This window comes from Rhodovulum steppense, assembly GCF_004339675.1.
Taxonomy (GTDB): Bacteria; Pseudomonadota; Alphaproteobacteria; order Rhodobacterales; family Rhodobacteraceae; genus Rhodovulum; species Rhodovulum steppense.
In genome coordinates, this window is the sequence record NZ_SLVM01000025.1 from 1 (window position 1) to 50,091 (window position 50,091).

Consider the following 50,091-nt stretch of genomic DNA (forward strand, 5'->3'; position numbering starts at 1 on the left):
TCGGGCTGTTCGATCTGGCCGACCCCGGCGCCGAGCCCGACCCCCGGATCCTGGGCGAGATCGACCGGATCGGCAACGGGCCGCAGATGCGGGCGACAGACGGGGACGGCATGCCCCTGTCGGCCATGAAGCAGCCGCAGGCAGACGCCGCCGCCCTCACCCGCGCCCTCGACCGGATCGCCCAAACCCACCCAAAGGCAAGGATCGCCGCAGTCGGGTACAGTGTGTTCCGCCACCGAGGCGAGACGAATATCAGCGCCGACCGTTACCGCATGTGCGTCCGTTTCATCCCCGCCGCTGGGGAAATCGTGATCCAGGGGCGGTGCGGCCGAGCGTGCGGATACCGTGTCTGCCCGGCCGTCGCCTTGACACCGATCAACGCGCATGGCGCTGCCGTCCGCCTAGGTTGACGCAGAGGGACGTCACGCCGAGGGGAGGACGGAAGATGGCCCAGCATGTGGCTTGGTTCGAAGGCCTGCGTCGTGGCGATGTCGTCCGCGTGGGCGGCAAGAATGCTTCACTCGGCGAGATGGTGGCGGCGCTGGCAGGTCAGGGCATCCGGGTGCCGGACGGTTTCGCGACCACGGCGGACGCCTATCGCGCCTTTCTGCGCCACAACGGGCTTGAAGCGCGCATCGCGGAAACGTTGGCGGCGCTTGCGGGCCACCGGATCGAACTGGCCGAGGCGGGCGACAGGATCCGCCGGATGATCCGCGACGGCGAATGGCCCGAGGAGATCGAAGGTGACATCCGCGCGGCCTATGCCGAGCTTTGCCGCCGCGAGGGGCAGGAGACGCTTGCCGTCGCGGTGCGTTCCTCGGCCACGGCCGAGGATCTGCCCGATGCCAGTTTCGCGGGCCAGCAGGAGACGTTCCTGAACATCCGCGGCGCAGATGCGCTTCTGGCGGCCTGTCGGCGCTGCTTTGCCTCGCTGTTCACCGACCGGGCCATTACCTACCGCCAGTTGAAGGGGTTCGATCATGGGCAGGTGGCGCTGTCGGTCGGCGTGCAGCGGATGGTGCGTGCCGATACGGGCGGCGCGGGCGTGATGTTCTCGCTCGACACCGAAACGGGCTATCCCGATCTGGTGCTCATCAACGCCGCCTGGGGGCTGGGCGAGAACGTGGTCCAAGGCGCGGTTACGCCCGACGAATACCAGGTCTTCAAGCCCTTTCTCGACCGCCCCGGCCTGGTGCCGATCCTGGAAAAGGCGCTGGGGTCCAAGCAGAAGAAGATGATTTACGGGACGGACGGCACCGCCACCCGCAACGTTCCGACCTCGCGGGCCGAGCGGGCGCGCTTCGTGCTGTCGGACGAGGAAATCCTTGCGCTGGCCCGCATGGCCGTCACCATCGAGCGGCATTACGGCATGCCGATGGACATGGAATGGGCGCGCGATGGCGAGACGGGCGAGTTGTTCATCGTGCAGGCCCGGCCCGAGACCGTTCAGTCCCGCGCCGAAGCGGGGGCGTTTCGCAACTTCCGCATCGGGCAGAAAGGCAGGACGCTGGTTTCCGGGCTTTCGGTGGGCGGTGCCGTCGCCTCGGGCCCCGTTTGCGTGATCGAAAGCGCCCGGGACATCGCGCGCTTCGTGGATGGCGCGATCCTGGTTACCTCGATCACCGATCCCGACTGGGTGCCGATCATGAAGCGCGCGGCCGCCATCGTGACCGATCATGGCGGACGCACCAGCCATGCCGCCATCGTCAGCCGCGAACTGGGCCTGCCCGCCATCGTCGGCACGGGCAATGCAACCCATCTGCTGCATGACGAACAGGTGGTGACGGTCTCCTGCGCCGAGGGCGAGACGGGGCATGTCTATGACGGCATCGCAGAAGTCAGCATCGAGGATATCGCGCTCACCGATCTACCCGAGACGCGGACGCGGGTGATGCTGAACATGGCCAATCCCGGCGCGGCGATCCGCTGGTGGCGGCTGCCTGCGGGGGGCGTGGGGCTCGCGCGGATGGAATTCGTGGTCAGCAACGCGATCAAGGCGCATCCGATGGCGCTGATCCATCCCGAGCGGCTGGACGAGCCCACGCGCGCCGCATTGGCGGCGCTGGGTGCGGGCTATGCGGACGGGCCGGATTTCTTTGTCCGCAAGCTGGCGATGGGGCTGGGCCGCATCGCCGCCCCGGCCTGGCCCGAACCGGTGATCGTGCGGATGAGCGATTTCAAGACCAACGAATATGCAGAGCTTCTGGGCGGCGCGGGGTTCGAGCCGCACGAGGAAAACCCGATGATCGGCTTTCGTGGGGCATCGCGTTACTACTCGGCGGCTTACGCGCCGGGCTTCGCGCTGGAATGCCGGGCGATCCGGCACCTGCGCGAGGTGATGGGCTTTGACAACGTGATCGTGATGATCCCGTTCTGCCGCACCCCCGACGAGGCCGACCGCGTGCTTGAGGTCATGGCGGCGAACGGCCTGAAACGCGGCGAAGACGGGCTTCAGGTCTATGTCATGTGCGAGGTGCCCTCGAACGTGATCCTGGCCGAGGAATTCGCCCGCCGCTTTGACGGGTTTTCCATCGGCTCGAACGACCTGACGCAACTGACGCTGGGGGTGGACCGGGATTCGGGCGATCTGGCGGCGCTGTTCGACGAACGCAACGCCGCCGTGCAATGGATGATCCGCAGCGTGATCGAGCGGGCGCATGCCTGCGGGGCCAAGGTCGGCTTTTGCGGGCAGGCGCCCAGCAATGATCCGGATTTCGCCCGGCTGCTGGTGGGCTATGGCATCGACTCGATCTCGGTCACGCCGGACAGCTTTCTGGCGGTCAAGCGCAACGTGGCCGAGGCCGAACGCATGACCTGACCCGCGCCCGCCATGGAAGGAGGAGACATGGCGTTCGAGACCATCACGAAACCCGACGATGTCCGCGCAAGTGCAGTGCTGACCGAGGAAATCCGCGCGCGCTTCGTCTGGGACGATGCGCGGGCGATGCTGGACGGCCTGCCGACTGGCAAGCTGAACATCGCGCATGAGGCGCTGGACCGGCATGTGACTGCGGGCCATGGCGACGACGCCGCGATGACCTGGATTGGCAAGGAAGGCGCGCGGCGCGCGTTCACCTATGCCAACCTCGCGGACCAGACCGCGCGCTTTGCCAATGTGCTGCGCGCCCACGGGCTCGGGCGGGGCGATCGGGTGTTCGGGTTGATGGGCCGCGAGGTGGAGTTGTATGTCGCGGCGCTGGGCACGCTGAAGGCGGGGATGGTCTTCTCGCCGCTGTTCTCGGCCTTCGGACCCGAGCCGATCCGCACGCGCATGGAGATCGGCGCGGCCAATGCACTGGTCACCACCGCGGCGATCTACCGACGAAAGATCGCGGCGTGGTGGCGGGACCTGCCGTCCCTGAAGCTGATCCTGATCGTCGGCGACGAGGCGCCCGAGGACTGCGTCGCGCTGGGCCCCGCGATGGCGGCTGCCTGCGGGGAGTTCGCCCCCGTGCCGATGGACGCCGAGGACATGGCGCTGATCCATTTCACATCGGGTACGACGGGGCGGCCCAAGGGGGCGGTGCATGTGCATGGGGCGGTGGCGACCCATGCCGCCACGGGGCGCTACGCGCTCGAGATGGAGCCGGGGCTGCGCTATTGGTGCACCGCCGATCCGGGCTGGGTGACGGGCACCTCCTACGGGATCATCGCGCCGCTGGTGAACCGGGTGCATATGCTGGTGGACGAGGCAGAATTCGACCTGGATCGCTGGTATCGGCTGCTTCAGGAAGAGCGGATCGCGGTCTGGTATACCGCCCCCACCGCGATCCGGATGATGATGCGGGCGGGCGAGGAGGCGGCGAAACCTTACGATTTCTCTGCGCTCCGCTTCCTCGCCTCGGTCGGCGAGCCGCTGAACCCCGAGGCGGTCGTCTGGGCCAACCGCGTCTTCGGGCGGCCGTTCCACGACAACTGGTGGCAGACCGAGACGGGGGGCATCGTCATCGCCAACACGCAAGGGATGGACATCCAGCCTGGGTCGATGGGCAAGCCGCTGCCGGGGCAGGTGGCAGGGATCGTTGCGCGCGAGGGCGAAGCTCTGCGCGAAATGGGCGCGGGCGAGATCGGGGAACTGGCGCTGCGGCCCGGCTGGCCGTCGATGATGCGCGGCTATCTACACGAACAGGCGCGCTACGAGAAATGCTTTGCGGGTGGCTGGTATCTGACCGGCGATCTGGCGATGCGCGACGGCGACGGCTATTACTGGTTCGTGGGCCGTGCCGATGATCTGATCAAGACATCCGGTCACCTGATCGGCCCCTTCGAGGTGGAAAGCGCACTGATCGAGCACGAGGCTGTGGCAGAGGCCGCCGTGATCGGCCTGCCGGACGAGACCGCGGGCGAGGTGGTGCGCGCCTATGTCTGCCTCAATCCCGGCTTCGAACCGTCCGATGAACTGGAAAAATCCATCCGCGGCCATGCCCGTAAGCTGCTTGGGCCGACGGTCGCCCCGCGCGAGGTGGTGTTCCGCCACTCGCTGCCCCGGACCCGTTCGGGCAAGATCATGCGAAGGCTTTTGAAGGCGCGCGAACTGGGCCTGCCCGAGGGTGACATTTCCACGCTGGAGGCCGACGAGACATGAGCCCCGACAAGCCCCACCTCACCCGTGCGCATGTTCTGGAGCTGCTGCGCCAGATGGTCCGCATCCGCCAGTTCGAGGCACGCTGTGCCGAGCTTTACACCCGCGAGAAGATTCGCGGCTTCCTGCATCTTTATGACGGGCAGGAGGCGGTTGCCGTGGGCGTCATCCCGGTGCTGGGGCCGGACGACCGGATCGTGGCGACCTATCGCGAGCATGGCCATGCGCTGGCGCGCGGGCTGCCGATGGGCGAGGTCATGGCAGAGATGTTCGGCAAGGCCAATGGCAGTTCCGGCGGGCGCGGCGGCTCGATGCATATCTTCGATGCCGTGCACAATTTCTATGGCGGGAATGCCATCGTGGGGGGCGGCTTGCCTCTGGCCGCGGGACTGGCACTGGCCGACCGGCTGCGGGGCGAGGCCAATGTCACGGCCTGCTTTTTCGGCGAGGGCGCCATGGCCGAGGGCGAGTTCCATGAGGCGATGAACCTTGCCGCGCTCTGGCGGCTGCCGGTGCTCTTCGTCTGCGAGAACAACGGGTACGCGATGGGCTCGGCGCTGGAGCGCACCGAGGCCGAGACCGATCTGACGCGTAAGGCGGAAAGCTACGGGATGCGGGCGCGCAGGATCGACGGGATGGATGTGGTTGCTGTCGAGGCTGCGGCGCGCGGCGCGGTCGCGGCGATCCGCGAAATCGGCGCGCCGGTTTTCCTCGAGGCGCGGACCTACCGGTTCCGGGCGCATTCGATGTTCGACGCCCAGCTTTACCGCGACAAGCGGGAGGTCGAGGAATGGCGCGCGAAGGGGCCGATCCTGCGGTTCCGCGGTTGGCTGCTGGAAACCGGGCTGATCCACGAGGACGACGTCACCCGGCTGGAGGCCGAGGTGGAGGCCGAGATCGACGCAGCCGTCGCCTTTGCCGAAGCAGGCGCGTGGGAGCCGGTCGAGACGCTTGCCCGCCATGTGATGGCCCAGGACCGCCCGGATCCGCCCGCGCTCGCCGCGCCCTCGGGGCGCAGCGTGACGATGACCTATCGCGAGGCGGTGAAACAGGCGATCCGCGACGCGCTGATCCGCGATGAACGGGTGTTCCTGATGGGCGAGGATGTGGGCTCCTATGGCGGCTGCTATGCGGTGACCAAGGGGCTGATGGCCGAATTCGGCGAGGAGCGCATCCGCGACACGCCTCTGTCCGAGGCGGGTTTTACCGGGGCGGGGATCGGTGCGGCGGTGGCGGGGATGCGGCCGATTGTCGAGGTGATGACAGTGAACTTCTCGCTTCTGGCGCTGGACCAGATCCTGAACACGGCGGCCACCCTGCGGCACATGTCCGGCGGGCAGTTCGGTTGCCCGGTGGTGATCCGTATGGCTACCGGCGCGGGGCGGCAGCTGGCGGCGCAGCATTCCCATTCGCTGGAAGGCTGGTTCGCCCATATCCCCGGTTTGCGCGTGCTGGCGCCGGCCACGCTGGAGGATGCGCGGGGGATGCTGTGGACGGCGCTGGAAGACCCGGACCCGGTGCTGATCTTCGAGAATGTCATGCTTTACAACCGTGAGGGCCAGATCGACGAGGCCGCCGGGCCGGTGGACATCGACCGCGCGGCGATCCGGCGGGCAGGGCGGGATGTGAGCCTGATCACCTATGGTGGCTCGCTCTGGAAGGTGCTGGAGGCCGCCGAGGCGCTGGCGGGGGACGGTATCGAGGCCGAGGTGATCGACCTTCGGTCCCTGCGCCCGCTGGACGAGGCGACGATCGCGGAAAGCGTCGGACGCACCCGCCGCGCGGTGGTGGTGGACGAGGGCTGGCGCAGCGGATCGCTGGCCGCCGAGATCATGGCGCGGATCGCCGAGCGGTGTTTCTGGTCGCTGGATGCGCCGCTTGCCCGGGTCTGCGCCGAGGAAGTGCCGATCCCCTATCCCAAACACCTGGAAGAGGCCGCGATCCCGCAGGTGGCGGGCATTGTCGCCGCGGTCCGGGGCGTGATGGGGAGATAGCGATGGGGCTGTTCACCATGCCGTCCCTTGGCGCCGATATGGAGGCGGGCACCCTGACCGAATGGCTGGTCGGCCCGGGCGACCGGGTGCGGCGAGGCGATATCGTGGCGGTGGTCGAGACCCAGAAGGGGGCGATCGAGATCGAGATCTTCGAGGAGGGCACTGTCGAACGGCTGGAGGCGGAGATCGGCCAGACGCTGCCCGTCGGCGCGCCGCTGGCGCGGATCCGGGGGGCGGGGGAGGCGACCGAACCGGAGGCGGCGCCGGGAACTGAGGTCGTCGCGCCGGAACCGGCTGCGCCCGAAACGCCTGAGCCGCAGCCGCAACGTCCGGCTGCCCGGGGCCTTGCCGCGTCGCCTGCAGCGCGGGTGCTGGCGGCAGAACGCGGGATCGCGCTGGCGACGGTGACCGGCACGGGCCCCGGCGGGGCGATCCTGCTGGCCGATGTCGAGCGGGCGCAGGCGGTCGCGCAAGAAGCCCCCGACCCGCGCGCCGGGATGCGCAAGGCGATTGCGTCTGCCATGGCAAAGTCGAAACGCGAGATCCCGCATTACTATCTGGCCCACCGGATCGACCTTCAGGCATCGACGGACTGGCTCTCCGCGCAGAACGCCGCGCGCCCGCCCGAGGACCGGCTGTTGATGGGGGCGCTGATCGCCCGCGCGGTGGCGCGGGCGGCGGCATTGGTGCCTGCGGTCAATGGTCATTACGGCGAAGAGGGGTTCCGGCCCGCGGCAGCTGTGCATCTGGGATTGGCAGTGGCGCTGCGCGGGGGCGGGCTGATCGCGCCCGCGATCCGTGATGCGCATCTGCTGAAGCTTGACGCGATGATGGCGGCGATGCGCGATCTGGTCGCGCGCGCCCGGTCCGGGCGGCTGCGCAGTTCGGAACTGACGGAGGGCACGATCACGCTGTCGAGCCTGGGTGAGACCGGGGTCGAGGTGATGGCGGGTATCATCTACCCGCCCCAGGTGGCGCTTGTGGGCTTTGGCGCGCCCCGGCCCAAGCCCATGGTGCATGAAGGCGTGGTGACGATCCGCCAGAGCGTCACCGCGACACTGGCCGCCGATCACCGCGTCAGCGACGGACGGATCGGTGCACGTTTCCTGCTGGAGATCGACCGGCACTTGCAACATCCGGAGGAGCCATGACCGAAGACGAGATCCGTGCGGCCTACCTGACCGCGCTCACCTCGGTTGCGCCCGATATCGAAGCGGAAGCGATCGGACCCGACGACCATCTGCAGGAAGATCTGGAGCTTGACTCGATGGATGTGCTGAACCTTGTGGCGGTGCTGCACAAGGCGCTCGGGGTGGATATCCCCGAGCGGGACTATCCGCAGATCGCGACTCTGTCGCTGGCGGTGGGCTATCTCGGGCGGCGGCTTGCGGGGTGAGGGGCGGCTCCCGCCCCCGGCCGGCGCGGGGCGTTCGCCCCGCTTGTCCGGGGTTGGGCGTGGCGCCCGGCGATGCCGGGCGCGCGCTCCGCGCGGGGGTATTTTTGCCAAGAAGAAGGGTGCTGTGGAGTCGGGGCCGGTCGATCACGGGGTTTTTCAAGCTTGGGGCTTCGCGGGAAGGTGGCGGCTTGGCATAAGGGCGGTGAAACCGGAAGGAGACTGCCGATGCGCCGATTTGCCGTTCTTGTCGCCCTGACCGCACTGGGGCCGGGGGCCGCACTGTCCGATCCCGACCCCTCCGACTGGCAAGCGGTTCTGGAGGAGGCGCGGGGACAGGTGGTTTACTGGCACGCCTGGGGCGGGGCGGCGGCGACCAACGATTTCATCCGCTGGGCCGGTGACGAGGTTGCGGCGCGCCATGGCGTGCGGGTCGAGCATGTGAAGCTGGCCGATACCGCGGATGCCGTCAGCCGGGTGTTGGCCGAGAAGACCGCCGGAAAGGACACCGGCGGCGCGGTTGACCTGATCTGGATCAACGGTCCGAATTTCAGGGCGATGAAGGAGGCGGGGCTGCTGTTCGGCCCCTGGGCCGAGGATTTGCCGAACTGGCGCTATGTCGATTTGGACGGCAAGCCCGCGGTCACGGCCGATTTCACGGTGCCGACCGAGGGGCTGGAAAGCCCATGGGCGATGGCGCAGGTGGTGTTCTATCACGATACCGCGCGGCTGCCCGATCCGCCCCGCAGCATGGCGGCGCTGCTGGATTGGGCGGCGGCCAATCCGGGCCGCTTCACCTATCCGCAGCTGCCCGATTTCCTGGGCACGACCTTTCTGAAACAGGCGCTTTACGGGATGATCGAGGACCCTTCCGTGTTGCAGCGCCCGGCCGATCAGGCCGATTACGCGGCCGTCACCGCGCCGCTCTGGGCGTTTCTGGACGATCTGACGCCGCATCTGTGGCGGCAGGGCCGGGCCTATCCGTCAAGCGGGCCGCGGCAATTGCAGCTTATGGCGGATGGCGAGATCGACCTTGCGATCTCGTTCAGCCCGGGCGAGGCGTCGGCGGCGATTGCCAACGGGCAATTGCCGGACACGGTGCGGACCCTGGTGCTGGAGGGCGGCACCATCGGCAATGCAAGCTTCGTGGCGATCCCCTACAACGCCAATGCCAAGGCGGGCGCGATGGTGCTGGCCGATTTCCTGCTGTCGCCCGAGGCACAGGCGCGGGCGCAGGATCCGGATGTGCTGGGCTATGGCACGGTTCTGGCCATGGACAAGCTGTCGCCCGAGGATCGCGCGCGGTTCGAGGCGCTGGAGCTGGGCATCGCCACGCTCTCGCCCGAGGAACTGGGCCCCGCGCTGCCCGAGCCGCACCCCTCCTGGATGCGCCTGATCGAGGCCGATTGGGGCAAACGCTTCGGCCTGGCCGAGTAGCCGCCCATGCGCCCGCTGCGCGGCGCGCCGCTGCTGACGCTTCTGGTCCTGCTGGGGCCGGTGACGGCGGGGCTGGTCGGCACGCTGGCCCCGGCGCTGGGGGTCTTCCCGGCATTGGGCGGGCGGGCGCTCAGCCTGGCGCCGATGGCGGCGTTGGCGGCTTGGCCGGGCCTGCCGGGGGCGGTGATGCTGTCGGTCGGGGTGGGGCTGGCGGCGACGGTGGTTTCGCTGGCCATCGTGGTGCTGTTCGTCGCGGGCTGGCAGGGGACGCGGGCGATGGCGGGGCTGGAACAGGCGCTGGCGCCGCTTCTGTCGGTCCCGCATGCGGCGGCGGCCTTTGGCCTTGCCTTCCTGATTGCGCCCTCGGGCTGGATCGCCCGCGCGCTGTCGCCCTGGGCGACGGGGTGGGAGCGGCCGCCCGATCTGTTGATCGTGCAGGACCCCCTGGGGCTGGCGATGGTCGCGGGGCTGGTGGTCAAGGAGGTGCCGTTCCTGTTGCTGATGACGCTGGCAGCACTTCCGCAGGTTCGGCCCGCGCAGCGGATGGGGGTTGCGCGCGCGCTGGGCTATGGGCCCGTGACGGGCTGGCTGAAGGCGGTGTTTCCGTGCGTCTATGCCCAGATCCGGCTGCCGGTTTATGCGGTGCTGGCCTATTCGATGTCGGTGGTCGATGTGGCGATCATCCTGGGGCCCGGCACGCCGCCGCCGCTGTCGGTGCAGGTGGTGCGCTGGATGGCGGACCCGGATCTGACGCTGCGGTTTCAGGCGGCGGCGGGGGCGGTGCTGCAACTGGCGCTGGTGATCGGCGCGCTGGGCCTGTGGCGGCTGGGCGAGGTCGTGCTCGGGCGGTTGGGCCGGGTCTGGGCGGAGGCGGGCGCGCGGCGGCAGGGCGATGGCGTGTTGCGGCTGGCCGGGCTGGGGCTGGCCATGCTGGCGACGGGCGCGGTGATCGCGGGGCTCGCGGGGCTGGGGCTGTGGTCGGTGGCGGGGCTCTGGCCCTTTCCCGAGGCATGGCCCGAGACGGTCAGTGCGCGAAGCTGGCTTCGGCATGGCCCGGGGCTTCTGGCGCCGGGTCTTGAAACGCTCTGGATCGCGGGGGCGGCGACCGCTCTGGCGCTGGCGCTGGTGCTGGCCTGTCTGGAGGCCGAGCATCGGTTCGGGCTGGTGCCCGGGGCGCGCAGCCTGTGGCTGTTGTACCTGCCGCTTCTGGTGCCGCAGGTCGCGTTCCTGCCGGGCTTGCAAGGGTTCGCGCTGATGCTGGGCGTCGATATGGGGCGGGGCGCGGTGATCCTGGGGCATCTGGTCTTTGTGCTGCCCTATGTGTTCCTGTCGCTGGCCGCGCCTTGGCGGGCCTGGGACATGCGCTATGCCAGCGTCGCGGCGGCGCTGGGGGCGGGGCGGGGGCGCGTTTTCCGGCAGGTGCGGCTGCCGATGCTTCTGGCCCCTGTGCTGACGGCGGCAGCGGTGGGCTTTGCCGTGTCGGTCGGGCAATACCTGCCGACGCTGCTGATCGGGGGCGGGCGGGTGCAGACACTGACGACCGAGGCGGTGGCTCTGGCCGCGGGCGGCGACCGGCGGGCGATCGCGGTCACAGCGCTGGCGCAGACTCTGGTGGGGATGGCGGGCTTTGCGCTGGCGCTGGCGGCCCCGCGGATTCTGTGGGCGAACCGGCGCGGGCTGAGGGCAGGCTGATGGCGGGGTTGCGGCTGGAGGGGCTGAGGATAACGCGCGCCGGGGTGCCGCTTGTGGCGCTGGAGGCAGAGATCGCGCCGGGCGAGGTTCTGAGCGTGATGGGGCCGTCGGGATCGGGCAAGTCCACGCTTCTTTCGGCGATCATGGGCACGCTGGCACCGAGCTTCGCGATGACGGGGCTGGTGTGGCTTGACGGGTGCGAGATCACGCGCCAGCCGCCCGAGGCGCGGCGAGTGGGCATCCTCTATCAGGAGGAGCTGCTGTTCCCGCATCTGAGCGTCGGCGGCAACCTGGCCTTCGGCCTGCCGCGCGCGGTGCGGGGGCGGGCGGCGCGGGCGGCGCGCGTGGCGGCGGCGCTTGCCGAGGTCGGGCTGGCGGGCTTTGCGGATCGCGATCCGGCAACGCTGTCGGGCGGGCAAAAGGCGCGGGTCGCCCTGATGCGGATGCTGCTGGCCGAGCCGCTCGCGCTGCTGCTGGACGAGCCGTTCTCGCGGCTGGATGCCGGTCTGAGGGCGCAGGTGCGCGAGATGGTCTTTGCGCGCGCCCGGGCGCGGGGGCTGCCGGTGCTTCTGGTGACCCATGACGCGGCCGATGCCGCGGCCGCGGGGGGATGCGTGGTCGAACTGGGCTGAGGGTGCGCTCCCGCCCCCGGCTGGCGCGGGGCGCAGGCGCCCCGCGCCAGCCGGGGTTGGGCGTGGCGCGGGCCTTTGGCCCGCGCGCCTCCGGCGGGGGGATTTCGGCCAAGAAGAAGGCCGTGGGCGACATGGCCCGGCAGGTTGGGAAAGTTGCCCCGGATTGGGGTCCGGTGCAGGGGATGGCGCCGGGCGCGCGCTCCGCGGTCTTGTCGGGAAAGGGGCATGTGCGCGCCCCGCGCCGGACTCAGGCGGCCAGGCGCGGGGCGGTCTTGCGGTTCTCGACCAGAACGGCGTGAAGCGCGCGGATCGCGTCCTCCATCCGGTCACGGGGCAGAACGAACTGGGCGTCCACGTCGCGGGTGGTCTGTTGCACGGCGACGGGATCGATGCCGACGGCTTCGAGCGCAGCGAGGCCGCGCGAGAGCACCCGAAGCCCCGATAGGTCGCGCCCGATGGCGGCCACCACGGCGAGGTTGCGCGCCTTGAGAGAGGCGGTCGGGTAGCGCGCCGCGAGGTCGCGTTCGACCCGGCGCACGGATTTCAGCCCCGCATCGAGGTAGTGCGTGATGGTGTTGGCGTTCGATGTCTTGGACACGATCCGCACCTTGTGGCGGGTCAGCACCTCCAGGATGGCGGAATCGTAGCCCTTCACCCCCACCATGTCCTGTTCGAACAGTTCCAGCGCGTAGACGCCAAGGCCGGTGACCATCTCGACCCGCGGAGCGCCCGCCTCGGCCTCGTCGATCAGGGTTCCGGGGTCGCGCGGCTCGAACGCATTGGTCACGCGCAGCGGGATGCCCGCCTGGCGCAGCATCTTGGCGGCCTTGGGGTGCACCGCCTCCATCCCCATGTTCGAGAGCTGGTCGGCCACGTCGTAATTGGTGTGGCCCAGCTTCACGACATTTTCCGCGCCGACGATCTTCGGGTCGGCCGAGGACAGGTGGAACTCCTTGTGGATGATCGCCTCGGCAGCGCCGGTCAGCACGGCGAGTTTCGAGAAGGTCACCTCGGAATAGCCGCGGTCGAATTCGGCCATCAGCCCCTCTGTGCACTGGGCATAGCCCGTGACGATGGGCATTTCGCGCGACAGGTCCACGTCGCGCAGCCCCTCGACGATGCGCTCTTCCAGGCTGCACTCGCGTTCGTCGCGCCAGCCCGAGAGGTCGACGAAGCGGGCATCGACGCCCTTTCGCCGCAACAGCGTGGCGGTGACGAAGGCGGACTGCGCCTCGCCGAGTCCCGAGAGCAACTCGCGGATCACCGCCATGTGTTGGCTGAGGCGGAAATGGCCGTAGGAACAGAGCCGTTGCAGGTCGATCAGGCAGGAGCGCGCGCCCTCGATGCGGTCACGCACGAAATCGTCGGCGGCGGCGAGGTCGCCGGGGTGATCCAGAACCTGCGCATGGGCGGCACGCATGGCGTCGGCGACGCGGTTCAGCGCGTCCGACCAGCCGTGGTCGTTGTCGGCGTTGGAGAACAGCGCGTAGACGCCCGGTTCGCCCGATTTCTTGTGTTCGAGCAACAGGTTGGTGATCCCGGCGAAGGCCGAGACCACGAAGACGCGGTTATAGAGCGCCTCGCCCGCGCGGTCGCCGACGAAGAGCGTGTCGCACAATTCGTGGACGCGGCTCATCGAGGTGCCGCCGATCTTCTCGACGGTATGGGGATGCTTGGTCACTGTCCTGTCGCCGCCCGGGTTGACCCCGGGGGCGCCCTTGTCTGGAAATGTCAGTCGGCGAGGGCCGCGGCCGGCGCGTAGGAGCCGTCTGCGCGGTGCACCTCGGCGCCCGTGACGGGCGGGTTGAAGCAGCAGGCCATCACCAGATCCTCGTCGGCGCGGATCGTGTGGCGGTCGTGCTGATCGAGGGCATACATCACGCCGGGGCGGATCTCGAAGGTCTCGCCCGAGGCGAGGTCGGTGATCGCGCCGCGCCCCGAGATGCAGTAGACGCTCTCGAAATGGTGCTTGTAGTGGAAGGTATGTTCCGACCCCGCGGCCAGCGTGGTGATGTGGAAGGAAAACCCCATCCCGTCATCGGCCAGCAGCATGCGCACCGAGGTCCATTGCGCGTCCGAGACCGCGCGGTTCGTGTTCTTGAGCTTGTGAAAGTCGCGCACGATCATGGGCCTACTCCGCCGCCACCGGGAAAGGGACGAGCGTCTCCACCGCGGCCTCCAGGATGTCGAGACCTTGGCGGAACTGCTCCATAGGGATGGTGAGGGGGGCGAGCACCTTGACCACCTCGTCATGGGCGCCCGAGGTCTCGATCACGAGGCCATGGCGGAAGGCTTCGGCGCAGATCCGGCCGGCAAGTTCGCCCGAGCCGACATCGACGCCGCGCATCATGCCGCGTCCCTTGAGACGGGCCCCCTCGATCCGGGCGGCGATCGTGTTCAGCCGTTCTTCCAGAACCTGGGATTTCAGCGCAATCTGGTTGCGCAACGTGTCGTCGGCCCAGAACTTCTCCAGCGCGACGCGGGCGGTCACGAAGGCGTGGGTGTTGCCGCGGAAGGTGCCGTTATGCTCGGCCGGCTTCCAGATGTCGTGTTCGGGCCGGACCAGCACGCAGGCAAAGGGCAGGCCGAAACCCGACAGCGACTTCGCCAGCGTCACCATGTCGGGTTCGATGCCCATGTGGTCGAAGCTGAAGAAACTGCCGGTGCGGCCCATCCCGGCCTGGATGTCGTCGACGATCAGCAGCGCGCCGTGTTCGCGGGCGATCCGCGCGATGCCCTGCACCCATTCGCAGGAGGCGGCGTTCAGCCCGCCTTCGCCCTGCACCAGTTCCACGACGAAGGCCGCGGGGGGCTCGATCCCGGAGGAGGGGTTCGTGAGCAGCGTCTCGATCAGCTCCAGCGTGTCCACGTCCTCGCCCAGGCTGTTCTCGTAGGGCAGGTGGGTGACGTCGGGCAGGGCGGTGCCCGCGCCCGCGCGCTTGCCCGCGTTGCCGGTCAGCGCGAGCGATCCCAGCGTCATGCCGTGGAAACCGTTGGCAAAGGCGATCACATTGCGCCGTCCCGTCACCTTGCGCGCCAGCTTCAGCGCGGCCTCGACCGCGTTGGTGCCGGTGGGGCCGGTCATCATCACGCGATGCTCCATCCCGCGCGGATGCAGGATATGGTGCTCAAAGGCGGCCAGGAAGGCGGCCTTTTCCTCGGTATGCATGTCGAGTGCGTGTGCGATCCCGTCGCGCTGGATATGCTCGACCAGCGCGGCCTTCATGTCCGGGTCGTTATGGCCATAGTTCAGCGAGGAACAGCCTGCGAGAAAGTCGATATAGGAATTGCCGTCGGCATCGATCAGGGTTGCGCCCTCGGCGCGGGCGAAGCTGACCGGAAAGCTGCGGCAGTAGGAGCGCACGGCGGATTCGCGGCGCGCGTAGATGTCGGTTTCGGCTGTCGGAACAGTCGACATGGGGCATCCCCTTGTTTTCGAATTGGAAACGGGTGAGAGTCGGATCAGGCGGCCAGCGGCAGCGCTTCGGCCAGCCGGATCGTGACCATGTGCTCGGTCGCGTTGCGGCCGCCGAAATGGTCCTCGCGCGTGAAATGCGGCTTGTCCGTCAGGCGCGCGCCCAAGCGGCGGGCCATGCCACGGAACAGTCCCCAGGAGGCGTGATTGTCCGGTGTGATCGTGGTCTGAAGCCGCATCACGCCTGCGCAGGCGTCGCGTTCTAGAAGTTCGAACAGCATCTTGCGGCCGAGTCCGCGTCCGCGCGCGCGGCCGGACACGGCCACCTGCCAGACGAACAGCGTCTCGGGGTCGGAGGGCAGCAGATAGGCCGAGATCCAGCCCACGACCTGCCCCTCGATCTCGGCAAGGATGCATGTGTCGCCGAAGTGATCGCATTGGATCAGGTTGCAGTAGAGCGAGTTTTCGTCGAGCGGCTTGCATGCCCGGATCAGCGCCCAAACCGCCTCGCCATCCGCCCCGGTGGGGCGGCGGAAGGTGATGGGCGCGGTGCAAGAGAGCGGTTTCGCTTCGATGGTCTCGACCATGATGTTCTGTCCTCCGTCCTGTTGCAGACCCATATATAGTTAGTCATAAGAAATTTCAACAGGCTAAGTTTATTGGCGGATTGCCGGAGTTTTAACGCTAGAACTAACATTATAGTGGCTGATTTATGGGTTCGTCGACAGAAGTTCATGGGGTCGCAAGCGTCATAAATGCTTCGTAAAGCGAAAAAATGACGCTTGCGAGTCGCCCGGATCGGTGGGAACGGTCGCTTCGTCAGCCAAGGGAGGTGTCTTGAAACGGTCCGATGTCAGCCTGATCGCCCTGCGCCGCATCCTGCGCGCGACAGAGCTTTACGGGCGCGACCTGGCGCGCGCCGCTGGGCTGACCCCGGTGCAGATCCGCGTGTTGCAGATCGTTGCCGAAACGGGTCAGAGTACACCCAAGGCAATCTCGGCGCGGATGGGGGTGTCGCAGCCCACGATGACCACATTGATCGACCGGCTGGTGGCCAAGGGCCTGGTCGAGCGCCGCCGCTCGGAGGCCGACCGCCGACAGATGAACATCTTCGTGACCGAGGCCGGGCGCGAGGCCATCGCGCGCGCGCCCGACCCGCTGCACGACCGCTATGTCGCCGCATTCGAGGCGTTGCCCGACTGGGAGCAGGCAATGTTGGTCGCTGCGCTGGAAAGGGTGGCGGGGCTGCTGGATGCGGGGCATCTGGACGTGGCGCCGGTGCTGGATCTCGGAGATATCCGCAAGGCGCCGCCCGCGAATTGAGCGAATGGGGTCGCGGCTGCTTGCGCTTCGGGCGATCCGGGGTACATCGACCGACAACGCTCCAATTTTGCGCTATCCCTTGCAGGCCCCCGGAGCCGGAACTAAGACTTCGGGGAGACAGGGGCAATTCGGCCCGTACAGCATCCCTCAGGCAGGCGCACATGACCGACATGATCGACCATTACATGAACACCCTCGTGCCCATGGTGGTCGAGCAGACCTCGCGCGGCGAACGGGCCTATGACATCTTCTCGCGCCTTCTGAAGGAGCGGATCATCTTCATCACGGGGCCGATCCATGACGGAATGTCCTCGTTGATCGTGGCGCAACTGCTGCATCTCGAGGCCGAGAATCCGACCAAGGACATCTCGATGTACATCAACAGCCCCGGTGGCGTGGTGACTTCGGGTCTGTCGATCTACGACACGATGCAGTACATCAAGCCCAAGGTCTCGACGCTGGTGGTGGGGCAGGCGGCGTCCATGGGCTCGCTTCTGCTGGCCGCCGGTGCGCCGGGCATGCGCTTCTCGCTGCCCAATTCGCGGATCATGGTTCACCAGCCCTCGGGCGGCTATCAGGGCCAGGCGACGGATATCATGATCCATGCCCAGGAGACGCAGAAGCTGAAGGACCGGCTGAACCAGATCTATGTGAAACACACCGGCCAGGAGTTCCAGGCGGTAGTGGACGCGCTAGAACGGGACAACTTCATGGACCCGGAGGCGGCCAAGTCCTGGGGGCTGATCGACCAGATCGTTGAAAGCCGCGAAGCCGTGGAGGGGACCAAGGCCTGACGCAGAACCCGGAACCATCCATCGGGATTTTGGCGTTGTGCCTCGGCAATGACTGCCCTACGCTGCTTGGTGGCGTGGGGCGCAATGGCTGCCTTCCGGGCTAAAGGGTCCGGACGGGCCGCACAGAACGACCGCAGAGGACCGATATGGCGACGACTTCAGGCAGCGACTCCAAGAACACGCTCTACTGCTCGTTCTGCGGCAAGAGCCAGCACGAGGTGCGCAAGCTTATCGCCGGACCGACCGTGTTCATCTGCGACGAATGCGTCGAATTGTGCATGGACATCATCCGCGAGGAGACCAAGGCCACCGGCCTGAAATCCGCCGACGGGGTGCCGACGCCCAAGGATATCTGTTCGGTGCTGGACGATTATGTGATCGGCCAGATGCATGCCAAGCGCGTGTTGTCGGTGGCGGTGCACAACCATTACAAGCGGTTGAACCACGGCGCCAAGGCCGGTGATATCGAGCTGTCCAAATCGAACATCCTGCTGATCGGTCCCACCGGCTGTGGTAAGACGCTGCTGGCGCAGACGCTGGCGCGCATCCTTGATGTGCCCTTCACCATGGCCGATGCGACCACGCTGACCGAGGCGGGCTATGTCGGCGAGGATGTCGAGAACATCATCCTGAAACTGCTTCAGGCGTCCGAATACAACGTCGAACGCGCCCAGCGCGGCATCGTCTATATCGACGAGGTCGACAAGATCACCCGCAAGTCCGACAACCCCTCGATCACGCGGGACGTGAGCGGCGAAGGCGTGCAGCAGGCGCTTCTGAAGATCATGGAAGGCACGGTCGCGTCGGTGCCGCCCCAGGGCGGGCGCAAGCATCCGCAGCAGGAGTTCCTGCAGGTCGACACCACGAACATCCTGTTCATCTGCGGCGGCGCCTTTGCAGGGCTGGAAAAGATCATCGCCCAGCGCGGCAAGGGTTCGGCCATCGGTTTCGGCGCCGATGTGAAGGAGAACGACACCCGCGGCGTGGGCGAGATGTTCAAGGAACTCGAACCCGAGGATCTGCTGAAATTCGGCCTGATTCCCGAATTCGTCGGTCGCCTTCCGGTGATCGCGACGCTTCAGGACCTGGACGAGCCCGCGCTGGTGCAAATTCTGACCGAGCCCAAGAATGCGCTGGTCAAGCAGTATCAGCGACTGTTCGAGCTTGAGGGCGTCAAGCTGACCTTTACCACCGATGCGCTGTCGGCCATCGCCAAGCGGGCGATTGCCCGCAAGACAGGCGCGCGCGGCCTGCGCTCGATCATGGAGGATATCCTGCTGGATACCATGTTCGATCTGCCCGGCATGGACAGCGTCGAGGAGGTGGTGGTCAACGAGGAGGCGGTGACCTCGGAGGCGGCGCCGCTGATGATCCATACCGATCACAAGAAGGAAGGCGCCACCGCCGGCTGAGCGGGGCGCCCGCGCCCGGGGCCGCTACTCGGCGCCCGAGCGATAAAGCGGCACGGTCGAGATCGACATCTTGGCCGAGCCTTGTGTCAGTTCGCGGGCATGGACCAGATAGATCAGCGTCTGATTCGCCTCGTCGAACACGCGCCGCACGCGCAGCGATTTCAGCACCAGTGACCGGCTTTCGCGAAACACTTCCTCGCCGCCTCGGCTGCGGTCGATAGTGCCGATCTCGATCGGGCCGGTCTGGCGGCAGGCGATCGAGGCGTTCGATGGATCCTCGAACCAGTTGCCCTGGCTCAGCCGGTCGATCAGCGAACGGCTGAAATAGGCGATGTGGCAGGTCACCCCCTTCACCTTGGGATCGGCCACCGCTTCTAGGATGATGTCGTTTCCGGTCCAGTCCACGCCGACGCGCCCGATCTCCTGTGCGGGCAGGGCGAGCGGCAGGCTGGTGAGAAATGCGGCGAACAGGGTGGGGCGGATCATGGCGACTCCTTTCGGATCCGGGACGGGTCCAGGCTGGGCTGTCCGGCCCTGTCCCGCCACCCCGCAGAACGGCGCAGCGGCGGTGGGTGGACTCTGTCCCGGGGTCTCACGGGTTGGCGTTTTACGAAACTGTGTTAACATTTCGTCACCAGGGTTGGTGCCGCGATCTGCGGCGAAGGTAGTAACAGGGGAAGTAAGATGATGTTCAGAAGCCTTTCACTGGCTTCGGCTCTTGCCGTTGCCGGAACAATGGCGTTTGGCGCCACCACGACATACACCGCCGAGGCCATCCTGCCCGGGGGGCTTGGCACGCTGCAGGCCGAGCGGGCGGACTGGGCTGCGGATTTCGGCGGCACGCTGTCCACCGAAGGGTTCGAGGGGCTGGTCGCGGATCCGGGTCTGGTCACCGATTTCGGGGGATTCACGCTCACCTATGCCGGAGTCGGCGGTCTGACGCTTTACGGCTCGAATCCGCTGACGCGGACCGAGGGGGCGCAGGGGCTGGGCTTCAGCGGAAGCGGGTCGATCACGCTGAGTTTCACCAGCGCGATCAACGCGTTCGGCATCGACTGGTCGTCCTTCGACAATGCCGCCACAAATGTCAGCTATGGCGACAGCGCCGGGAATGTGATCGCTGATCTGTTCCAGCCCGTCACCCGGTCGGGCGCGGGCTTTTTCGGCATCATCGACACCGGCGGCTTCTCCTGGATCACCTTCGACGTGACCTCGCAGGAGATCATGGAATTCGACTTCATCCAGTATGGGGTCGCGTCCGATCCGTCGCTGATCCCGTTGCCCGCGGGGCTGCCGCTTCTTGTCGCGGGGCTGGGTACGCTGGCGGTGCTTCGGCGGCGCCAGGGCTGACGACGCAAGCGTATGTAACGTAAAAGTTTTGTTTGCCAGAGATCGGGATTGGGCGCTCCTGTCGGAGCGCCCAGTTTCTTTTTGACCGCCGCGGTCCGGAAGCGTATTATATGAACAAGCGTTCAATAAGTGCCGGGAGGAGGCGCGCCGGATGTTCACCGCCACGATGGAATTCGACCTCGACGAGGACACCGCCGCGCTGCGCGACATGGTGCATCGCTGGGCGCAAGAGCGCGTCAAGCCGATGGCGGCCGAAATCGACCGCACCAACATCTTCCCGCACGCGCTCTGGCGCGAGATGGGCGAGCTGGGGCTGCTGGGCATCACCGTGCCCGAGGAATATGGCGGCGCGGGCATGTCCTATCTGGCCCATGTGATCGCGGTCGAGGAAATCGCGCGCGCCTCGGCCTCGGTGTCGCTGTCCTACGGGGCACATTCGAACCTGTGCGTGAACCAGATCAAGCTGAACGGCACCGACGCGCAGAAACGCAAATACCTGCCCGGCCTGCTCTCGGGCGAGCATGTCGGCGCGCTGGCCATGTCCGAGGCCGGGGCGGGCTCCGACGTGGTGTCGATGAAGCTGCGCGCCGAAAGGAAGAACGGCTATTATACGCTGAACGGCACGAAATACTGGATCACCAACGGCCCCGATGCCGATACGCTGGTGGTCTATGCCAAGACCGATCCGGAGGCCGGGCCCAGGGGCATCACGGCCTTCATCATCGAGAAAACGATGAAGGGGTTTTCCACGTCTCCGCATTTCGACAAGCTCGGGATGCGTGGCTCGAACACGGCCGAACTGATCTTCGACGATGTGGAAGTCCCCTTCGAGAACGTCCTTGGCGAGGAGGGCAAGGGCGTTCGGGTGCTGATGTCGGGCCTGGACTACGAACGCGTGGTCCTGGCCGGCATCGGCACCGGAATCATGGCCGCCTGTCTGGACGAGATCATGCCCTACATGCGCGACCGCAAGCAGTTCGGGCAGTCGATCGGGAATTTCCAGCTGATGCAGGGCAAGATCGCCGACATGTATACGGCGATGAACAGCGCGCGGGCCTATGTCTATGCCGTTGCACGCTCTTGTGATCGCGGCCGGGTGACGCGCCAGGATGCCGCCGCCTGCGTGCTTTACGCCTCCGAAGAGGCGATGAAACAGGCCCATCAGGCGGTGCAAGCCATGGGCGGGGCTGGATTTCTTGCCGACAGCGCCGTGGCGCGGCTGTTCCGCGATGCCAAGCTCATGGAGATCGGCGCCGGCACATCCGAGATCCGGCGCATGCTGGTGGGGCGTGAACTGATGAAGGCGATGGAGTAAAGCTGAGTCACAAACTCAACTTTGAGAGGTGATCCCATGCGACTCCCCCTTCTTCTGGCCGCGACGCTGGCGCTTGCCGGTCCTGCCGCGGCGCAGGTGATCGAGTTCAAGCCCGACGCGACGCTGGCCTGCATGGAAAAGGAAAAGCGCCCCGGCGCCGCGTTCCTCTGCGTGGGCGAGGCGGCCCGCGCCTGCATCCAGAAGGTCAAGGGCGCCTCGGTCAGCGACAGCGCGGTGTGCCTGCAATCCGAGGCCGAATACTGGAAGGGCCGGATGGATGTCGCCTTCAAGGCGATGCTGGCCGAAGCCGAAAAGGCCGATGCCGCCTTCGCCAAGACGCCCGAGGCCCAGCAGCAGAAGGCGAAGATGACCGACGACATGGCCAAGGAACAGGCAGAGTGGGACCGCTGGAGCGAGACCCGCTGCTGGATCGAGGCCGGATTGCGCCGCGGCACGCCCTATCGCGTGACCGCCGCGGCCAGTTGCACGATGAAACAGATGGCCGAACGCGCGTTGTTCTACGAAAACGCGCTACGCTACATGCAGACAAAGTAGACCCAGGGCCCGCGCCGTCCGGGGGAGGGACAGCGCGGGTCGGTCCAAGGGAGGAACGATGCCCATGATCCGCAAGACGGCCCGCCTTGGGGAGGTTCGGTCATGCGCCTGACCTCTGCCGCGATCCCCGGTTCGGACGCCTTCCGCGCCAACCGCGCCGCCCATCTGGACGCGTTGCGCCTGGTCGAGGAGGCCGCCGCGCTGGCCGCGCTGGGCGGCGGCGCCAAGGCGCGCGAGCGCCATCTTGCGCGCGGCAAGATGCTCCCGCGCGAACGGGTGGCGAACCTTCTCGATCCCGGCGCGCCGTTCCTGGAAATCGGCGCGACGGCCGCACATGGCATCCATGGCGGCGAGGCGCCCGCGGCGGGCGTGATTGCGGGCATCGGGCGGGTGCATGGCCAGGAGGTCATGGTGGTCTGCAACGATGCCACCGTGAAGGGCGGCACCTATTTCCCGTTGACGGTCAAGAAACACCTCCGCGCCCAGGAAATCGCCGAGGAATGCCATCTGCCCTGCGTCTATCTGGTCGATTCGGGCGGCGCCAACCTGCCCAACCAGGACGAGGTCTTCCCCGATCGCGATCATTTCGGCCGCATCTTCTACAACCAGGCGCGGATGTCGGCCAAGGGCATCCCCCAGATCGCCGCGGTGATGGGCTCCTGCACCGCGGGCGGCGCCTATGTGCCCGCCATGTCGGATGTCACCATCATCGTGCGCGAGCAGGGCACGATCTTCCTGGCCGGGCCCCCGCTGGTGCGCGCCGCCACCGGCGAGGTGGTCACGGCCGAGGATCTGGGCGGCGGCGACGTGCATACGCGGCTGTCGGGTGTGGCGGATTACCTGGCCGAGGACGATGCCCATGCGCTGGCGCTCGCCCGCCGGGCAATCGCGCATCTCAACCGCGAGAAACCCGCAACCGTGCGGCTGGAAACGCCCGAAGACCCGGCCTATGACCCCGAGGAATTGCTGGGTGTCGTGCCCGCCGACCTGCGCACGCCCTATGACATCCGCGAGGTGATCGCGCGCATCGTCGACGGCTCGCGCTTCGACGAGTTCAAGCCGCGCTTCGGCGAGACGCTGGTCACGGGCTTTGCCCATGTCATGGGCATTCCCGTGGGCATCATCGCCAATAACGGCGTGATCTTCTCGGAATCTGCCCAGAAGGGCGCGCATTTCGTGGAACTCTGCTCCCAGCGCGGCACGCCGCTGATCTTCCTTCAGAACGTCACCGGCTTCATGGTCGGCCGCAAATACGAAAACGAGGGCATCGCGCGCCACGGCGCCAAGATGGTCACGGCCGTCGCCTCGACCAATGTGCCCAAGATCACCATGATCGTGGGCGGGTCCTTCGGCGCGGGCAATTACGGCATGGCCGGCCGCGCCTATCAGCCCCGCTTCCTCTGGACCTGGCCCAATTCCCGCATCTCGGTGATGGGCGGCGAACAGGCGGCGGGCGTGCTGGCGACGGTCAGGCGCGACGCCATCGAACGATCGGGCGCCACCTGGTCGCCCGAGGAGGAGGCCGAGTTCAAGCGCCCCACCATCGAGATGTTCGAGCGCCAGAGCCACCCGCTCTATGCCTCGGCCCGGCTCTGGGATGACGGCATCGTGGACCCGCGCAAGTCGCGCGCGGTGCTCGCCCTCTCGCTCTCGGCCGCGCTGAATGCGCCCATCCCCGAAACCCGCTTCGGCGTGTTCCGGATGTAGCCCCGCCCCCTCCTTCTTCTTGGGCCAAATACCCCGGGGGGTGCGGGGGGCTGGCCCCCCCCAGGCGACCGCAACAAGAGGCACGGATGTTCAGGAAAATCCTCATCGCCAACCGCGGCGAAATCGCGGTCCGCATCATCGCCACCGCCCGCCGGATGGGGGTGGCAACCGTCGCCGTCCATTCCGACGTTGACGAATACGCCGCCCATGTCGCCGCCGCCGACGAGGCGGTGCCCATCGGAGGCGCAGCGCCGACCGAAAGCTACCTGCGCGCCGAGCGCATCATCGCGGCCGCCCGCGCCACCGGGGCGCAGGCGATCCATCCGGGCTATGGCTTCCTGTCCGAGAACCCCGGTTTCGTCGATGCGGTCGAGGCGGCGGGGCTCACCTTCATCGGCCCTTCGGCCTCCGCGATCCGGGCGATGGGGCTGAAGGATGCGGCCAAGGCACTGATGGAACAGGCGGGCGTTCCGGTGGTGCCGGGCTATCACGGCGACAACCAGGATGACGAACACCTGGCCGGTGCGGCCGAGGCCATCGGTTATCCCGTGCTCATCAAGGCCGTGGCGGGCGGCGGCGGCAAGGGCATGCGCAAGGTGCTGGCCGCAGCCGATTTCCCCGCCGCCCTGTCCGCCGCCCGCTCCGAGGCCCGCAATGCCTTTGGCAATGATGCAGTGCTGATCGAGAAATATGTCGAGAAACCCCGCCATATCGAGGTTCAGGTCTTCGGCGACGGGGTGGACGCCGTGCATCTGTACGAACGCGACTGCTCGCTGCAACGCCGCCACCAGAAGGTGATCGAGGAAGCCCCCGCGCCCGGCATGACCGCCGAGATGCGCGCTGCGATGGGCGAGGCGGCGGTCAGGGCGGCGAAGGCCATCGGCTACAAGGGCGCGGGCACGGTCGAGTTCATCGTCGATGGCTCGGACGGGCTGAGGCCCGACCGGTTCTGGTTCATGGAGATGAACACAAGGCTTCAGGTCGAACATCCCGTGACCGAGGCGATCACCGGCCTCGATCTGGTGGAATGGCAGCTTCGCGTCGCCGCCGGAGAGGGGCTGCCGCTGCGGCAGGACGACATCCCGCTGACCGGCCATGCCTTCGAGGCGCGGCTTTACGCCGAGGATGTGCCCGCAGGCTTTCTGCCCGCCACGGGAACGCTGGCCCATCTGGCCTTTCCGCCCGGGCTGCGCGCCGATACGGGCGTGCGCACGGGCGACCGGATCAGCCCGTTCTATGACCCGATGATCGCCAAGATCGTCGTGCATGGCCCCACCCGCGCGGTCGCGCTGAACCGTCTGGCGCGCGCGCTGGACGAGACGCAGGTGGCGGGCACGGTGACGAACCTGGCCTTTCTCGGCCGTCTTGCCCGGCATGAAGGTTTCGCGCGGGGTGAGGTGGACACGGGCCTGATCGAGCGCGACCTTGCCGCGCTGACCGAGGCGCCAGGCCCCTCGCTGGCCGTGCAGGCCGCCGCTCTGCTGGAGGCCGCCGCGCTGCCCGAGGGGCCGCTTGCGGGCTTTGCGCTCTGGTCGCCGCTCCGTCGGATGCTGACGCTGGCCCATGCGGGCGAGGAGATCACGGGCGTGGTGATGGCCACCGGCCCCGGCCGCGCAGAGGTCGAGATCGCGGGCGAGTTGCTCGAGGCGCATCGCGACGCGGGTGGCTGGCGCATCGCGGGCCGCGCGCCGGGGCCGGTGCTGCGGGCGGGCGGCGCGATCCATGTCTTTGCGGGGGAGGCGGGCACCTTCGGTTTCGTGCCGCTTGATCCGCTGGACAGGGCCGCGGCGGTGCATGCCCATTCCGGCGTGATCGAGGCGCCGATGCCGGGCCTTGTCAAGGCGGTCTTTGCCACGGCAGGGCAGGCGGTGACGGTCGGCGAACCGCTGGCCATTCTCGAGGCGATGAAGATGGAACACACCCTGACCGCCCCGCGCGATGGCGTGGTGGCCGAGGTGATGGTCACGCCGGGCACCCAGGTCGAACCGCATGCGCCCCTGGTCCGGCTGGAGGACGAGGATGGCTGAGCGCGTCGAGATCTTCGAGGTCGGCCCGCGCGACGGGTTGCAGAACGAGAAGCGCCCGATTCCCACGGCTGAAAAGATCGCGCTGATCGACATGCTGTCGCGTGCCGGGTTCCGGCGGATCGAGGTGGCAAGTTTCGTCAGCCCGAAATGGGTGCCGCAGATGGCCGATGGCGCCGAGGTGCTGGCGGGCATCGCCCGCGCTCCGGGCGTGCGCTATGCCGCGCTGACGCCGAACATGCAGGGCTATGAACGGGCCAAGGCCGCGGGCGCGGACGAGATTGCGATTTTCGGCGCGGCCTCGGAAGGGTTCAGCCGGGCCAATATCAACGCGACCATCGCCGAAAGCCTGGACCGTTTCGCCCCGGTGGCCGAGGCGGCGCGGGCCGACGGGATGCGCATGCGCGGCTACATTTCCTGCGTGACCGACTGCCCCTATGACGGCCCGACGCCGCCCGCGCGCGTTGCCGAGGTGGCCGAACGGCTGATGTGCCTTGGCTGCTACGAGATCTCCCTTGGCGACACGATCGGGCAGGGCACGCCGGACAGCGTATCCGCGATGCTGCGTACGGTGCTCGACGTCGCGCCGCCCGACCGGCTGGCGGGGCATTTCCACGACACCGCGGGGCGGGCGCTGGCGAATATCGAGGCGTCGCTGTCTCTGGGCTTGCGGGTCTTCGACGCGGCGGTGGGCGGGCTTGGCGGTTGCCCCTATGCAAAGGGCGCCACCGGCAATGTGGCGACCGAGGCGGTGGCGGCGCGGCTGGCGGAACTGGGCTACGAGACCGGGCTTGATCTGGCGGTGATCCAGGCGGCGGCGGCGATGGCGCGCGCGATGCGCACAGGCGAGGGAGACGGGCGCGATGCGTGAGGAACTGGGGATCGAGATCGACGGGCGCGGCGTTGCGCGTCTGGTGCTGAACCGGATCGACAAGCACAACGCGCTGTCCGAAGATCTGATCGCGGCGCTGCATGCGGCGGCCGAGCGGCTTGGTGCCGATCCCGCGGTGCGCGTGGTCGTGCTGACCGGCAATGGCGCCAGTTTCTGCGCGGGCGGCGATCTGGCCTGGATGCAGGCCCAGATCGCGGCCGATGGCCCGACCCGGGCCGCCGCCGCGCGGCGGCTGGCGGGGATGCTGGGCGCACTGAACACCATGCCCAGGCCGCTGATTGGCCGGGTGCAGGGGCAGGCCTTCGGCGGCGGGGTGGGGCTTATGTCGGTCTGCGACGTAGCGGTGGGCGTGAATACCGCGCGCTTCGCGCTGACCGAGACCCGGCTCGGGCTGATCCCGGCCACCATCGGGCCCTATGTTGTCGCCCGTCTGGGCGAGGCGGCGGCGCGGCGGGTGTTCCTGTCGGGCCGACGTTTCGACGCGGGCGAGGCGGTGGCGATGGGCCTCTTGGCGCGGGCGGTGCCGGAATCGGAGCTGGACGCCGCGACCGAGGCCGAGATCGCACCCTTCCTGGCCTGTGCTCCGGGTGCTGTCGCCCGCGCCAAGGCGCAGCTGCGCGCACTGGGTCCGCGCATCGACGAGGCGGTGATCGAGGACAGCATCGCCCGCCTGGTGGAGGCCTGGGAAACCGACGAGGCGGCCGAGGGAATCGCGGCCTTCTTCGGTCGGCGCAAGCCGCGCTGGGCGGTCGGCGAGGGCGGCTGATACCCGTCCGAGGCCCCGCGGATTTCCGAGCTCCGGCGCGGAAAGGCCATGTTTTTCATCACTTTTCCCGGATGCGTCATTCCGGCGCGTTTTCAATGCGCACGACTGTATACATTTCTGCCCGGCCGCGCTAACAGAGGGGCCGAGGGCCTGGGACGGGCTTTGTTGACCCGCCCCCGGTGTCCCGGCTAACGTCGGGGTAGAAAAGACGCGCGAAAGAGTCAGCAATGCGCGCAGGACAGAAGGGAGAACCCGGTGGAAGAGCTTCTGAGCAACTACCTTCCCATCGCGATCTTCTTCGGCATGGTGGTGGCGCTTGGCCTTCTGCTGTTGCTGTCGGCCGTGGTGATCGCGGTCAGAAGCCCCGACCCCGAGAAGCTGTCGGCCTATGAATGCGGCTTCAACGCCTTCGACGATGCACGGATGAGCTTCGACGTGCGATTCTACCTCGTGGCGATCCTGTTCATCATCTTCGATCTCGAAATCGCCTTCCTGTTCCCCTGGGCCGTGTCCTTCGGCGAGATGGGGATGCTGGGCTTCTGGTCGATGATGGTCTTTCTGGGCGTCCTGACCGTGGGATTTGCGTATGAATGGAAGAAGGGGGCACTGGAATGGGCGTGACGACGAACCCCACGACCGCCGGCCCCGATGCCGAACAGGCCACGCGCGCGCTGAATGCCGAATTGCAGGATCGCGGTTTCCTTGTCACCTCTACCGCGGACATCATCAACTGGGCGCGCACCGGGTCCCTGCACTGGATGACCTTTGGTCTGGCCTGCTGCGCGGTCGAGATGATCCATGTCTCGATGCCGCGCTATGACCTCGAACGCTTCGGCACCGCGCCGCGCGCAAGCCCGCGCCAGTCGGACCTGATGATCGTGGCGGGCACGCTGACCAACAAGATGGCCCCCGCGTTGCGCAAGGTCTATGACCAGATGCCCGAGCCGCGCTATGTGATCTCGATGGGATCCTGCGCCAATGGCGGCGGCTATTACCACTACAGTTATGCGGTGGTGCGTGGTTGCGACCGGATCGTGCCGGTGGACATCTATGTGCCGGGCTGCCCGCCAACCGCCGAGGCGCTGCTGTACGGCATCCTGCAATTGCAGCGGAAGATCCGCCGCACCGGGACCATCGTTCGATGAGCGCAGAGATCGTAGCACATGTTGCCGACGCGGATGCGACGGTGTGTGACTTGGTCACATGCTTTCGTCCCCTCTCCGGCCCAGAAGGAGGGCGGAGGACGGCGTGCGTCCAGGCGGCGCGCGCAGGGAGGATGTCCGATGGATGAGGCTCTGAAGGAGCTTGGCCAGTATGTTGCCGCGCGCCGCAGCGACAGCGTGATCGGCTGGGAGGTGGCGTATCACGAACTGAACGTGACAGCCGCCCCGTCCGCGATCGTGGGGCTGGTCGAATTCCTGCGCGCGGACGCCACCTGCCGGTTCTCGACGCTGGTCGACATTACCGCGGTCGACTACCCCGAGCGCGAGGTGCGCTTCGACGTGGTCTATCATTTCCTGTCGATGTACCAGAACCAGCGTATCCGGCTGAGATGCGCTGTCCGCGAGGAAGAGATGATCCCCTCGATCGCGACCGTCCACCCCTCGGCCAACTGGTTCGAGCGCGAGGTGTTCGACATGTTCGGCATCATCTTTTCCGGCCATCCGGACCTGCGCCGCATCCTGACCGATTACGGCTTTCGCGGGCACCCGCTGCGCAAGGATTTCCCGACCACCGGCTATACCGAGGTGCGCTATTCCGAGACCGAAAAGCGCGTGGTCTACGAGCCGGTGAAACTGACGCAGGAATACCGGCTGTTCGATTTCATGAGTCCGTGGGAAGGCGCGGATTACATCCTGCCGGGCGATGACAAGGCCGCCGGGGCCAAGGGGCGGCCATGACCGGAGAGACGACGCTCATGTTCGGGGTCGGCGCGACCAAGGCGGGCACAAGCTGGCTGCACCGCTATCTGGCGGGCCATCCCGAATGCCATCTGCGCTCGATCAAGGAGCTGCATTTCTTCGATTCCCTGGAGGAGGGTCGGCTGGAGCGCGTGCGGGCGGAGCTTGACGAAGAGCGGGCCCGTCTTGCCGCGCGCCCGGTGTCGGCCAGCCGCGCCCGGGCCGAGACGCGCGCCCGGCGCATGGCCGATCTGGCGGACTGGTCGGCGGCCCTGTCGGCGGGAACCGAGGCGGGCTATCTGGATTACCTTGCCGCCGGTCGCGGGACGCGCCGCCTTATTGGCGACATAACCCCAGCCTATTCCCTGTTGCCGGTGGGGCGGTTGAAACGGATGGCGACGATGGCGTCGGATGTACGCTTCGTCTACCTTTTGCGGGACCCGGTCGACCGGCTCTGGAGCCATGTGCGCATGATCGCGCGCCGCCGCGCCAATCCGGGCGAGGCGATCGGGCCGAGGGCGGGGCGGATCCTGGCGCGGGTGCTGGCGGGCGATGAAACGCATATCGCAGAGCGGGGCGATTACCGGTCGGTGCTGACCCGACTGTGGGCGGCGGTCGATCCGACGCGGCTTTGTCTGTCCTACTATGAGGAACTGTTCTCGCAATCCTCGATCGACCGGATTTGCGGGTTCCTGGGGATCGCGACCAGGTCGGCCGAACTTGGTGTACGGGTGCATGCGGGCGTGCCGGTGCCGATGAGCCGCGAGCAGCGGCGCGCGGCGGCGGAATGGCTGGCGCCGCAATACGATTTCGTGGCAGAGCGGCTGGGGCGCGTGCCCCCTGTCTGGCAATCGCATCGGGTGGGGGTGTGAGATGAAGGACAACGCCATGGGTGCGCGGGCGGGTGAGCAGAGCATCCGCAACTTCAACATAAACTTCGGTCCGCAACACCCTGCGGCGCATGGTGTTCTGCGTCTTGTGCTGGAACTGGACGGCGAGATCGTGGAGCGCGCCGACCCGCATATCGGGCTGTTGCATCGCGGCACCGAGAAGCTGATGGAAAGCCGCACCTACCTGCAGAACCTGCCCTATCTCGACCGGCTGGATTACGTCGCGCCGATGAACCAGGAACATGCCTGGTGCCTGGCCATCGAAAAGCTGACCGGAACGCAGGTGCCGCGCCGGGCGCAACTGATCCGGGTTCTCTATTCGGAAATCGGGCGGGTGCTGAACCACCTTCTGAACGTCACCACGCAGGCGATGGATGTGGGCGCGCTGACGCCGCCGCTCTGGGGCTTCGAGGAACGTGAGAAGCTGATGATCTTCTATGAGCGGGCCTGCGGGGCGCGGCTGCATGCGGCCTATTTCCGGCCCGGTGGCGTGCACCAGGACCTGCCGCCCGATCTGATCGAGGATATCGACGCCTGGGCCGAAGCCTTCCCGAATGTCATGGACGATATCGACGGGTTGCTCACCGAGAACCGGATCTTCAAACAGCGCAACGCAGATATAGGGGTGGTAAGTCCGCAGGAGGCGCTGGACTGGGGCTTTTCGGGCGTGATGGTGCGCGGATCGGGCATGGCCTGGGACCTGCGCCGGTCGCAGCCCTATGAATGCTATGACGAATTCGAGTTCCAGATCCCCGTCGGCAAGAACGGTGATTGCTATGATCGCTATCTGGTCCGCATGGAGGAGATGCGCCAGTCGACTCACATCATCCGGCAGGCCTGCGAAAAGCTGCGGCGCGAACCGGGCGAGGTGCTGAATCGCGGCAAGATCGCGCCGCCGACGCGGGCCGAGATGAAGACCTCGATGGAGGCGTTGATCCATCACTTCAAGCTGTATACCGAGGGGTTCCACGTCCCCGCGGGCGAGGTCTATGCCGCGGTCGAGGCGCCCAAGGGCGAGTTCGGGGTCTATCTGGTAGCGGACGGCACCAACCGTCCCTATCGCGCCAAGCTGCGTGCGCCGGGCTTCCTGCATCTGCAGGCGCTGGACCACATGACACGCGGCCATCAACTGGCCGATGTCGCCGCGATCATCGGCACGATGGACGTGGTGTTCGGAGAGATCGACCGGTGATCCGGTCGCAGGCCATATCCGCCCTGCGTGCGGGGATGGCAGCCGTCGGCGCTGGGGCCGGTGGCAGGCTTGGTGCGTCGCGTCCCGCGGCGGGCAGGGCTGGGATGTCGGCGGGGGGCCGTCGGCATCGGAAGGGGGCTGTTGTGAACCCGGCGGGCGGCATTGGGTCGCCCACGGACCGGACCGCGCGGCAACGTGCGGGAACCACGACAGGGGCGCGTCTCGCCGTGCCCGCAACCCAAGGAGTGACATCCATGAAGACCCTCAAGACCTTGGCGATCCTCGCCGTCCTTTCGCCAGCCACGGCCATGGCCGAATCCTCGGTTTCGGCCTCCGATCTCGACAAGTTCCGCGCGGCGATGACTGCTACGAACTGCATGGTCAACAACGAACAGCAGGCCGGTCAGGTGGAACGCGACACCGGTTTCAGCGAGGCCAAACTGGAGGCCATCGTCGTCGAACTGCGCAAGCTTGGCGAAATCGAGAACATGAACGACCAGGGCGGCATCCGCCTGATTTCGGGAGACTGTGCCAAGTAATGCTGAGACGTCTGCACCACGAGCAACCGGACAGCTTCGCGTTCACGCCCGAGAACCGGGCGTGGGCCGAGGCCCAGATCGGAAAGTATCCGCCGGGTCGCCAAGCCAGCGCCATCATTCCGCTTCTGTGGCGCGCCCAGGAGCAGGAGGGCTGGCTGACCCGGCCTGCGATCGAACATGTCGCCGACATGCTTGGCATGGCGCATATCCGGGCGCTCGAGGTGGCGACGTTCTACTTCATGTTCCAGCTTTCCCCGGTCGGCTCGGTGGCCCATGTCCAGGTCTGCGGAACGACGTCCTGCCTGATCTGCGGGGCTGAGGACCTGATCGGGGTCTGCCGCGAAAAGATCGCCGACCGGCCCCATCACCTGTCGCCCTGCGGCCGCTTCAGTTGGGAAGAGGTCGAATGCCTGGGCGCATGTTCGAACGCGCCGATGGTGCAGATCGGCAAGGATTACTACGAGGATCTGACCGCCGAAGGGCTGGCCTTCATCCTCGACGAACTGGTCGCGGGCCGGGTGCCGCTGCCGGGGCCGCAGAACGGCCGCTTCGCCTCGGAACCCCTGGGCGGGCCGACCAGCCTGACCGGGCAGGGCGGACGGCGGATGGAGCATAACGCGTCGGTCGATCTGGCCCGGACAATCGGCGACACGATCAAGCGGATCGACGGGACCGAGGTGCCGCTTCTGACGCCCTGGCGTCGTGCGGGGGCTGCGGCGGAAGACGTCAAGACAGAAGGCGGCTGACGCGCTACAAAGGGCGTCGGATGAACAACCGTCGAAGCGGAGACAAGAGATGAATATTTCTCGCAGTGAAGCGAAGTTCAAGATGGCCATCTTCTGGTGGCTGTTGGCCGCCGTGATAGGCGTGACCGTAATGGCCTTTCTCGTCTGGATCGGCATCTGGGCCCTGGTGGCCTTTGCCGCGGGCGCAGGCACCGGTATCGTTGCAGGGTTCTTCCTGATCGCGAATTTCTGCCGGACCAACGAAGAGATGGCCGCAAGCGCCAAGGCGCTGCGCGAGGGCGAGGCTGCCCGCAAGCCCTATCTCGACGCGAATGCCGCCAAGGTACTCGTGTCGGCGAAGAAACCGGGTGCGGACGCCGCAAAGGTGGCGCCGACCGTGCCGAAATCGGCGCCCAAGGCGGCTGCGGCGCCGAAACCGGCACCGAAGCCCGCCGCCGCACCTGCGGTCGCGCCCGCCGCGGCCCCCGCACCGGTGGCCGAGACCGGAAAACGGCCCGCTTCGCTCAAGGCGCCGCGCAAGGGTGGTGCCGATGATCTGACGCGCATCAAGGGCGTCGGGGCCAAGCTTGAAAAGCTGTGCAATGATCTGGGCTTCTATCACTATGACCAGATCGCCAAGTGGACGCCGGAAGAGGTGGCCTGGGTCGACGAGAACCTCGAGGGTTTCAAGGGCCGCGTGAGCCGCGACGAATGGGTCGCACAGGCCAAGATCCTGGCCGCAGGTGGCGAGACCGAGTTTTCCAAGAAGACCGACTGAGGGAAACTCGACTGAGCAAGCTGCGACGGGTGGGGCGAAGACAGACGACGCGCGGCGGATCAAGGAGCCGGGTCCAGCAAGATGGACCGGCCCCGACCCCGCCGCCCGCCTTCCCCGCGGAGCCGGGCCGAGGGCAGGGTAACCTGCCCGTCGGCCGCCGCACCCGGCCTGTGTCGGGTGCTGTGCCCTGCCGCCTTGTGTGGGGCGCGACATGGAAGATCCGGCAGAACGGCCGGGACCAACGGGGATGAGCCATGCTGACCGATCAGGACCGCATCTTCACCAATCTTTACGGGATGCATGACCGCACCCTCTCCGGCGCGCGCGCCCGGGGTCATTGGGACGGCACGGCGGCGATCATCGCCAGGGGCCGGGACTGGATCATCGACGAGATGAAGAAATCCGGTCTGCGCGGCCGTGGCGGGGCTGGTTTCCCCACCGGTCTTAAATGGTCCTTCATGCCGAAGGAAAGCGACGGGAGGCCGCACTACCTGGTCATCAACGCGGATGAATCCGAGCCGGGCACCTGCAAGGACCGCGAGATCATGCGCCACGACCCCCACACGCTGATCGAGGGGGCGCTGATCGCGAGTTTCGCGATGGGGGCGCATGCGTCCTATATCTACATCCGCGGGGAATACATCCGCGAGCGCGAGGCGCTGCAAGCCGCCATCGACGAAGCCTATGATGCGGGGCTTCTGGGCCGGAACGCCGCGAAAACGGGCTGGGATTTCGACCTTTACCTGCATCATGGCGCCGGGGCCTATATCTGCGGCGAGGAAACGGCGCTGCTGGAAAGCCTGGAGGGCAAGAAGGGCATGCCCCGGATGAAGCCGCCATTCCCGGCTGGATCGGGCCTTTACGGCTGCCCGACCACGGTGAACAACGTCGAGTCCATCGCCGTCGTGCCCACCATCCTGCGTCGCGGCGGCGACTGGTTTGCCGGTTTCGGGCGACCGAACAATGCGGGCACCAAGATCTTCGCGATCTCGGGCCATGTGAACCACCCCTGCGTGGTCGAGGAAAGCATGTCGATCGGGCTGCGCGAACTGCTGGACCGGCATTGCGGCGGGGTGCGCGGCGGCTGGGACAATCTCAAGGCGGTGATCCCCGGCGGGTCGTCTGTGCCGCTGCTTCCGGCCAGTGTCTGCGACGAGGCGATCCTGGATTTCGACTGGCTGCGCGAGCAGCACTCGGCCTTCGGCACCGCGGCGGTGATCGTGATGGACCAGTCCACCGATGTCATCAAGGCGATCTGGCGGCTGGCGAAATTCTACAAGCACGAAAGCTGCGGCCAGTGCACCCCCTGCCGCGAAGGCACCGGCTGGATGATGCGGGTGATGGAGCGGCTGGTCACCGGCGAGGCAGAGATCGAGGAGATCGACATGCTGTTCGACGTCTCGAAACAGGTCGAGGGCCACACGATCTGCGCGCTGGGCGATGCCGCGGCCTGGCCGATCCAGGGCCTGATCCGGCATTTCCGCGACGAGATCGAGGACCGTATCAAGGCGCGCAAGACCGGGCGGGCCAGCGCGGTTGCGGCCGAGTGAGGGGCGGGGCGCACATAAGCGCGACCTTGTGGGGCTGTTATTGCATAGCAGCGCCCTTCGGCCCCATTTCGGGCAGCGATGGGGGCCGGTTGTCGGCACCCCGCGCCGTCGCGAAAGGAATTCCGCCCATGCGCCTGATCCTCTCTGCCGCCCTTGCCCTGGTCATGGCCGCCACGACCGTCCAGGCCGCCGAGGCCCGTCCGCCGCTGCGCGAGCATGTCGAGGTCAATCGCGGGCTGACCGTGATCGCCATCGCCGACATGATCCGCAAGAATTGCGACAGCATCGAGCCCAGGATGGTCCGCGCCTATGGCTTCATGCGCTCGTTGAAGAACGTGGCCAGCGCCGCGGGTTACTCCGACCGCGAGATCGAGACCTATGTCTCGGACAAGGCCGAGAAGAAGCGTATCGAGGACTCCGCCCGCGCCTGGCTGGTGGCGCGCGGCGTGCGGCCGGGCGAGGGGGCAAGCTACTGCCCGGTGGGCCTCGCTGAGATCGCGCGCAACAGCCAGGTCGGCGTTCTGTTGAGGGCGCGATGAGCGTGGGGGCTGGGCAGCACAGCGCCGGCGCGGCGGCAGGAATCGGTACGAGAGGCCCGCGCCGATAGGCGTGCGCGGCAGGGATACGACAGGGCAAGGGCATGGCAGAGCTACGCAAGATCATCATCGACGAGCACGAGATCGAGGTCGACCCCGCGATGACCGTGCTTCAGGCTTGCGAACTGGCGGGCATCGAGGTGCCGCGCTTCTGCTATCACGAACGGCTGTCGATTGCCGGGAACTGCCGGATGTGCCTTGTGGAAATCGTCGGCGGCCCGCCGAAACCCGCGGCCTCCTGCGCGATGCAGGTGCGCGACCTGCGCCCCGGCCCCGAGGGTCAGCCGCCCGTCGTGCGCACGAAGAGTCCCATGGTCAAGAAGGCGCGCGAAGGGGTGATGGAGTTCCTGCTCATCAACCACCCGCTGGACTGTCCGATCTGCGACCAGGGCGGCGAATGCGATCTGCAAGACCAGGCAATGGCTTACGGGGTGGATTTCAGCCGTTACCGCGAGCCCAAGCGCGCCACCGAGGACCTCGACCTTGGCCCGCTGGTGGCGACCTGCATGACGCGCTGCATTTCCTGCACCCGTTGCGTGCGCTTCACGACCGAGGTCGCGGGGATCACCCAGATGGGCCAGACCGGGCGCGGCGAGGATGCCGAGATCACGTCCTATCTGGGCCAGACGCTGGACAGCGAATTGCAGGGCAACATCATCGACCTGTGCCCGGTGGGCGCGCTGACCTCGAAGCCCTATTCCTTCACCGCCCGGCCGTGGGAACTGACCAAGACCGAGACCATCGACGTGATGGACGCGCTGGGCTCGAACATCCGGGTGGATACCAAGGGCCGCGAGGTGATGCGCATCCTGCCGCGCAACCATGATGGCGTGAACGAGGAATGGATCTCGGACAAGACCCGCTTCGTCTGGGACGGGCTGCGCCGCCAGCGGCTGGACAGGCCCTATATCCGCGAGAACGGCAAGCTCCGCCCCGCCACCTGGCCCGAGGCGCTGGCGGCAGCCGCCACGGCGATCAGGGGCGCGCGGAAGCTTGCGGGGCTCGTGGGCGATCTGGTGCCGGTCGAGGCCGCACTTGCGCTGAAGGAGCTGGTCGAGGGGCAGGGCGGGCATGTGGAATGCCGTGTGGACGGGGCGCGGTTGCCGGCGGGCAACCGTTCGGCCTATGTCGGCAATGCCGCGATCGAGGATATCGACCACGCCCGCAACATCTACCTGATCGGCACCAACCCGCGCGCCGAGTCGCCGGTGCTGAACGCGCGGATCCGCAAGGCATGGCTGCATGGGGCAAGTGTGCAGCGGGTCGGGCCGGTTGCAGACCTGACCTATGATGTTGCCGATCTGGGCGCGGACCGCGCGGCGCTGGCGCGTCTGGTCGAGGGCGCCGGACCGCAGGACAACGCGCTGGTGATCGTCGGGCAGGGTGCGCTGCGCGAGGCCGATGGCGCGGCGGTGCTGGCCGCGGCGATGCTTCTGGCCGAGAAGACCGGCGGCGGGATGCTGGTGCTGCACACGGCCGCCTCGCGGGTCGGCGCGATGGACCTGGGCTGCGTGAGCGCGCTTGGTCTTGCCGGACTGGTGGAGGACGCCGATGTGGTGCTGAACCTCGGTGCGGACGAGATCGACATCGCGCCGGGGCCTTTCGTGATCTACCAGGGCAGCCATGGCGACCGGGGCGCGCACCGCGCCGACGTGATCCTGCCGGGTGCTGCATACACGGAGGAGCCGGGGCTGTTCGTCAATACCGAGGGCCGGGCACAACTGGCGCTGCGCGCCGGTTTCCCGCCGGGCGATGCGCGCGAGAACTGGGCGATCCTGCGCGCACTGTCGGGCGAGCTGGGCGCGGCGCTGCGCTATGACACGCTGGCGGCGCTGCGCAAGCGGATGGTCGGGCGCATGCCGCATCTGGGACTGATCGACGAACTGCCGAAGAACACCTGGGAACCGCTGCCCGCAGCACCCCTGGGCAGCGGCGCGTTCGTCCCGGCGGTCAGGGATTTCTACCTGACCAATCCGATCGCGCGGGCCTCGCGGCTGATGGCCGAACTTTCCGCAAACGCCAAGGCGCGCCGCGCGCCGCCATTGGCAGCGGAGTAGCCGGTGCGGGGGGCTCGCCGTCATATCGCGCCGGTGGTGGCGCTGGCGCTGATGGCCGGGGCAGGCGCCTGCGCGCCCGATGTGCCGCCGCCCGCGCCCCAGCCCGATCTGGGCGTGGCGGCCCGCCCGGGCGAGCGGGCGCCGGCCTATCTGGGAGCCGAGGCAGCGCTTCTCAGCGCGGATCTGGTGAACATGGTCGTGCGGATGCGCGATCCGGAAAGCACCGCGACGATCGAGGCCTATGCGCGGTGCGCGGCGGCGAATTTCGCGCTGGTGCAGGGCATGGGCTTTCTGCGCCATGTGCGCACGCAGTTCGGGACGGAACGCGGCGGCGTGGTCACGGCCGATGCCGTTTACACGATGTCGACATCGCTGCCCCGCGGGGTCAGGACCATCGACGCCGAGGTGGTCGTGGCCGATTGCGTGGGGCGGGGAATACCGGCAGTCTGAGGGACGAAGGGACGAGATGACGAATTTTCTGGATAGCGGGTTCGGACTGGCGCTGACGATCATGGCGCAGTCGCTGATGGTCATTGCCTTCGTGATGATCTCGCTGCTGTTTCTCGTCTATGGCGACCGCAAGATCTGGGCGGCGGTGCAGTTGCGCCGGGGGCCCAACGTGGTCGGCGCCTTCGGGCTGTTGCAGACGGTGGCCGATGCGCTGAAATATGTGGTCAAGGAGGTCGTCGTGCCCGCGGGTGCGGACCGACCCGTGTTCCTGCTGGCGCCGATGATCGCCTTTGTCATGGCGATGCTGGCCTGGGCGGTGATCCCGTTCTCGGACCGGCTGGTGCTGGCCGATATCAACGTGGCGATCCTTTATGTCCTCGCGATCTCCTCGCTCGAGGTCTACGGGGTCATCATGGGGGGCTGGGCCTCGAACTCGAAATACCCGTTCCTCGGCTCGCTGCGCTCGGCGGCGCAGATGATCTCCTACGAGGTGTCGATCGGGCTCATCATCATCGGGGTGATCCTGTCCACCGGCAGCCTGAATTTCGGCGCCATCGTCGCGGCGCAGGATGGCAGTTTCGGGATCTTCTCGTGGTACTGGCTGCCGCATCTGCCCATGGTGTTCCTGTTCTTCATCTCGGCGCTGGCCGAGACGAACCGCCCGCCCTTCGACCTGCCCGAGGCCGAGTCCGAACTGGTGGCGGGCTATCAGGTCGAATATTCCTCGACGCCCTTCCTGCTGTTCATGGCGGGCGAGTATATCGCCATCTTCCTGATGTGCGCGCTGATGAGCCTGCTGTTCTTCGGCGGCTGGCTCTCGCCCATTCCGGGGCTGCCGGACGGGGCGATCTGGATGGTGCTGAAGATGGCGGGGTTCTTCTTCCTCTTTGCCATGGTCAAGGCCATCGTGCCGCGCTACCGCTATGACCAGTTGATGCGGCTGGGCTGGAAGGTGTTCCTGCCGATGTCGCTGGCCTGGGTGGTGATCGTGGCGTTCCTTGCGAAATTCGAACTGTTCGGCGGCGCCTATGCCCGCTGGGCGGTGGGAGGCTGACATGAGCAATGCACATCTGCGACCGCTAGCAGAGGCAATCAAAGAACTGAGCTTTGATGAGCTTTACGCTTTGGCTGACTGGATTCTGGCGAAGTATGATCCGGATTATTTCGCCGCGAAAAGCGAGGAAAAACAGGATCTTCTCTCGAAAGTGCTGAACAACATCGCGTCCGATGTGTTGGATGACATTGGAGGCTGACCCATGACCGCAATAGACTGGAAACGCGCCGGGAAATACTTCCTGCTGCTGGACTTCCTCGAAGGCTTCCGGCTGGGGATGAAATACTTTCTCGCGCCCAAGGCGACGCTGAACTACCCCCATGAAAAGGGGCCGCTTTCCCCCCGGTTCCGCGGCGAACATGCGCTGCGCCGCTATCCCAATGGCGAGGAACGCTGCATCGCCTGCAAGCTGTGCGAGGCGATCTGCCCGGCGCAGGCGATCACCATCGACGCGGAACCGCGTGCCGACGGGTCGCGCCGGACCACGCGCTATGACATCGACATGACGAAATGCATCTATTGCGGCTTCTGCCAGGAGGCCTGTCCGGTGGATGCCATCGTCGAAGGCCCGAATTTCGAGTTCGCCACCGAAACCCGCGAGGAACTGTTCTACGACAAGCAGAAACTGCTTGAGAACGGCGACCGCTGGGAAGCCGAGATCGCCCGCAACCTCGAACTGGATGCACCCTACCGATGAGCGGATACGCCAAACTCTTCGAACAGATGCTCGAGCAAAGCCACAAGATGGCCCGCGCCTTCAACCCGGCGCTGGAAAGCTTTCAGGTGCATGGCTTCGACAAGCTGATCCCCACCATGCCCAAGGACTTCATCGAAATGATGTGGGGCAACACCTTCAACCGCGAGGGGCTGGATGCCAAGACGCGGCTGCTGGTGGTGCTGGCGGGGCTGACGGTGCTGGGCGCGCAGGCCGACACCCAGTTCAAGCTGACCGTGCGCCACGCGCTGGAGGCGGGGGCCACCGAGCGCGAGATCGCCGAAGTGATCTACCAGATGGCGATGCTGGGCGGCATCCCGGCGATGACGCGCGCGCTGGAACTGGCGCAAACCGTGTTCGACGAGCGCCACAGGAACGAGGAGGACGGCGGATGAGCGTCGCGGATTTCGCATTCTACTGCTTTGCCTCGGTCACCGTTGCCTCTGGGCTGTTCGTGGTGCTGGCGCGCAACCCGGTCCATTCGGTGCTGTGGCTGATCCTGGCCTTCCTGTCCTCGGCGGGGCTGTTCGTTCTCCTGGGGGCCGAGTTCGTGGCGATGCTGCTGGTCATCGTCTATGTCGGCGCGGTGGCGGTGCTGTTCCTGTTCGTGGTGATGATGCTTGATGTCGATTTCTCCGAGCTCAAGGCCCGGATGGCGGCCTATTTCCCAATCGCGGCGCTGATCGGGGCGGTCTTCCTGGCGCAGCTCGTGATGGTGTTCGGCGTCTGGCAAAGCTCGGACGGGGCGGCGCAATTGCGCGGCGCACCCACGCCCGACCCGGCCGAGGTGCATAACACCAAGGCGCTGGGGAACCTGCTTTACGACCAGTATATTCACCTGTTCCAGACCGCGGGGCTGATCCTGCTGGTGGCGATGATCGGGGCGATCGTGCTGACGCTGCGCCACCGGACCGATGTCAAGCGGCAGGACGTGCTGGCGCAGATGTATCGCGATCCGGCGCGGGCGATGGAACTCAAGGACGTGAAACCGGGGCAGGGTCTTTGACCCCGGATCGCAGGAACAGGCGGGCAGCAACGCCCGGAGGGACGGAATGATCGGACTGGAACATTACCTGACGGTGGCCGCGGCGCTTTTCGTCATCGCCATATTCGGCATCTTCGTGAACCGAAAGAATGTCATCGTCATCCTGATGTCGATCGAACTGATGCTGCTGTCGGTCAACATAAACCTTGTCGCCTTTTCGGCCTATCTGGGCGATCTGGTGGGGCAGGTGTTTACCATGTTCGTCCTGACCGTCGCCGCTGCCGAGGCCGCCATCGGCCTTGCGATCCTCGTGTGCTTCTACCGCAACCGCGGCTCCATCGCGGTGGACGATGTCAACGTGATGAAGGGGTAGGCGCATGGAAAAGATCATCCTCTTTGCCCCCCTGATCGGCGCCATCCTGTGCGGGTTCGGCTGGCGTTTCCTTGGCGAGAAGGCCGCGCTCTGGACCACGACGGGCCTTGTGTTTCTGGCGATGCTGTTCTCCTGGGTGGTGTTCCTGGGCTTTGACGGCGAGACGCGGCAGGTCGAGATCTTCCGCTGGATCGAAAGCGGCAGCATGGTCGCCGACTGGGCGATCCGGGTGGACCGGCTGACCGCGATCATGCTGGTCGTGGTCACGACCGTCTCGGCCTTCGTGCACCTCTACAGCTTCGGCTACATGGATCACGACCCCGAATGGCGCGAGGGCGAGGTCTACAAGCCGCGCTTCTTCGCCTATCTGTCCTTCTTCACCTTCACCATGCTGGCACTGGTGACGGCGGACAACATCGTGCAGCTTTTCTTCGGCTGGGAAGGGGTGGGCGTCGCTTCGTACCTGCTGATCGGGTTCTATTACCGCAAGCCCTCGGCCAATGCCGCCGCGATCAAGGCGTTCGTGGTCAACCGGGTGGGCGATTTCGGCTTCCTTCTGGGCATCTTCGCGCTGTTCTTCCTGGTCGACTCGGTCAATTTCGACGACATCTTTGCCGCCGCGCCGACCATCGCGCAGACCGATCTGACCTTCCTCAACGGCACCTGGAACGCGGCCAATGTGGTGGGCGTGCTGCTGTTCATCGGGGCGATGGGCAAATCCGCGCAACTGTTGCTGCACACCTGGCTGCCTGACGCGATGGAGGGGCCGACGCCCGTTTCCGCCCTGATCCATGCCGCGACCATGGTGACGGCGGGGGTGTTCCTGATGTCGCGCATGTCGCCCATCCTGGAATTCGCCCCCGATGCGCAGACCATGATCGTGGTGGTGGGGGCTGCGACCGCCTTCTTTGCCGCGACCGTGGGGCTGGTGCAGAACGACATCAAGCGGGTGATCGCCTATTCGACCTGTTCGCAACTGGGCTACATGTTCGTTGCGGTCGGCGTGGGCGTCTATTCGGCGGCGATGTTCCACCTGTTCACCCATGCCTTCTTCAAGGCGCTTCTGTTCCTTGGCGCGGGCTCGGTCATCCATGCGATGCACCACGAACAGGACATGCGCCGCTATGGCGGGCTGAAGGACAAGATCCCCTATACCTTCTGGGCCATGCTCATCGGCACGCTGGCGATCACCGGGGTCGGGATCCCGCTGACCCATATCGGCTTTGCCGGCTTCCTGTCGAAGGACGCAATCATCGAAAGCGCCTGGGGCGGCGGGGCGACCTGGGCGTTCTGGACGCTGGTGTTCGCCGCGGCCATGACCAGCTTCTATTCCTGGCGGCTGATGTTCCTGACCTTCTGGGGCACGCCCCGGGGCGACAAGCACACCCACGAACATGCTCATGAAAGCCCCAGGACCATGCTGATCCCGCTGGGCGTGCTGAGCATGGGCGCTGTGGTCGCGGGCATGGTCTGGTTCTCGGGCTTCTTCGGCAGCCAGGAGCAGGTCAACCGCTTCTACGGCATTCCCAGCCCAGAGATCGCCGCCGTCGATGGCACGCCCGAGCATGCGCTGCCCGGTCAGGGCGCGCTTTACATGGCGCCGGACAATGACGTGATGGCGCAGGCAAAGGCTGCCCCGAAATGGGTCAAGTCCGCGCCCTTCCTGGCGATGCTGCTGGGGCTCGGGATCGCCTACATGTTCTATATCGGCGCCCCCGGCCTGCCCGAACGCACGACGCGAAGCTTCCGGCCGCTTTATCTGTTCCTGCTCAACAAGTGGTATTTCGACGAGCTGTTCGACGCCATCTTCGTGCGCCCGGCGAAAAGCATCGGCCGCGCCTTGTGGAAAGGGGGCGATGGCAGCGTGATCGACGGCGCGGTGAACGGGGTCTCGATGGGGATCGTGCCGTTCTTCACCCGCGTCGCGGGGCGGCTGCAATCGGGTTACCTCTACCACTACGCCTTTGCGATGGTGATCGGCATTGCCCTTCTCATCACCTGGATGATGCTGACCGGGGGGGCCGAGTGATGGAAAACCTTCTGTCGATCATCATCTTCACGCCGCTGATCGCCGCCCTGATCCTGGCCGTGTTCCTGCGCGGCGAGGATGCGGCGGCACAGCGGAACGCCAAGTGGCTGGCGCTGATCGCGACCACCGCGACCTTCCTGATCTCGCTCTTCGTGCTGTTCGGCTTTGATCCGTCGAACCCCGATTTCCAGTTCGTCGAGGACCGGGAATGGCTGATGGGGCTGCGCTACAAGATGGGCGTGGACGGTATTTCGGTGCTGTTCGTGATGCTGACGACCTTCCTCATGCCGCTGACCATCGCGGCCTGCTGGGACGTGACCCATCGCGTCAAGGAATACATGATCGCGTTCCTCGTGCTGGAAACGCTGATGATCGGCGTCTTCACCGCGCTCGATCTGGTGCTGTTCTACCTGTTCTTCGAGGGCGGGCTGATCCCGATGTTCCTGATCATCGGCATCTGGGGCGGCAAGGAACGCATCTATGCCACCTTCAAGTTCTTCCTCTACACCTTCCTCGGCTCGGTGCTGATGCTGGTGGCGATGGTGGCGATGTTCGTCGATGCGGGCACCACCGACATTCCCACACTCCTGCGGCATGAATTCAGCGCGGGCAGCCTGTCCTTTGCGGGACGCGAGATCGTGGGCGGCATGCAGACCCTGCTGTGGCTGGCCTTCTTCGCGAGCTTCGCGGTCAAGATGCCGATGTGGCCGGTCCATACCTGGCTGCCCGATGCCCACGTTCAGGCGCCCACCGCGGGATCGGTCGTGCTGGCCGCGATCCTGCTGAAGATGGGGGGCTACGGCTTCCTGCGCTTCAGCCTGCCGATGTTTCCGGTTGCCTCCGACATCTGGGCGCCGTTGGTGTTCTGGCTCTCCGCCATCGCGGTGGTCTATGCCTCGCTCGTGGCGCTGGCGCAGTCCGACATGAAGAAGCTGATCGCCTATTCCTCGGTCGCGCATATGGGCTTCGTGACCATGGGCATCTTTGCCGCGAACCAGCAGGGCGTGGACGGGGCGATCTTCCAGATGATCAGCCACGGCTTCATCTCGGGCGCGCTGTTCCTGTGCGTTGGCGTGCTCTATGACCGGATGCACACGCGCGAGATCGACGCCTATGGCGGGCTCGTGAACCGGATGCCGACCTATGCCTTCGTTTTCATGCTGTTCACCATGGCCAATGTCGGGCTGCCCGGCACATCGGGCTTCGTGGGCGAGTTCCTGACGCTGGCGGGCGTGTTCCAGGTGAACACCTGGGTCGCTGCGGTGGCCTGTACGGGCGTGATCCTGTCGGCGGGCTATGCGCTGTGGCTTTATCGCCGGGTGGTGTTCGGCGGGCTCATCAAGGAAAGCCTCAAGGCGATCCGCGACATGAACCTGCGCGAACGGGCGATCTTTGCGCCGCTGGTGGCGATGACGCTGCTTCTGGGCGTCTACCCGGCGCTGGTCACCGATATCGTCGGCCCCTCGGTCGAGGCGCTGTTGTCCAACTACCAGACCGCGCTAAACGCGGCCGAGGCCGCCACGCGGCTGGCGCAGAACTGAGGGGACCGCGATGATCTCTGACGATCTTTCCGTTGTGCTGCCCGAGATTGCGCTGGCCGTCTATGCCATGGTCGCGCTTCTGGCGGCGGTCTACACCGCCAAGGACAAGGCCGCGCCGGTTCTGATCTGGACCACCTCGGCGGTCTTCTTCGGCCTTGCCGTCTGGCTGGGTATGAGCGCGGGCGGAACCCGCACCGCCTTTGGCGGCGCCATCGTGGATGACGCTTTCGCGCGCTTTGCCAAGGTGGTGATCCTGATTTCGGCCGGGGCGGTGCTGCTGATGAGCACCGAGCATCTGCGCCGCTCGCGCGCCCTGATGTTCGAGTTTCCCATCCTCATCACGCTGGCTGTGGTCGGCATGATGCTGATGGTCTCGGCCGCCGACCTGATGACGCTCTACATGGGCCTCGAATTGCAAGCGCTCTCGCTTTACGTCGTGGCGGCGATGCGGCGCGACAGCCTGAAATCGACCGAGGCGGGACTGAAATATTTCGTCCTCGGCGCGCTGTCCTCGGGCCTGCTGCTGTATGGCGCCTCGCTGATCTATGGCTATTCGGGCACGACGCTGTTTGCGGGCATCCTCTCGACCATCGAGGGGGGTGAGATGCCGCTGGGCCTGCTGATCGGGCTCGTGTTCCTCATCACCGGGCTTGCCTTCAAGGTCTCGGCGGTGCCGTTCCACATGTGGACGCCCGATGTCTATGAGGGCGCGCCGACGCCAGTCACCGCCTTCTTCGCGACCGCGCCCAAGATGGCGGCCATGGCGCTGTTCGCCCGCGTGCTGCACGAGGCGTTCGGCTCCGTGCCGGGCGATTGGGGGCAGGTGATCGCGGTCCTGTCGCTTCTGTCGATGGTGCTGGGTGCGGTTGCCGCGATCGGGCAGCGCAACATCAAGCGGCTGATGGCCTATTCCTCGATCGCGCATATGGGCTATGCGCTGATGGGGCTGGCGGCGGGCACGCAACTGGGTGTGCAGGCGATGCTGGTCTACATGGCGATCTACATCACCATGAGCGTGGGCACCTTCGCCTTCATCCTGTCGATGCAGAAGGATGGCCAGCCCGTGACCGATATCCGCAGCCTGAACATGTTCGCCTCGCGCGAACCGGCCAAGGCGCTGGCGATGCTGGTCCTGCTGTTCAGCCTGGCGGGCGTGCCGCCGCTGGTGGGCTTCTTCGGCAAGTTCTATGTCGTTCGCGCGGCGGTCGATGCCGGGCTCGTGTGGCTGGCGGTGGCGGGGGTGATCGCCTCGGTCGTGGGGGCGTTCTACTACCTGCGCATCGTCTTCTACATGTATTTCGGCGAAGAGGGCGAGCCCCGGCTGGATGGCGCGATGCCCCCCGTCCTTTGGGGGTTCCTGATGGTTTCGGCCTTTGCGATGGTGGCCGGCGTCATCAACCTGTTCGGGATCGAGGGGCTGGCACTGAGCGCGGCGCAGACCCTTGTCAACTGAGCCCGGCGCCGGGCAGGGCGGCTGGCACTGGCCGTCGGGCCATGACCTGATCCTGCTCGACGAGGTCGACAGCACCATGGCCGAGGCCCGCCGCCGCGCGCCGCTGCCGCGGCCAACCTGGATCGTCGCCCGCCGCCAGAATGCCGCGGTGGGCCGTCGCGGCCGGGCCTGGGCCGCGCCCGAGGGCAACCTGTCGGCCACCCTGGTCATCGACCCCGGCTGCCCGCCCGCGCAGGCTGCCCTCTATTCCTTCGTTGCCTCCTACGCGCTGTTCGCGACGCTGACGGCCTATGTGGACGACCACGCGCAGATCGCGCTGAAATGGCCCAATGACGTGCTGCTGCGGGGCGGCAAGCTGGCGGGCATCCTGCTGGAATCGGACGGGGCGGGGGGGCGCGTCGCGCGGCTGGCCATCGGGATCGGGGTGAACCTGAACACCGCGCCCGCCGCCGTCGCGGTCGAGCTGCGCGGGCTGGCCCCCGTCACGCTGGCCGAACTGACGGGCGAACCGGTCGATCCGCTGGAATTCCTGGCCTTCCTCGCCGAACATTTCGCCCACCAAGACCGGTTCTTTCGCCGCCACGGCTTCGGCCCTCTGCGCGCCGCCTGGCTCGACCGAGCCGCGCGGCTGGGCCAGACCATCACCGCGCGCACCGGCACCGAGGAGCTGACCGGGACTTTCGTCACGGTGGACGAGGACGGCCAGCTTGTCCTAGAGACGGCGGGCGGGCGGCGCAGCATCGCCGCGGCCGACGTGTTCTTCTGAAGGGCGACGCATGCTTCTGTGCATCGACTGCGGCAATACCAATACCGTCTTCTCGATCTGGAATGGCGAACGATTCCTGTGCACGCTCAGGACCGCGACCGAGCATACACGCACGGCGGATCAGTATTTCGTCTGGTTCTCGACGCTGATGCAGCATCACGGAATCCGGCCCGAGATCACCGATGTCATCATCTCGTCCACCGTGCCGCGCGTCGTCTTCAACCTGCGCGTCTTTGCCGACCGCTTCTTCAACGCGCGCCCTCTGGTCGTGGGCAAGCCCGATTGCCTGCTGCCACATGCGCCGCGCGTGGACCAGGGCACGAATGTCGGCCCGGACCGGCTGGTGAACACCGCGGGAGCTTTTGACCGGCACGGCGGCGACCTGATCGTGGTCGATTTCGGTACCGCCACCACCTTTGACGTGGTGGCCCATGACGGGGCCTATATCGGCGGCGTGATCGCTCCCGGGGTGAACCTGTCGCTGGAAGCGCTGCACATGGCGGCCGCTGCGCTGCCGCATGTCGACGTGACGAAACCCCAGTCGGTGATCGGCACGAATACGGTTGCCTGCATGCAGTCAGGCGTGTTCTGGGGCTATGTCGGTCTCGTGCGCGAGATCTGCTCGCGGATCCGGGGCGAATACGACCGGCCCATGCGCATCATTGGCACCGGTGGGCTCGCGTCGTTGTTCGCGCAGGCCGATGTGCTATTTGACACCATCGAGGATGACCTGACCATGCACGGCCTGACCGTGATCCATGCCTACAACAAGGAAAACGGGGCAGAATGAGCAGCGAAAGATTGATCTATCTGGCCCTCGGCGGTGCCGGGGAAATCGGGATGAACGCCTATGTCTACGGCTATGGCGTGCCCGGCAAGGAACGGCTGATCCTCGTCGATATCGGCGTGACCTTCCCCAACATGGACAGCTCGCCCGGGGTCGACCTGATCTATGCCGACATCGCCTGGCTGGAGGAACGCCGCGACCGGCTGGAGGCGATCTTCATCACCCATGCCCACGAGGATCACGTCGGCGCGCTGGGCCTTGCCTGGCAGCGTCTGCGCGCGCCGGTCTATGCACGCCCCTTCACCGCGCTGCATGCCTGCCGCAAGATGGAGGAACGCGGACAGGATCCCGCCATGATCACCGTGGTCGAGCCCTGGCCGCATCGCATTGAGGCGGGGCCGTTCACGGTGTCGTTCCTGCCCGTTTCGCATTCGATCCCGGAAAGCTCGTCCATGGTGATCGACACGCCCGCGGGCCGCATCGTGCATACCGGCGATTTCAAGCTCGACCCGACCCCGCTGGTGGGCGAGCCTTTCGATCGCGCATTGTGGGAGGAGGTGGCGAAACCCGGCGTCAAGGTTCTGGCCTGCGATTCCACGAATGTCTTCTCGCCCCATCCCGGCCGGTCCGAGGCAACGCTGGGCCCCGCCATCCGCCAGCTGGTGGAACGCGCGCCGCGCATGGTGGTGGCGACCACCTTCGCCTCGAACATCGCCCGGGTGCGCACGCTGGCCATTGCGGGGCGCGAGGCGGGCCGGTCGGTCTGTCTCATGGGGCGGGCAATGCGGCGGATGATCGAGGCGGGCGTCGAGTCGGGCGTGCTGACCGATTTCCCGCCGACCGTGCCGCCCGAAATGGCCGCCGGCATCCCGCGCGAGAACCTGATGCTGGTCGTCACCGGCAGCCAGGGCGAACGGCGCGCGGCCTCGGCGCAATTGTCGCGCGGCAAGTATCTGGGGCTGGAACTGAAAGAGGGCGACCTGTTCCTGTTCTCGTCCAAGACCATCCCCGGCAACGAGCGCGACGTGCTGCGCATCGTCAATTCCTTCTCCGAGATGGGGGTGGATGTGGTCGATGACGGCGCCGATCTCTACCATGTCTCGGGCCATGCGAACCGGCCCGACCTGTCCACGATCCACAAGCTGATGGCGCCGCAGATGGTGGTGCCGATGCATGGCGAGCACCGCCACCTGCGCGAGCATGTCAAGCTGGCGGCCGAGAACGGGCTTGCCGCGGCCCTTGCGCCGAATGGCACGATGCTGGACCTGACCGGCGCGGTGCCGGTCGTGGCGGGCCATGTCGAGACGGGCCGCACCTATCTGGACGGCAAGGTGCAGATCGGGGCGCTGGACGGGGTCGTGCGCGACCGTATCCGCATGGCGCTGAACGGGCATGTCACGGTGACGCTGATCCTTGACGAGGACGACACGCCGCTGGGCGAGCCCTGGGTGGAACTTTCGGGCCTGCCCGAAACCGTGCCGGGCGGCGCGCCGCTGTCCGGAGTTCTGGAACAGGCGCTGGAGCGGTTCCTGGCCCGCGCCGATGACCGGTTGTTGACTGACGAGGACCTGCTGGAAAAGGATCTGAGGATTCTCGCGCGACGCACCACCGAGAACGAGATCGGCAAGCGCCCCGAGGTGACGGTGGTGATAAGCCGCCTGTCCTGAAGCCGTCCGGATGGGCAAAAGACGGGCGGGGGGTGGTGAGCGAGCAGAGCCATATCGGGACGAACCTTGGATCTGGGGCGTGGTCACCGGCAGCGCGGTGGCGATGCTCGTGGCGTTCACGCCGCATTGGGTGGTCTGGGGGGCGGTGCTGCTGTGGCTCGCCCTCTGCTGGCCAAGCGCCATTGTCGGGTTGACGGATGGGCCCAGCCGGACCTGGCTGGCGGCAAGCCTGCGGAAATACACCTATACCCAAATCTACACCACGCTGACCCGGCGCAACGTGATGTGGGTCTGGCGTCGGTATTGCGACGAGGCCAGCGACCGGGACGGCTTGCCAGCGCTGTTCGCACCGCGCTGACCTGGCGGCTTTACGACACCGCCCTGCTGCTGGCGTTGGCCTATCCGCTGCTGTTGCTGGTCGGACAGTGGGTGGTGACGGGCGGTGAGGGGCGTGTGGGCAGTTTCATTGTCATGCCCGAGGCTGGGTTTTGGCCAGAGCAGGCATTGGTGCTGGGCGCTTTCGGTCTCCTCGCCTTCGGCTTCATCGTCCGATTGAACCGCGCCGGGTTTGCCGGAGGCTCCAACTTCTGAGTAGGATGGAGCATGATGAGCAAGACGACGAACAAGGTTTTCCCCCGAAATGCGCGAGCGTGCGGTGCGGCTGGTCCTCGACAGTTCGGCGGGCCGCGCCATGGGTTCGAGCGGACCGCCGAACGGTCAGCATGGATCGCGCTTGCAGGCAGTCATGTCGATTTCCGCG

At 66.7% G+C, this 50,091-nt stretch carries 49 protein-coding genes and 1 pseudogene; 45 read left to right on the forward strand and 5 right to left on the reverse strand.

The window, feature by feature from the left end; genetic code table 11:
- From EV216_RS18325 to EV216_RS14455, 9 genes are all read left to right on the forward strand, one after another.
- The coding region (locus tag EV216_RS18325) for a hypothetical protein (RefSeq protein WP_165899264.1) at positions 1-410 on the forward strand (410 nt) is incomplete at its 5' end.
- A 35-nt stretch (positions 411-445) separates the two neighbouring features.
- Entirely contained in the window at positions 446-2,818 is a 2,373-nt protein-coding gene (gene ppsA, locus EV216_RS14420; protein ID WP_132696235.1) for a phosphoenolpyruvate synthase, read from the forward strand.
- Positions 2,819-2,845: 27 nt separating this feature from the next.
- Positions 2,846-4,585 (forward strand): acetate--CoA ligase, encoded by a 1,740-nt coding sequence (acsA, locus tag EV216_RS14425; RefSeq protein ID WP_132696236.1) that lies wholly within the window; start codon positions 2,846-2,848, stop codon positions 4,583-4,585.
- Positions 4,582-6,576 (forward strand): pyruvate dehydrogenase (acetyl-transferring) E1 component subunit alpha, encoded by a 1,995-nt coding sequence (pdhA, locus tag EV216_RS14430; protein ID WP_132696237.1) that lies wholly within the window; start codon positions 4,582-4,584, stop codon positions 6,574-6,576. The genes acsA and pdhA overlap by 4 nt, the downstream gene beginning before the upstream one ends.
- A 2-nt stretch (positions 6,577-6,578) precedes the next feature.
- Positions 6,579-7,727: a dihydrolipoamide acetyltransferase family protein gene (locus EV216_RS14435; RefSeq protein WP_132696238.1), complete on the forward strand. Its 1,149-nt coding sequence runs from the start codon at positions 6,579-6,581 to the stop codon at positions 7,725-7,727.
- Positions 7,724-7,972, forward strand: a complete 249-nt coding sequence (locus EV216_RS14440) for an acyl carrier protein (protein WP_132696239.1) — start codon at positions 7,724-7,726, stop codon at positions 7,970-7,972. The genes EV216_RS14435 and EV216_RS14440 overlap by 4 nt, the downstream gene beginning before the upstream one ends.
- Positions 7,973-8,197: 225 nt before the next feature.
- A complete protein-coding gene (locus tag EV216_RS14445; RefSeq protein ID WP_132696240.1) occupies positions 8,198-9,406 on the forward strand; it encodes an ABC transporter substrate-binding protein in 1,209 nt (402 codons plus the stop codon).
- Positions 9,407-9,412: 6 nt separating this feature from the next.
- Positions 9,413-11,098, forward strand: a complete 1,686-nt coding sequence (locus EV216_RS14450; RefSeq protein WP_132696241.1) for an ABC transporter permease — start codon at positions 9,413-9,415, stop codon at positions 11,096-11,098.
- The gene (locus tag EV216_RS14455; protein ID WP_132696282.1) at positions 11,098-11,730 is read left to right on the forward strand and encodes an ATP-binding cassette domain-containing protein; all 633 of its coding nucleotides are present in this window, start codon (positions 11,098-11,100) and stop codon (positions 11,728-11,730) included. Before EV216_RS14450 ends, EV216_RS14455 begins: the two co-directional genes overlap by 1 nt.
- Positions 11,731-11,977: 247 nt before the next feature.
- Here the strand turns inward: EV216_RS14455 and EV216_RS14460 are convergent, their stop codons facing one another.
- The 4 genes from EV216_RS14460 to ectA are packed head-to-tail and all read right to left on the reverse strand — an operon-like array spanning position 11,978 to position 15,732.
- Entirely contained in the window at positions 11,978-13,411 is a 1,434-nt protein-coding gene (locus EV216_RS14460) for an aspartate kinase (RefSeq protein WP_132696242.1), read from the reverse strand.
- A 50-nt stretch (positions 13,412-13,461) separates the two neighbouring features.
- Complete coding sequence (locus EV216_RS14465; RefSeq protein ID WP_132696243.1) at positions 13,462-13,857, reverse strand: ectoine synthase; 396 nt, start codon at positions 13,855-13,857, stop codon at positions 13,462-13,464.
- 4 nt (positions 13,858-13,861) lie between these two features.
- Complete coding sequence (ectB, locus tag EV216_RS14470) at positions 13,862-15,148, reverse strand: diaminobutyrate--2-oxoglutarate transaminase (protein WP_132696244.1); 1,287 nt, start codon at positions 15,146-15,148, stop codon at positions 13,862-13,864.
- Between the two features lie 44 nt (positions 15,149-15,192).
- Positions 15,193-15,732, reverse strand: a complete 540-nt coding sequence (gene ectA, locus EV216_RS14475) for a diaminobutyrate acetyltransferase (protein ID WP_132696245.1) — start codon at positions 15,730-15,732, stop codon at positions 15,193-15,195.
- 250 nt (positions 15,733-15,982) lie between these two features.
- On the opposite strand from ectA, the gene EV216_RS14480 reads away from it, so the two are divergent.
- The 3 genes from EV216_RS14480 to clpX all read left to right on the forward strand — a co-directional run bounded on the left by EV216_RS14480 (position 15,983) and on the right by clpX (position 18,674).
- Complete coding sequence (locus EV216_RS14480) at positions 15,983-16,468, forward strand: MarR family winged helix-turn-helix transcriptional regulator (protein ID WP_132696246.1); 486 nt, start codon at positions 15,983-15,985, stop codon at positions 16,466-16,468.
- 161 nt (positions 16,469-16,629) lie between these two features.
- Entirely contained in the window at positions 16,630-17,262 is a 633-nt protein-coding gene (locus tag EV216_RS14485) for an ATP-dependent Clp protease proteolytic subunit (protein ID WP_132696247.1), read from the forward strand.
- A gap of 146 nt (positions 17,263-17,408) precedes the next feature.
- Positions 17,409-18,674, forward strand: coding sequence for an ATP-dependent Clp protease ATP-binding subunit ClpX (gene clpX, locus EV216_RS14490; RefSeq protein WP_132696248.1), 1,266 nt, complete (start codon positions 17,409-17,411; stop codon positions 18,672-18,674).
- A 24-nt stretch (positions 18,675-18,698) separates the two neighbouring features.
- Here the strand turns inward: clpX and EV216_RS14495 are convergent, their stop codons facing one another.
- Positions 18,699-19,160, reverse strand: coding sequence for a CreA family protein (locus EV216_RS14495; RefSeq protein WP_132696249.1), 462 nt, complete (start codon positions 19,158-19,160; stop codon positions 18,699-18,701).
- A 249-nt stretch (positions 19,161-19,409) separates the two neighbouring features.
- Here EV216_RS14495 and EV216_RS14500 point away from each other — a divergent pair, with 249 nt between their 5' ends.
- From EV216_RS14500 to EV216_RS14665, 33 genes and pseudogenes are all read left to right on the forward strand, one after another.
- A complete protein-coding gene (locus tag EV216_RS14500) occupies positions 19,410-20,024 on the forward strand; it encodes a VPLPA-CTERM sorting domain-containing protein (RefSeq protein WP_165899265.1) in 615 nt (204 codons plus the stop codon).
- A gap of 151 nt (positions 20,025-20,175) precedes the next feature.
- On the forward strand, positions 20,176-21,339 hold the full coding sequence (locus EV216_RS14505; protein ID WP_132696251.1) for an isovaleryl-CoA dehydrogenase: 1,164 nt from the start codon (positions 20,176-20,178) through the stop codon (positions 21,337-21,339).
- A gap of 36 nt (positions 21,340-21,375) precedes the next feature.
- Positions 21,376-21,894, forward strand: coding sequence for a lysozyme inhibitor LprI family protein (locus tag EV216_RS14510; protein WP_132696252.1), 519 nt, complete (start codon positions 21,376-21,378; stop codon positions 21,892-21,894).
- Positions 21,895-21,996: 102 nt separating this feature from the next.
- Positions 21,997-23,601 (forward strand): carboxyl transferase domain-containing protein, encoded by a 1,605-nt coding sequence (locus tag EV216_RS14515; protein WP_132696253.1) that lies wholly within the window; start codon positions 21,997-21,999, stop codon positions 23,599-23,601.
- An 86-nt stretch (positions 23,602-23,687) separates the two neighbouring features.
- A complete protein-coding gene (locus EV216_RS14520; protein ID WP_132696254.1) occupies positions 23,688-25,628 on the forward strand; it encodes an ATP-binding protein in 1,941 nt (646 codons plus the stop codon).
- The gene (locus EV216_RS14525) at positions 25,621-26,496 is read left to right on the forward strand and encodes a hydroxymethylglutaryl-CoA lyase (RefSeq protein WP_132696255.1); all 876 of its coding nucleotides are present in this window, start codon (positions 25,621-25,623) and stop codon (positions 26,494-26,496) included. The genes EV216_RS14520 and EV216_RS14525 overlap by 8 nt, the downstream gene beginning before the upstream one ends.
- Positions 26,489-27,283 carry a crotonase/enoyl-CoA hydratase family protein gene (locus tag EV216_RS14530; protein WP_132696256.1) on the forward strand — a complete coding sequence of 265 codons (795 nt, stop codon included), beginning with the start codon at positions 26,489-26,491 and terminating at the stop codon, positions 27,281-27,283. The genes EV216_RS14525 and EV216_RS14530 overlap by 8 nt, the downstream gene beginning before the upstream one ends.
- 255 nt (positions 27,284-27,538) lie before the next feature.
- Positions 27,539-27,904, forward strand: a complete 366-nt coding sequence (locus EV216_RS14535; protein ID WP_132696257.1) for an NADH-quinone oxidoreductase subunit A — start codon at positions 27,539-27,541, stop codon at positions 27,902-27,904.
- Positions 27,895-28,428, forward strand: coding sequence for a NuoB/complex I 20 kDa subunit family protein (locus EV216_RS14540; RefSeq protein WP_132696258.1), 534 nt, complete (start codon positions 27,895-27,897; stop codon positions 28,426-28,428). The genes EV216_RS14535 and EV216_RS14540 overlap by 10 nt, the downstream gene beginning before the upstream one ends.
- Positions 28,429-28,566: 138 nt before the next feature.
- Positions 28,567-29,184, forward strand: coding sequence for an NADH-quinone oxidoreductase subunit C (locus tag EV216_RS14545; protein WP_132696259.1), 618 nt, complete (start codon positions 28,567-28,569; stop codon positions 29,182-29,184).
- Positions 29,181-30,056, forward strand: coding sequence for a sulfotransferase family protein (locus tag EV216_RS14550; RefSeq protein ID WP_132696260.1), 876 nt, complete (start codon positions 29,181-29,183; stop codon positions 30,054-30,056). The genes EV216_RS14545 and EV216_RS14550 overlap by 4 nt, the downstream gene beginning before the upstream one ends.
- A gap of 1 nt (position 30,057) precedes the next feature.
- Positions 30,058-31,266 (forward strand): NADH-quinone oxidoreductase subunit D, encoded by a 1,209-nt coding sequence (locus EV216_RS14555; RefSeq protein WP_132696261.1) that lies wholly within the window; start codon positions 30,058-30,060, stop codon positions 31,264-31,266.
- A gap of 254 nt (positions 31,267-31,520) precedes the next feature.
- Positions 31,521-31,805: a hypothetical protein gene (locus EV216_RS14560; protein WP_132696262.1), complete on the forward strand. Its 285-nt coding sequence runs from the start codon at positions 31,521-31,523 to the stop codon at positions 31,803-31,805.
- A pseudogene (gene nuoE, locus EV216_RS14565) lies at positions 31,805-32,518 on the forward strand (NADH-quinone oxidoreductase subunit NuoE); the annotation flags it as partial. The gene EV216_RS14560 and the pseudogene nuoE, both read left to right, overlap by 1 nt.
- Before the next feature lie 115 nt (positions 32,519-32,633).
- Positions 32,634-33,308 (forward strand): NADH:ubiquinone oxidoreductase, encoded by a 675-nt coding sequence (locus EV216_RS18695; protein WP_243642091.1) that lies wholly within the window; start codon positions 32,634-32,636, stop codon positions 33,306-33,308.
- 254 nt (positions 33,309-33,562) lie between these two features.
- Positions 33,563-34,858, forward strand: a complete 1,296-nt coding sequence (gene nuoF, locus EV216_RS14580; protein WP_132696265.1) for an NADH-quinone oxidoreductase subunit NuoF — start codon at positions 33,563-33,565, stop codon at positions 34,856-34,858.
- Between the two features lie 128 nt (positions 34,859-34,986).
- A complete protein-coding gene (locus EV216_RS14585) occupies positions 34,987-35,397 on the forward strand; it encodes a DUF5333 domain-containing protein (RefSeq protein WP_132696266.1) in 411 nt (136 codons plus the stop codon).
- A gap of 101 nt (positions 35,398-35,498) precedes the next feature.
- A complete protein-coding gene (gene nuoG / locus EV216_RS14590; RefSeq protein WP_132696267.1) occupies positions 35,499-37,511 on the forward strand; it encodes an NADH-quinone oxidoreductase subunit NuoG in 2,013 nt (670 codons plus the stop codon).
- Between the two features lie 3 nt (positions 37,512-37,514).
- Positions 37,515-37,961, forward strand: a complete 447-nt coding sequence (locus EV216_RS14595) for a hypothetical protein (RefSeq protein WP_243642092.1) — start codon at positions 37,515-37,517, stop codon at positions 37,959-37,961.
- A gap of 16 nt (positions 37,962-37,977) precedes the next feature.
- Positions 37,978-39,015 (forward strand): NADH-quinone oxidoreductase subunit NuoH, encoded by a 1,038-nt coding sequence (gene nuoH, locus EV216_RS14600; RefSeq protein WP_132696268.1) that lies wholly within the window; start codon positions 37,978-37,980, stop codon positions 39,013-39,015.
- Position 39,016: 1 nt separating this feature from the next.
- A complete protein-coding gene (locus EV216_RS14605; protein WP_132696269.1) occupies positions 39,017-39,214 on the forward strand; it encodes a hypothetical protein in 198 nt (65 codons plus the stop codon).
- 3 nt (positions 39,215-39,217) lie between these two features.
- The gene (gene nuoI, locus EV216_RS14610; protein WP_132696270.1) at positions 39,218-39,712 is read left to right on the forward strand and encodes an NADH-quinone oxidoreductase subunit NuoI; all 495 of its coding nucleotides are present in this window, start codon (positions 39,218-39,220) and stop codon (positions 39,710-39,712) included.
- On the forward strand, positions 39,709-40,125 hold the full coding sequence (locus tag EV216_RS14615) for a carboxymuconolactone decarboxylase family protein (protein ID WP_132696271.1): 417 nt from the start codon (positions 39,709-39,711) through the stop codon (positions 40,123-40,125). Before nuoI ends, EV216_RS14615 begins: the two co-directional genes overlap by 4 nt.
- Positions 40,122-40,736: an NADH-quinone oxidoreductase subunit J gene (locus EV216_RS14620; RefSeq protein ID WP_132696272.1), complete on the forward strand. Its 615-nt coding sequence runs from the start codon at positions 40,122-40,124 to the stop codon at positions 40,734-40,736. Before EV216_RS14615 ends, EV216_RS14620 begins: the two co-directional genes overlap by 4 nt.
- A gap of 46 nt (positions 40,737-40,782) precedes the next feature.
- Positions 40,783-41,088, forward strand: coding sequence for an NADH-quinone oxidoreductase subunit NuoK (gene nuoK, locus EV216_RS14625; protein WP_132696273.1), 306 nt, complete (start codon positions 40,783-40,785; stop codon positions 41,086-41,088).
- Positions 41,089-41,092: 4 nt separating this feature from the next.
- On the forward strand, positions 41,093-43,117 hold the full coding sequence (gene nuoL, locus EV216_RS14630; RefSeq protein ID WP_132696274.1) for an NADH-quinone oxidoreductase subunit L: 2,025 nt from the start codon (positions 41,093-41,095) through the stop codon (positions 43,115-43,117).
- On the forward strand, positions 43,117-44,658 hold the full coding sequence (locus tag EV216_RS14635) for an NADH-quinone oxidoreductase subunit M (protein WP_132696275.1): 1,542 nt from the start codon (positions 43,117-43,119) through the stop codon (positions 44,656-44,658). Before nuoL ends, EV216_RS14635 begins: the two co-directional genes overlap by 1 nt.
- Before the next feature lie 10 nt (positions 44,659-44,668).
- On the forward strand, positions 44,669-46,111 hold the full coding sequence (nuoN, locus tag EV216_RS14640; protein ID WP_132696276.1) for an NADH-quinone oxidoreductase subunit NuoN: 1,443 nt from the start codon (positions 44,669-44,671) through the stop codon (positions 46,109-46,111).
- On the forward strand, positions 46,101-46,877 hold the full coding sequence (locus EV216_RS14645; RefSeq protein ID WP_132696277.1) for a biotin--[acetyl-CoA-carboxylase] ligase: 777 nt from the start codon (positions 46,101-46,103) through the stop codon (positions 46,875-46,877). Before nuoN ends, EV216_RS14645 begins: the two co-directional genes overlap by 11 nt.
- A gap of 10 nt (positions 46,878-46,887) precedes the next feature.
- On the forward strand, positions 46,888-47,667 hold the full coding sequence (locus tag EV216_RS14650; RefSeq protein WP_132696278.1) for a type III pantothenate kinase: 780 nt from the start codon (positions 46,888-46,890) through the stop codon (positions 47,665-47,667).
- Positions 47,664-49,331, forward strand: coding sequence for a ribonuclease J (locus EV216_RS14655; protein ID WP_132696279.1), 1,668 nt, complete (start codon positions 47,664-47,666; stop codon positions 49,329-49,331). The genes EV216_RS14650 and EV216_RS14655 overlap by 4 nt, the downstream gene beginning before the upstream one ends.
- Before the next feature lie 79 nt (positions 49,332-49,410).
- Complete coding sequence (locus EV216_RS14660) at positions 49,411-49,689, forward strand: hypothetical protein (RefSeq protein WP_132696280.1); 279 nt, start codon at positions 49,411-49,413, stop codon at positions 49,687-49,689.
- A gap of 35 nt (positions 49,690-49,724) precedes the next feature.
- On the forward strand, positions 49,725-49,922 hold the full coding sequence (locus tag EV216_RS14665) for a hypothetical protein (RefSeq protein ID WP_132696281.1): 198 nt from the start codon (positions 49,725-49,727) through the stop codon (positions 49,920-49,922).
- The last annotated feature ends 169 nt before the right edge of the window (positions 49,923-50,091 follow it).

Coding starts and splice junctions, on each gene's coding strand:
- ppsA (WP_132696235.1), top strand. CDS start 446: ATGGCCCAGCATGTGGCTTGGTTCGAAGGCCTGCGTCGTGGCGATGTC.
- acsA (WP_132696236.1), top strand. CDS start 2,846: ATGGCGTTCGAGACCATCACGAAACCCGACGATGTCCGCGCAAGTGCA.
- pdhA (WP_132696237.1), top strand. CDS start 4,582: ATGAGCCCCGACAAGCCCCACCTCACCCGTGCGCATGTTCTGGAGCTG.
- EV216_RS14435 (WP_132696238.1), top strand. CDS start 6,579: ATGGGGCTGTTCACCATGCCGTCCCTTGGCGCCGATATGGAGGCGGGC.
- EV216_RS14440 (WP_132696239.1), top strand. CDS start 7,724: ATGACCGAAGACGAGATCCGTGCGGCCTACCTGACCGCGCTCACCTCG.
- EV216_RS14445 (WP_132696240.1), top strand. CDS start 8,198: ATGCGCCGATTTGCCGTTCTTGTCGCCCTGACCGCACTGGGGCCGGGG.
- EV216_RS14450 (WP_132696241.1), top strand. CDS start 9,413: ATGCGCCCGCTGCGCGGCGCGCCGCTGCTGACGCTTCTGGTCCTGCTG.
- EV216_RS14455 (WP_132696282.1), top strand. CDS start 11,098: ATGGCGGGGTTGCGGCTGGAGGGGCTGAGGATAACGCGCGCCGGGGTG.
- EV216_RS14465 (WP_132696243.1), bottom strand. CDS start 13,857: ATGATCGTGCGCGACTTTCACAAGCTCAAGAACACGAACCGCGCGGTC.
- ectB (WP_132696244.1), bottom strand. CDS start 15,148: ATGTCGACTGTTCCGACAGCCGAAACCGACATCTACGCGCGCCGCGAA.
- ectA (WP_132696245.1), bottom strand. CDS start 15,732: ATGGTCGAGACCATCGAAGCGAAACCGCTCTCTTGCACCGCGCCCATC.
- EV216_RS14485 (WP_132696247.1), top strand. CDS start 16,630: ATGACCGACATGATCGACCATTACATGAACACCCTCGTGCCCATGGTG.
- clpX (WP_132696248.1), top strand. CDS start 17,409: ATGGCGACGACTTCAGGCAGCGACTCCAAGAACACGCTCTACTGCTCG.
- EV216_RS14495 (WP_132696249.1), bottom strand. CDS start 19,160: ATGATCCGCCCCACCCTGTTCGCCGCATTTCTCACCAGCCTGCCGCTC.
- EV216_RS14500 (WP_165899265.1), top strand. CDS start 19,410: ATGGCGTTTGGCGCCACCACGACATACACCGCCGAGGCCATCCTGCCC.
- EV216_RS14505 (WP_132696251.1), top strand. CDS start 20,176: ATGTTCACCGCCACGATGGAATTCGACCTCGACGAGGACACCGCCGCG.
- EV216_RS14510 (WP_132696252.1), top strand. CDS start 21,376: ATGCGACTCCCCCTTCTTCTGGCCGCGACGCTGGCGCTTGCCGGTCCT.
- EV216_RS14515 (WP_132696253.1), top strand. CDS start 21,997: ATGCGCCTGACCTCTGCCGCGATCCCCGGTTCGGACGCCTTCCGCGCC.
- EV216_RS14520 (WP_132696254.1), top strand. CDS start 23,688: ATGTTCAGGAAAATCCTCATCGCCAACCGCGGCGAAATCGCGGTCCGC.
- EV216_RS14525 (WP_132696255.1), top strand. CDS start 25,621: ATGGCTGAGCGCGTCGAGATCTTCGAGGTCGGCCCGCGCGACGGGTTG.
- EV216_RS14530 (WP_132696256.1), top strand. CDS start 26,489: ATGCGTGAGGAACTGGGGATCGAGATCGACGGGCGCGGCGTTGCGCGT.
- EV216_RS14540 (WP_132696258.1), top strand. CDS start 27,895: ATGGGCGTGACGACGAACCCCACGACCGCCGGCCCCGATGCCGAACAG.
- EV216_RS14545 (WP_132696259.1), top strand. CDS start 28,567: ATGGATGAGGCTCTGAAGGAGCTTGGCCAGTATGTTGCCGCGCGCCGC.
- EV216_RS14550 (WP_132696260.1), top strand. CDS start 29,181: ATGACCGGAGAGACGACGCTCATGTTCGGGGTCGGCGCGACCAAGGCG.
- EV216_RS14555 (WP_132696261.1), top strand. CDS start 30,058: ATGAAGGACAACGCCATGGGTGCGCGGGCGGGTGAGCAGAGCATCCGC.
- EV216_RS14560 (WP_132696262.1), top strand. CDS start 31,521: ATGAAGACCCTCAAGACCTTGGCGATCCTCGCCGTCCTTTCGCCAGCC.
- EV216_RS18695 (WP_243642091.1), top strand. CDS start 32,634: ATGGCCATCTTCTGGTGGCTGTTGGCCGCCGTGATAGGCGTGACCGTA.
- nuoF (WP_132696265.1), top strand. CDS start 33,563: ATGCTGACCGATCAGGACCGCATCTTCACCAATCTTTACGGGATGCAT.
- EV216_RS14585 (WP_132696266.1), top strand. CDS start 34,987: ATGCGCCTGATCCTCTCTGCCGCCCTTGCCCTGGTCATGGCCGCCACG.
- nuoG (WP_132696267.1), top strand. CDS start 35,499: ATGGCAGAGCTACGCAAGATCATCATCGACGAGCACGAGATCGAGGTC.
- nuoH (WP_132696268.1), top strand. CDS start 37,978: ATGACGAATTTTCTGGATAGCGGGTTCGGACTGGCGCTGACGATCATG.
- EV216_RS14605 (WP_132696269.1), top strand. CDS start 39,017: ATGAGCAATGCACATCTGCGACCGCTAGCAGAGGCAATCAAAGAACTG.
- nuoI (WP_132696270.1), top strand. CDS start 39,218: ATGACCGCAATAGACTGGAAACGCGCCGGGAAATACTTCCTGCTGCTG.
- EV216_RS14615 (WP_132696271.1), top strand. CDS start 39,709: ATGAGCGGATACGCCAAACTCTTCGAACAGATGCTCGAGCAAAGCCAC.
- EV216_RS14620 (WP_132696272.1), top strand. CDS start 40,122: ATGAGCGTCGCGGATTTCGCATTCTACTGCTTTGCCTCGGTCACCGTT.
- nuoK (WP_132696273.1), top strand. CDS start 40,783: ATGATCGGACTGGAACATTACCTGACGGTGGCCGCGGCGCTTTTCGTC.
- nuoL (WP_132696274.1), top strand. CDS start 41,093: ATGGAAAAGATCATCCTCTTTGCCCCCCTGATCGGCGCCATCCTGTGC.
- EV216_RS14635 (WP_132696275.1), top strand. CDS start 43,117: ATGGAAAACCTTCTGTCGATCATCATCTTCACGCCGCTGATCGCCGCC.
- nuoN (WP_132696276.1), top strand. CDS start 44,669: ATGATCTCTGACGATCTTTCCGTTGTGCTGCCCGAGATTGCGCTGGCC.
- EV216_RS14650 (WP_132696278.1), top strand. CDS start 46,888: ATGCTTCTGTGCATCGACTGCGGCAATACCAATACCGTCTTCTCGATC.
- EV216_RS14655 (WP_132696279.1), top strand. CDS start 47,664: ATGAGCAGCGAAAGATTGATCTATCTGGCCCTCGGCGGTGCCGGGGAA.